45 protein-coding genes are annotated in these 57671 nt (G+C 52.3%); 16 read left to right on the top strand and 29 right to left on the bottom strand.

All coding sequences use genetic code 11. The annotated features are described in order from the left end of the window. Positions 1-9 precede the first annotated feature (9 nt). Together trmB and K6V98_RS08025 are read left to right on the top strand one after the other, a co-directional pair. Entirely contained in the window at positions 10-849 is an 840-nt protein-coding gene (trmB, locus tag K6V98_RS08030) for a tRNA (guanine(46)-N(7))-methyltransferase TrmB (RefSeq protein WP_222200011.1), read from the top strand. Between the two features lie 60 nt (positions 850-909). Then, the gene (locus K6V98_RS08025; RefSeq protein WP_222200010.1) at positions 910-3564 is read left to right on the top strand and encodes a DEAD/DEAH box helicase; all 2655 of its coding nucleotides are present in this window, start codon (positions 910-912) and stop codon (positions 3562-3564) included. A gap of 438 nt (positions 3565-4002) precedes the next feature. On the opposite strand, the gene K6V98_RS08020 is transcribed toward K6V98_RS08025, so the two are convergent. After that, positions 4003-5088, bottom strand: a complete 1086-nt coding sequence (locus tag K6V98_RS08020; RefSeq protein ID WP_306792860.1) for a winged helix DNA-binding protein — start codon at positions 5086-5088, stop codon at positions 4003-4005. Between the two features lie 403 nt (positions 5089-5491). Between K6V98_RS08020 and K6V98_RS08015 the strand changes: the two genes are divergently transcribed. Next, positions 5492-7213 (top strand): aminotransferase class I/II-fold pyridoxal phosphate-dependent enzyme, encoded by a 1722-nt coding sequence (locus tag K6V98_RS08015; RefSeq protein ID WP_371734548.1) that lies wholly within the window; start codon positions 5492-5494, stop codon positions 7211-7213. A gap of 233 nt (positions 7214-7446) precedes the next feature. Here K6V98_RS08015 and K6V98_RS08010 read toward each other — a convergent pair whose 3' ends face one another. Next, entirely contained in the window at positions 7447-8010 is a 564-nt protein-coding gene (locus tag K6V98_RS08010; protein WP_222200009.1) for a Cna B-type domain-containing protein, read from the bottom strand. A gap of 18 nt (positions 8011-8028) precedes the next feature. Here K6V98_RS08010 and K6V98_RS08005 point away from each other — a divergent pair, with 18 nt between their 5' ends. The 3 genes from K6V98_RS08005 to K6V98_RS07995 all read left to right on the top strand — a co-directional run bounded on the left by K6V98_RS08005 (position 8029) and on the right by K6V98_RS07995 (position 12073). Beyond that, positions 8029-8505, top strand: a complete 477-nt coding sequence (locus tag K6V98_RS08005) for a helix-turn-helix domain-containing protein (RefSeq protein ID WP_222200008.1) — start codon at positions 8029-8031, stop codon at positions 8503-8505. Between the two features lie 568 nt (positions 8506-9073). After that, positions 9074-9361 carry a hypothetical protein gene (locus tag K6V98_RS08000; protein WP_222200007.1) on the top strand — a complete coding sequence of 96 codons (288 nt, stop codon included), beginning with the start codon at positions 9074-9076 and terminating at the stop codon, positions 9359-9361. After that, complete coding sequence (locus K6V98_RS07995; protein ID WP_222200006.1) at positions 9362-12073, top strand: hypothetical protein; 2712 nt, start codon at positions 9362-9364, stop codon at positions 12071-12073. A 480-nt stretch (positions 12074-12553) separates the two neighbouring features. Here K6V98_RS07995 and K6V98_RS07990 read toward each other — a convergent pair whose 3' ends face one another. Further along, a complete protein-coding gene (locus tag K6V98_RS07990) occupies positions 12554-13516 on the bottom strand; it encodes a helix-turn-helix domain-containing protein (RefSeq protein WP_222200005.1) in 963 nt (320 codons plus the stop codon). A gap of 432 nt (positions 13517-13948) precedes the next feature. Here K6V98_RS07990 and K6V98_RS07985 point away from each other — a divergent pair, with 432 nt between their 5' ends. The 3 genes from K6V98_RS07985 to K6V98_RS07975 all read left to right on the top strand — a co-directional run bounded on the left by K6V98_RS07985 (position 13949) and on the right by K6V98_RS07975 (position 17946). Further along, a complete protein-coding gene (locus K6V98_RS07985) occupies positions 13949-15724 on the top strand; it encodes an ABC transporter ATP-binding protein (RefSeq protein WP_306792858.1) in 1776 nt (591 codons plus the stop codon). Between the two features lie 108 nt (positions 15725-15832). Further along, entirely contained in the window at positions 15833-17497 is a 1665-nt protein-coding gene (locus K6V98_RS07980) for an ABC transporter ATP-binding protein (RefSeq protein ID WP_306792857.1), read from the top strand. 188 nt (positions 17498-17685) lie between these two features. Continuing rightward, complete coding sequence (locus K6V98_RS07975) at positions 17686-17946, top strand: helix-turn-helix domain-containing protein (RefSeq protein WP_222200003.1); 261 nt, start codon at positions 17686-17688, stop codon at positions 17944-17946. Between the two features lie 385 nt (positions 17947-18331). Here K6V98_RS07975 and K6V98_RS07970 read toward each other — a convergent pair whose 3' ends face one another. The 6 genes from K6V98_RS07970 to K6V98_RS07945 all read right to left on the bottom strand — a co-directional run bounded on the left by K6V98_RS07970 (position 18332) and on the right by K6V98_RS07945 (position 22016). Continuing rightward, positions 18332-19012 (bottom strand): IS30 family transposase, encoded by a 681-nt coding sequence (locus K6V98_RS07970; RefSeq protein ID WP_222200002.1) that lies wholly within the window; start codon positions 19010-19012, stop codon positions 18332-18334. Next, entirely contained in the window at positions 18963-19409 is a 447-nt protein-coding gene (locus K6V98_RS07965) for a hypothetical protein (protein ID WP_222200001.1), read from the bottom strand. Before K6V98_RS07965 ends, K6V98_RS07970 begins: the two co-directional genes overlap by 50 nt. Before the next feature lie 27 nt (positions 19410-19436). Further along, positions 19437-19991, bottom strand: coding sequence for a hypothetical protein (locus K6V98_RS07960; RefSeq protein ID WP_222200000.1), 555 nt, complete (start codon positions 19989-19991; stop codon positions 19437-19439). An 80-nt stretch (positions 19992-20071) separates the two neighbouring features. Further along, a complete protein-coding gene (locus K6V98_RS07955) occupies positions 20072-20935 on the bottom strand; it encodes a hypothetical protein (RefSeq protein WP_222199999.1) in 864 nt (287 codons plus the stop codon). Then, positions 20916-21293, bottom strand: a complete 378-nt coding sequence (locus K6V98_RS07950; protein ID WP_222199998.1) for a hypothetical protein — start codon at positions 21291-21293, stop codon at positions 20916-20918. Before K6V98_RS07950 ends, K6V98_RS07955 begins: the two co-directional genes overlap by 20 nt. A 294-nt stretch (positions 21294-21587) precedes the next feature. Next, entirely contained in the window at positions 21588-22016 is a 429-nt protein-coding gene (locus tag K6V98_RS07945; RefSeq protein ID WP_222199997.1) for an RrF2 family transcriptional regulator, read from the bottom strand. A 162-nt stretch (positions 22017-22178) separates the two neighbouring features. Here K6V98_RS07945 and cysK point away from each other — a divergent pair, with 162 nt between their 5' ends. The 6 genes from cysK (at position 22179) to K6V98_RS07910 (ending at position 29203) form a co-directional block, all read left to right on the top strand. Continuing rightward, entirely contained in the window at positions 22179-23117 is a 939-nt protein-coding gene (cysK, locus tag K6V98_RS07940; RefSeq protein ID WP_222199996.1) for a cysteine synthase A, read from the top strand. A gap of 66 nt (positions 23118-23183) precedes the next feature. Further along, positions 23184-24581, top strand: a complete 1398-nt coding sequence (locus K6V98_RS07930; RefSeq protein WP_306792856.1) for an MnmA/TRMU family protein — start codon at positions 23184-23186, stop codon at positions 24579-24581. A 144-nt stretch (positions 24582-24725) separates the two neighbouring features. Continuing rightward, complete coding sequence (locus K6V98_RS07925; RefSeq protein ID WP_222199995.1) at positions 24726-27092, top strand: heavy metal translocating P-type ATPase; 2367 nt, start codon at positions 24726-24728, stop codon at positions 27090-27092. Positions 27093-27117: 25 nt separating this feature from the next. Next, positions 27118-27336 carry a heavy-metal-associated domain-containing protein gene (locus K6V98_RS07920; RefSeq protein ID WP_222199994.1) on the top strand — a complete coding sequence of 73 codons (219 nt, stop codon included), beginning with the start codon at positions 27118-27120 and terminating at the stop codon, positions 27334-27336. Between the two features lie 33 nt (positions 27337-27369). Then, complete coding sequence (locus K6V98_RS07915) at positions 27370-27642, top strand: metal-sensing transcriptional repressor (RefSeq protein ID WP_222199993.1); 273 nt, start codon at positions 27370-27372, stop codon at positions 27640-27642. A gap of 157 nt (positions 27643-27799) precedes the next feature. Then, complete coding sequence (locus K6V98_RS07910; RefSeq protein ID WP_222199992.1) at positions 27800-29203, top strand: coiled-coil domain-containing protein; 1404 nt, start codon at positions 27800-27802, stop codon at positions 29201-29203. 146 nt (positions 29204-29349) lie between these two features. Here K6V98_RS07910 and K6V98_RS08820 read toward each other — a convergent pair whose 3' ends face one another. From K6V98_RS08820 to K6V98_RS07840, 14 genes are all read right to left on the bottom strand, one after another. Continuing rightward, positions 29350-33633 (bottom strand): acyl-CoA dehydratase activase, encoded by a 4284-nt coding sequence (locus tag K6V98_RS08820; protein ID WP_222199991.1) that lies wholly within the window; start codon positions 33631-33633, stop codon positions 29350-29352. 9 nt (positions 33634-33642) lie between these two features. Then, positions 33643-33894, bottom strand: a complete 252-nt coding sequence (locus K6V98_RS07900; RefSeq protein ID WP_222199990.1) for a hypothetical protein — start codon at positions 33892-33894, stop codon at positions 33643-33645. 109 nt (positions 33895-34003) lie between these two features. Next, positions 34004-35746 (bottom strand): ATP-binding cassette domain-containing protein, encoded by a 1743-nt coding sequence (locus tag K6V98_RS07895; RefSeq protein WP_222199989.1) that lies wholly within the window; start codon positions 35744-35746, stop codon positions 34004-34006. Between the two features lie 12 nt (positions 35747-35758). After that, positions 35759-36886, bottom strand: coding sequence for a twin-arginine translocation signal domain-containing protein (locus K6V98_RS07890; protein ID WP_222199988.1), 1128 nt, complete (start codon positions 36884-36886; stop codon positions 35759-35761). Then, positions 36883-40833, bottom strand: coding sequence for a hypothetical protein (locus K6V98_RS07885; RefSeq protein ID WP_222199987.1), 3951 nt, complete (start codon positions 40831-40833; stop codon positions 36883-36885). Before K6V98_RS07885 ends, K6V98_RS07890 begins: the two co-directional genes overlap by 4 nt. An 85-nt stretch (positions 40834-40918) precedes the next feature. Next, a complete protein-coding gene (locus K6V98_RS07880) occupies positions 40919-41548 on the bottom strand; it encodes a twin-arginine translocation signal domain-containing protein (protein WP_222199986.1) in 630 nt (209 codons plus the stop codon). A gap of 176 nt (positions 41549-41724) precedes the next feature. Next, a complete protein-coding gene (locus tag K6V98_RS07875) occupies positions 41725-42408 on the bottom strand; it encodes a Crp/Fnr family transcriptional regulator (RefSeq protein WP_222199985.1) in 684 nt (227 codons plus the stop codon). A gap of 146 nt (positions 42409-42554) precedes the next feature. Continuing rightward, positions 42555-43772 carry a tRNA preQ1(34) S-adenosylmethionine ribosyltransferase-isomerase QueA gene (queA, locus tag K6V98_RS07870; protein WP_222199984.1) on the bottom strand — a complete coding sequence of 406 codons (1218 nt, stop codon included), beginning with the start codon at positions 43770-43772 and terminating at the stop codon, positions 42555-42557. A 38-nt stretch (positions 43773-43810) separates the two neighbouring features. After that, complete coding sequence (locus K6V98_RS07865; protein ID WP_222199983.1) at positions 43811-44416, bottom strand: epoxyqueuosine reductase QueH; 606 nt, start codon at positions 44414-44416, stop codon at positions 43811-43813. Next, positions 44413-45693, bottom strand: a complete 1281-nt coding sequence (locus K6V98_RS07860; RefSeq protein ID WP_222199982.1) for a GNAT family N-acetyltransferase — start codon at positions 45691-45693, stop codon at positions 44413-44415. The genes K6V98_RS07865 and K6V98_RS07860 overlap by 4 nt, the downstream gene beginning before the upstream one ends. A gap of 7 nt (positions 45694-45700) precedes the next feature. Next, positions 45701-47788, bottom strand: coding sequence for a class I tRNA ligase family protein (locus tag K6V98_RS07855; RefSeq protein ID WP_222199981.1), 2088 nt, complete (start codon positions 47786-47788; stop codon positions 45701-45703). A 222-nt stretch (positions 47789-48010) separates the two neighbouring features. Further along, entirely contained in the window at positions 48011-49744 is a 1734-nt protein-coding gene (locus K6V98_RS07850; RefSeq protein WP_222199980.1) for an ABC1 kinase family protein, read from the bottom strand. 6 nt (positions 49745-49750) lie between these two features. Next, complete coding sequence (locus tag K6V98_RS07845) at positions 49751-50209, bottom strand: hypothetical protein (protein ID WP_222199979.1); 459 nt, start codon at positions 50207-50209, stop codon at positions 49751-49753. Positions 50210-50333: 124 nt separating this feature from the next. After that, on the bottom strand, positions 50334-51845 hold the full coding sequence (locus K6V98_RS07840) for a C69 family dipeptidase (RefSeq protein ID WP_222199978.1): 1512 nt from the start codon (positions 51843-51845) through the stop codon (positions 50334-50336). Positions 51846-52200: 355 nt separating this feature from the next. Here K6V98_RS07840 and K6V98_RS07835 point away from each other — a divergent pair, with 355 nt between their 5' ends. Beyond that, positions 52201-52428 carry a cold-shock protein gene (locus K6V98_RS07835; RefSeq protein WP_222199977.1) on the top strand — a complete coding sequence of 76 codons (228 nt, stop codon included), beginning with the start codon at positions 52201-52203 and terminating at the stop codon, positions 52426-52428. A 142-nt stretch (positions 52429-52570) separates the two neighbouring features. Here K6V98_RS07835 and ruvB read toward each other — a convergent pair whose 3' ends face one another. From ruvB to K6V98_RS07805, 6 genes are all read right to left on the bottom strand, one after another. Further along, positions 52571-53638, bottom strand: coding sequence for a Holliday junction branch migration DNA helicase RuvB (gene ruvB / locus K6V98_RS07830; RefSeq protein WP_222199976.1), 1068 nt, complete (start codon positions 53636-53638; stop codon positions 52571-52573). Further along, complete coding sequence (gene ruvA / locus K6V98_RS07825; protein ID WP_222199975.1) at positions 53635-54255, bottom strand: Holliday junction branch migration protein RuvA; 621 nt, start codon at positions 54253-54255, stop codon at positions 53635-53637. The genes ruvB and ruvA overlap by 4 nt, the downstream gene beginning before the upstream one ends. A gap of 61 nt (positions 54256-54316) precedes the next feature. Continuing rightward, the gene (gene ruvC, locus K6V98_RS07820) at positions 54317-54841 is read right to left on the bottom strand and encodes a crossover junction endodeoxyribonuclease RuvC (RefSeq protein ID WP_222199974.1); all 525 of its coding nucleotides are present in this window, start codon (positions 54839-54841) and stop codon (positions 54317-54319) included. Between the two features lie 78 nt (positions 54842-54919). Next, positions 54920-56884: an NAD(+) synthetase gene (locus K6V98_RS07815; RefSeq protein WP_222199973.1), complete on the bottom strand. Its 1965-nt coding sequence runs from the start codon at positions 56882-56884 to the stop codon at positions 54920-54922. A 143-nt stretch (positions 56885-57027) separates the two neighbouring features. Next, positions 57028-57390, bottom strand: coding sequence for a desulfoferrodoxin family protein (locus K6V98_RS07810; protein ID WP_222199972.1), 363 nt, complete (start codon positions 57388-57390; stop codon positions 57028-57030). A 51-nt stretch (positions 57391-57441) separates the two neighbouring features. Continuing rightward, a partial coding sequence (locus K6V98_RS07805) for a hypothetical protein (protein ID WP_222199971.1) occupies positions 57442-57671 on the bottom strand: 230 nt, incomplete at its 5' end.

The raw sequence follows: 57671 nt of genomic DNA, 5'->3' as shown, positions 1-57671 counted from the left end.
GGACGCCCTGTGCACGCCCGTACACCAAAGAACTTTGTTTTAGAAGAACGGCTTGAGCGCTATAGCCGTGCCATAGAAACGCATCCGCATACCTGGCGAGGTATCTGGGCTCAAGCGTCAGCTCAGGCGGGAGCCACGCCCTTTCAAGATGTCCATCTTGACCTCGGATGTGGGAAAGGTCTCCAACTCGTTGAAGCTGCGCGGCAGGCTCCGCACACCCTGCATATTGGTGTGGACTCAGAGCCGATCTGTATCGCCTACGCAGCACAAGCAATCACAGAGGCAAAGCTTGCCAACGCAATCGTTGTTCCTGCACGGGCAGATCAACTCTGCCAGATTTTTGCCGACGATGAGCTCTCTTCAATTACCATCTCGTTTCCCACGCCCTTCCCGCGTAAAAAGCAGGCACATCTTCGCGTCGTACAAATCGATCGTCTTCTTGAGTATCGCAGCCTCTTGGCACCAGGGGCTGCGCTTTTGATGCGCACCGATAGCCAGCCACTGTTTGACTTTACCTTGACCCAACTCAAGGGCACAGGTATGAGCCTTGAGTGGGTCTCAAGCGATCTGCGCCGTGATCGACCAGAGCTGCCTGCGAGTGAATATGAGCGCAAGCTCGTCGCCCAAGGTGCTCGAGTACTTGGCCTGCTTGCCCGTCCTGAAAAAGAACCCGATCCGGCAGCCATTGAACAGGCGCGCGCCGTACCTCAAAGCCTCTTTGAGTATGTACCTGATGACCTCTATGAGGGTGCCTATATCCCTCATGGTATGTCCTGGGCAATAGAGACCTTCCGAAATCGCCGCGCTCGAGCAGCAAGGCGCAAGGCCTCCCATGAGTCTGTCCACTGAGATAGCTATGATAGGAAGGCAAAGCACTCGACCCTAGCCGCTTCATCCTCAGGAGCCACCATGATAGAGATTACAGACCCCTTCGCACATGGATCACTTGGTAAGCTCGCTCCTAGTTGGTGGGAAAACGAGGATGGTTCGGCCAATGAACCCTGGCTGAGTGCAGAAGCGGCCTATGGGCGCTTTCTCGCCTGGGTAGAGGCTCGAGCAATTGAGCTCTGGCCACATCAAGAAGAGGCGCTCTTTGCCCTCGCATCCGGTACCCATGTTATTTTGGGAACACCAACCGGATCCGGAAAGTCACTCGTTGCCATTGGTCAGCTTTTTATAGCCATGGCATCAGGCATGAGGGGCTACTACACCGCGCCCATTAAAGCCTTGGTTTCAGAGAAGTTCTTTGCACTCGCAGAGATCTTTGGCCGAGAAAACGTTGGCATGATCACCGGAGATTCTCGGATCAACTCAAGTGCTCCCATAATTTGTTGTACGGCAGAAATTCTCGCCAACCAAGCATTGCGCGAAGGTGAAGCAACCGATGTAGGTACGGTTGCGATGGATGAGTTCCACTTCTTCTCTGATCCTGATCGTGGCTGGGCTTGGCAGGTTCCTCTCCTCACCTTGCCCCATGCTCAATTCATGCTCATGAGCGCTACCTTGGGTGATATGTCCGCCATTGCCGCTGCCCTTACGCGCGAAACGCACCGAGAGGTTGAGCTTGTTATTGATGCACCGCGACCGGTGCCACTCTCATTTGAATATGTGAAAACCGGGCTTGAGGCCACCGTTGAGCTGGCCTTACGCCAAGGTGACTCGCCAATTTATATCGTGCACTTTGCCCAAGACGCTGCCCTTGCCAGCGCTCGTGCGCTCGCAAGCTATGGAGTATCAGAAAAGCCTCAGCGCGAGGCTATTAAAGATGCGCTGAAGGGCGAACGCTTTACTACCGCCTTTGGCAAGACCCTTCGGCATCTATTAGGTGTCGGAGTAGGTCTTCACCACGCTGGCCTCTTACCACGATATCGCTTACTGGTAGAAAAGCTCGCACAGCAGGGACTGCTCCCGGTCATTTGTGGCACCGATACCTTAGGCGTCGGTATTAATGTGCCCATACATACGGTTCTCCTCACCGGGCTCACCAAGTTTGATGGGCATCGCCAACGTCGACTACGCTCCCGTGAATTCCACCAAATTGCCGGGCGCGCGGGACGTATGGGCTTTGATACCGAAGGCATGGTCATTGCTGAAGCACCAGCGTATGAAATTGAGAATTATAAGGCTGAGCTCAAGGCAGACGGTGATCCCAAAAAACTTCGCAGGCTCAAGCGCAAACGAGCGCCTGAGGGCTTTGTAGGCTGGGATGAGCAGACTTTCACCCGCCTCATTGAAGCAGAGCCCGAAACGCTCAAACCGCGCTTACGTATTACACACTCAATGGTTTTGTCCTTAGTGGAGCGCGGTGGAGATGCGTGGAACAGAATCTGCACCCTTATTGATAGCTCCTTGCAAACCGATGAGCAAAAGACGCGCCTCAAGGTTCGTGCAGCAGAAATCTTTGCCACCCTCATTGATGCCGGAGTTGTTGTACGAGAAGCTGCAGAGGTGTGTGAACCTGGCTCTCCTTTAGACGGCGCGGCTTCTAAAGGTGAGGATGAGCATGAGACCTTCTCGCTTACGCCTGAGCCGGCAAGCTATGCACTCACCATTGACTTACCAGAGGATTTTGCGCTCGACCAGCCCCTCTCCCCCTTCCTCTTAGCCGCCTTAGAACTCCTCGATCTTGAGTCTGAATCCTATGATTTAGATCTCATTTCTTTTGTGGAAGCAACCCTTGAAGATCCACGGCAGATCCTGCGCGCCCAAGAGAAACGAGCTAAAAATGCCGCTATGGCTGAAATGAAGGCAGATGGTATTGAGTATGAGGAGCGCATAGAGCGTCTAGAAGAGATAAACTATCCCCGCCCCATGGAAGAAGAGCTTTCCGCTGCCTATGCAACATATTGTGAACAGGTCCCCTGGGCTGGGGACTATCAGCTCTCTCCAAAAAGTGTCTTGCGCGACATGCTCGAGACGGGCTGCGACTTTAAAAGCTATATAGCCCTGTATAAAGTTGAGCGGGCTGAAGGCATTCTTTTGCGCTACCTCACTGAGGCCTATCGCGCCCTAGATCGTACGGTGCCAGTTGAGCGAAGAACTGAGCGGCTTGAAGAGATTGTCTCGTGGCTTGGCCTTGTTGTGCGATCTGTTGACTCCAGCTTGGTAGATGAATGGGCGCGCCTGGGCACTCCTGCAGACACCATCGCACCTCCCACAGCTGATGCCGTGGTACAAGATAGGCGCGGTCTGACCCTGCTGGTACGCAATGCTCTGTTTTTACGCGTACGCCTCGCAGCGCAAAAACGGCTTGAAGAACTCGGAGAACTTGATCGAGACTGGGGCTTTGGCATCGCTCGGTGGAGGTCGGTGCTGGATAGCTTTTTTGCTGAGCACGAAGAACTCCTGCTCGATGCAGATGCACGAAGTACAGCGTTTTTCTCTCTTGATGAATCAGATGAACAGAAAGGTATCTGGCACGTTCATCAAATTTTTGCTGATGTGGAAGGCGACCGTGATTTTGGCATCATGGCAGATGTTGATCTGAAGGCTACCCAAGAAAGCGACGGGGTGGTTTTTTCCAACTACCGTGTCGGTGATATTGAAAGCCTGCTAGAAGACTAAGCTGCGCTTCGTGCCCGGCCGAACACGGCACACAAAAGCAGACGATGGAGGTAGCATACCGGGCTCCCATTGCCCGAGCGAACCGCCGATCGCCTGCGTTAAATAATTCTAGCATAGCTGCCAGTGGAATTGACGGCAAAGCAACTGTCGAGCGCTCATTGCCCACGCGAACTCCAGCCGTTTGACCAGGTATCGTAAGGTCTCCAACCGTGCACCCTACAGAGGCTAACTCGCATGTAAGGAGCAGGTGAGAACACAAACGATGCGCGCGAACTACCATGGAAAGCCCGATCGCTACCGCCCTGAACAGGATGCCGTGCTTGCCCTGAGATCTACCTGAATAGGAAAACCTCCCACTTCTCGATGTCCAAGAAATGGGAGGTGGTTCATTCAGAACCCACAGGGCTCTATCTATATGCAGAGCGAGCGAGACGCGAGTTAGTAACGATCACGTCCACCAAAACCGCCACGGCTGCCACGGTCATCACGACCGCGCCCGCCAAAGCCGCCGCGACCGCCACGATCATCGCGACCCCGACCGCCAAAGCCTCCACGACCTCCGCGATCACGATCACCAAAGCCACCACGGCTCCCACGGTCATCCCGGCCACGTCCGCCGAAGCCACCGCGTCCACCGCGATCATCACGGCTGCGTCCACCAAAGCCGCCACGGCCGCCACGATCTGAGTGACCACCGCGCGAGCCGCCAAAGCCCATGCGAGGTGCCCCGAACTTGCCGTGACTACGGTCGCCATCCTCACGGCGGCCACCACGACCACCGCGACGATCATCCCGATCTCCTCGGCCGCGATCCTCTTCAAGACCCAGCTCAACAAGGGGATTTACAACCTTATCAAGCTGATCGAACAAAGCTTGAAGATCCTCAGCGGAAAGACCTGGTACCAGCGGTTCATCTTTTTTAACAATCTCGCTTGCGCGATCCTCGGCATCCTCAGATGCGAAAACAACAACCTTTCGCATATCGGGCTCCGAAGGCTCGATACGACCCACCAAATCTGCCTGCTCGGCCTGGGCAAGTAGGGCATCCAGCTCACGCAGGCGCATGCCCAAAAGATCAGCCATCTCCTTCTGCTCCATCTTGGGCTTTAAATCGAGAAGCTTAATTGCACGAGTCAACTCATTGACCCTACCTGCCTGCTCCTCAGCAGCACGCTCAAGCGCAATACGACGACGGAACAAAAGATTTTCTGCGCGCTTGATACGGCTGATCAGTTCATCATTCAACTGTTGCTGGGAAGGTAGTGGCTCGATATCTGTTGCTTCGCGAAAATCTGAAGAAGCTTTCTCATCTGAGGCTCCAGCCACCACCGTGCTCGCCTCAATCTCTGCCACAGCATCGGACTGCTCCACCACACCTTCTGATGCAGGTGCCTCCTCATACTCGCTACCCTCTACCAATGTTTTCTCATACTCGGACATCTCGTCCTCCTTCTGCGCCAACTCGGCGCTCACCCAAGCGCTCCCGCGCTTCTTGCTGGGAACTTCAATGATCATCCATGTCATCCCACCTATCCCCTCCCGGGGCATCCCAGCGACCTATCTAGTGTAGGCAGGATGCATGCCACTCAAGCAGGGCAAAGTCCCATACACACGAAAACCCCGCGAGCACAGATGTCTGCAATCTCAGAAGAGCTGTGAAGCTGAGTTCATGCGTGTACCACGATCCTGCCTTTTATGTACCAGGCGATCGAGGGCTTCGTCTAGCAGCAGGAGGACGCACATGAACTAGAGCCTGCCCCCTCCTGACGCGCACTCCACATGCCAGGCCACCCCTGGTCGAGCAGTTCTCCAGGCCGAGACGCTCACCGCTCAGCATATTTCATAAAAGTTCAGATTAAGTTCAATTTAATCTATGCTATGCTCCCCTTATTGAACTTTGAACTTATTTTGAACTTAAGGAGGGTTCGTGGGAAGAGATAACTTTGCCAAGCGTTTGCGCAACGTCATGGATGACCGTGGCATTCGGCAGACTGATCTCATACGCGCCGCTCAAAAGCGTGGAGCGCGTTTGGGGAAAAGCCAGCTGAGCCAGTATGTCAATGGTAGAACCCTACCTCGTCAAGACTCACTTGAGCTACTTGCATCCTTGCTTGGCGTACATGCTGACTGGCTTGCCTGGGGCAAGCTCCCCGAGGCACCGCAAGCGCTACCTATGAGCAGCAACCAGTATGCAGAAAGACCATCGACGCCTAACGCAGCTCGTAGGATGCCCTCAAACGCATCAGGTGCAGTACACCCAGGCCAAGACGTCCCTTCTACAGATGCTGTGCCTGTGTCAACAGCCACCCAAACCTCAGAGCCCACATCGGCTGATACGTTCGACTCCGCTTCCAAACTCACCGCATCAACTGCACATGCTGAAAAACACGTTGCAACTCAACAGGTACCCACCAGCGAAAGGACTCCCGTCATGCGTCACTTCAAGAAATCATCCAAGCTGAATAATGTGTTGTATGACGTCAGAGGCCCGGTTGTTGATGAGGCTGCGCGCATGGAATCTGAAGGAATGCGTATCCTCAAGCTCAATATTGGCAACCCGGCACCCTTCGGCTTTCGTGCTCCCGATGAAGTTGTCCATGACATGCGCCAACAACTCCCCGACGGTGAGGGATATTCAGACTCGCGTGGTCTCTTTTCTGCGCGGAAGGCCATCATGCAGTACTGCCAAATCAGAAATCTGCCCAACGTAACCATGGAGGATATCTATACCGGAAACGGCGTTTCTGAACTCATCAACCTCTGCATGCAGGCAATCTTAGATAACGGAGATGAGATCTTAATCCCAAGCCCTGACTATCCCCTTTGGACGGCATGCGCCACCTTAGCCGGAGGCACTCCGGTGCACTATATTTGCGACGAGCAAGCCGAGTGGAATCCTGATCTGGACGATATTCGCTCAAAGATTAGCCCGCGCACAAAGGCGATTGTTCTTATCAATCCCAATAATCCAACGGGAGCCTTATACCCGCGTGAGGTGTTGGCTGAAATTGTTGAGATTGCCCGTGAGCACCAGCTCATGATTTTGTCTGACGAGATCTATGATCGCCTCATTATGGATGGCTTTGAGCACACCTCCATTGCAAGCATGGCACCGGATCTCTTTTGCATTACCTTTTCTGGCCTTTCAAAAAGCCATATGATTGCTGGCTACCGCATTGGTTGGATGGTACTTTCTGGCAATAAGCGTTGTGCAAAAGACCTCATCGAAGGCATTCATATGCTCGCGAACATGCGGCTTTGTTCCAATGTTCCCGCTCAAGCCATTGTTCAAACGGCGCTTGGAGGCTATCAAAGCGTGCAGCGCTATATCGTGCCCGGTGGACGCGTGCATGACCAGCGAGACCTCGTATACGAAGCACTGAATCAAATTCCTGGCATCTCGGCAGTAAAGCCAAAGGCTGCCTTTTATATCTTCCCAAAGATTGATGTCAAGCGGTTTAACATCACCGATGACGAGCAATTTGCCCTCGATCTCTTGCATGAAAAGCATATTCTTATTGTTCCAGGCAAGGGCTTTAACTGGCATAAGCCCGACCATTTCCGCGTGGTCTATCTGCCGAGACGTCGTGTACTCACCGAATGCATGGAAGATCTGGCCGACTTCATGGAAACGTATCGCCAAGCATAAGCGCATACCTATACGCTAGCTCGCAGCTGAAGGACACGGAGGTGCGTCCTCCGGTCACCTTCATATACCAGGGTCTCTAACAGATCTCTCGTTCAAACACGTGCGCACAGCAAAAGCCGGGTACTCCGCTGAGGAATACCCGGCTCATTCATACCGCAGAACTGGTGAGGAATCACGCTGCTATCGTGATGTGCCCGTCCTATCTATCCGAAAAGATTTCTGCGTGCTGTGCCCTACTTTCTGCCGTGCTTGCGGCGACGATGCAGGGCTGCTGCAAATACCGAGAGTGCAGCGGCTGAAGAGAGAATACCGCCGAGAGCCACTGTGTCTCCGGTCTTAGGCAGTATCCAGCGGAGGCGGCGCTTCTTCTTACGAGCTGGCTCATGGCGATAGACAATGGTAAAGCCAGACTCCATATCTCCGCTTACCCTAACCTCATAGCCTTGAGGGGCGGTGAGGCTCTCTATGCTCCAGATGATCGTTTCACCATGATCATCAAAGGTTGGAAGGTCTTTGAATGAGAAGGCACGTGGGTCTTGAGAGGTGATCGTTTTGATCTGATCGGTTGGAACACCGTTTCTTACCAGCCTCATCTGAACGGAGTCAGGACGGATCTTGTCTTTGTTATCCGCATCGTCCCAAACGATTGAGCCTAAAAGCTCACGTGTGGGATTCACGAGGGTATTCGTGATGGTAAAGCTTGAGCTAGGCACACCTTCGGTGGCAACGGTATAGCTGTGCTTGCCCGCCTTTAAGATACCCTTTTCTACTGCGGATTGTAACTCGAATCGCTCCACCCTTGAGAAGGGGTGGCCATGGGATTTCAAGAGGTACGTGTCAGGCAACGTCCACGCACATTCACCATCATCTACAACGATATACTCCATGATCGCAGTCTCTCTTTGAGGGCTCGAGGCCTCCTCTGTACCGTCTTATCCCTTCCTGACGAGTGGGACTACTCTATTGCAGGCCTTCTGAAAATCATCAATCCTGAAGATGAATCCGGAAATCTTACACCGCATCCCGGACAAGGACGCGATGCTCTTTATAAAATCCTGAAAGAACTCGAGCTTTGCGGCTATCTTATCCGTGAGCGCGAGCGAGGGTCTGCCGGACACCTCGGCAGGACAATTTACACCTTTTTTGATTGCCCGCAGCCTCAGCGCCCCGCAGCAGTGCCCTCTCAGGACACAGATGAAGAAACCGCAGGTAACGCTCCACATCCTGAAAATCCAGATATGGATAAACCAGATCTGGTAAATCCGACACAATTAAATACTAAAGAGAATTAATTACGTAATCAATCAATCACTCATCCCCAGCCTCAGAGCGCTCGCTACCCGTCCTCGCTACCACCTTCACCGGATACTCAAGGCAGCGAGCGCTCTGAGGCTGAGACTGATGATGACGATGGATTGAGTGAATCTGATCAAAAATCATTCGAAAAGCTTTGTGATCTGTCCTTAAAGCCGGTAAAAGCCGGCATGCGAAAACAGACACGAGAAGCGTTAAAGAGGTTATCAAACGCGGTATTTCTGCCGATAGAATCATTGAAGCCTACGAGCACTATGTACGCCTCTATCGCCTCGAAAACAGCTCTCCACACTTCGCACTACAGCTCATTCGCTGGTTCTCAGATCCCAGAGGGCTTGCTTGGTTTTTGACAACAGACGAACCAGCAAAGTCACCTACACCAACCTTCATCAAAGGGTGTACCAGCGGGAAATCAGTTTGGTTGGTTCGTATTAACGGTGACATTTCGCCTTTGAAAGACCGATCCGGAACGACAGTTTCAGCAAGCACTCCACTTGCTGTTGCTCAATCAATTTGGAAAGACACAGTAGAGGAAAGGAAAAGCCGATGAACTATTCCGAGTATGCAGACGAGGTCATGTCGGACGCTGAGGTGTATATCGAGCAGGCGCTTGACCATGATGTTAATCGATCTTGGGATGAAGCGCGCGAAGAGATTCTCGATTCTGTTTCTGGGAACTCTATTATTCTGATTCAATTTTTGATACTGAAAAATACCTTTTTAATGCAGACTTTTTGTCGTGGGAAGAGAAAAACTTCTCTACGCTGCGTAACGCAAAAGTACTTGGTAAAAGCCCTGCTGCAACAGCAACGCTTGCAGGCAGCAACGGCTTAAATGGAGCGGCAAGCGCTCGTACAGGGGAGCAGGCAGCGTACGGATTTGCCTGCTTTAGCGCGACGGGCGACGGGCGACGAGGGTATTATCTCGCTGCGCAACCCCGCAGCCGAGGAGCGCACACTTACTTTCCGTCTTGATTCAGCTATTGGAGCTCGTACAACAGGTTCATATCATGTAGTTCTTGATCATGGCTACACCGAAGGCAATGCGCCTTTGGCGGAACGACCATCCAAGATTAATGCCGGCAGCGAGGTGAGCATGAAGCTCAAGCCCGGCGAAGTGCAGATATGGCATCTGAGCAAAGACGGCGATACCGTCCCACCAAGTCTTACGCGCATGTATTTCAATCGTGAAGCAGTCATACGCGTGCAGGCATCTGAGCACGTAATGGGTGCGAGTTTTGAGGTGCGTGTTGACGGAAAGACGGTGCCGGTCAAAGAGGTCTTGGCATATGCTGATCTTAAAACCTTTGATGTCGTGCTTGCAGATACGCCTCGTGCAGGAGCAACTGTTCGCGTACAGGCTCTCTCGGGAGCGGATTCTGCTGGCAACAGGCTGGGTGGCGCTGTGGAGCGCGTTGCGCACGATAATGGTGTGATTCTCAAAACGAATTCACCTTCCTGCACTGATGAGGTGCAAGAAGGCGTGGTCGGGTCATACGGGTTTAGTGTAGCCGCAACAGTCTCTTCGCCAGCGCCTCATACTGTGTTGGCTCAGCAGGGAGACGAATGGTCCTTGCGCCTTAATGAGGATGCTCACGCTGTTTTTACGGTAAAAGGTGCCTCCGCTATTTCCGATCAGCCGGTTAAAGGCGCAACAAGCATTACCGGGGTTCGTGAAAACAATGGTATGGTGAAGGTGTACGTGCAGGGCAAAATCGCGGGATCAAGCTATGATGTCGCTACACATGAGGCTGAGCTTGTTGCTGCACCGGTGGTTATTTCCTCAGACGCATCGCTTGATAGCGCGTGTGTTTGGGATCGCTCGCTTGCTCACGATGAGGTGCCGATTTCACCACTTGCAGATAGAATTCATGAGCTTGAGGCTATGAAGGGCAGCGTTTCACGAGCATCGTGGACAGCATGTGATGCAGAAGGCGTACTTGCCCGCGCACGTGAGGCGCTTTCAGGTGATGCAGCTGCACAGCAGCGCTCACTCACGGAGCTTGCGAATGCGCTCAATTCACTGGTTCCAGGAACAGATAATGGTGCCTTACAAAATCTCGCACGAAATATAGAACCGACAGCCGGGTGGTTGCCGTCGAGCTCAACCGATCCGTCCTTGGTACTTGATAATGCCTCGCCGTTATCGAAGTCAACTGATGGTGTTTCTACAAACCGTGATTCCTATAGCATCTTTGGCAATGATGACACGCCTCAGCCTGCCTATGAGCAGCTTGATCTTAAAGAGAGCGTTTCGATCGAATCGGTTAAGTTGTGGCGGTACTGGGGTGGATCTCGAATGTATGGTTCCACGGCGCTTGTTATATCCGATACCCCCGATTTTTCTACAAAGACGATTCTGTATTACTCCGGGGATAGCGATGTATTTCAGCTGGGGGAGCAGCCGAGTGAGACTACCTATAGAGAGTCCTCAGATGGCCGCGTGATATATGGGGCAGAAGCTTCAGATAAGCCTGTTCAAGCGCGCTATGTACGACTGTATATGAACGGGTATGAAGGGGCTCCCGGGAAAGAAAATCATGTGATTGAGATTGAAATTATGGGCAAGCATGTAGCTGCGCTTGATGATCCGTATCATCTAGCTCGTCAAACAGCGCGTGTTGCACAGGCAAAAGAGGCTCTAGCTCATCGTGAGCGCTATACCAAAGAAAGCGCAGATCGTCTTGACGTCGCTCTTTCTGCGATGAAAAAGCTTATGGCGCAGATAGAGAAAGAAGCTGCTTTGACGGCAGGTTATACCGTGAGTTTTGGAGCGTATCACAAGACGGTTCAGGATCTTGCCAAAGCACTATGTGCTCTTGAGCAGGTTGCGCCTGTTGAGAAGGTTCAAATTACGCTTGATTTTGGGTATGACGGGCTGACTGATACGGTGGTGATTCCAAAAGATGCGAAGCTTCCTCAACTGGACATTCCCATTCGTGAGGGTTATACCTTTAGCAGATGGGTGTATGCGGATTCTTTGACTGCCGTTGATATGACAGCTCAGGTGAAGGCGAATATGACGCTTGTGGCGCAGTGGAAGGCATCTCATGTTGATGAGGATAAGCCTGAACAACAGCCAAAAGATACAAAAGATGAAAAGCAGCAAGATCATGTAGATCCCGCAAAAGATTCAAAGCAGGCCATATCGGGGTCTGAGGACGGTAAACAGCGGGACAAGCAAGGAGAGACTGAACTTCAACAACAGAGCTTGCAGAAAAGCTCGTCGTCAACCGAGGCTCACAACGTGGATGAGCGAGAAGTGTCTCGGGCACGCTCAAATACAACAAAGGATCATAGGAGCGCTTCTGAAAGCGGTGCAATATCCTCACAGCTATCTCAGGAAGAGTCGGTGTCTACTGAGCATAAACCCTCAGAGAAGCTATCTGGCGGCAAGGCTTCGCCCGTGAAAAAAGAGCCTTCAAAGGCACGCGCTCAAGGGCTTTTAGAGGCGAATTCCACCATGATGATCGTTGGAGCAGGAGTTATTGTCGTGATTGCAGCTGTTATTGCGGCAGTTATTCTGCGCAGACGTAAGACAGCTTAAGAACGTGTGTAAGGAGTTTATGCGGGGCGTGTCTTAGGGCGCAAAAGCTGGTGCCGCGATGCGTGACGACGCACGCTCAGGGGAGTTTAAGCGGTTGACCGTGGTGTTTTTTGATGTCATTGATGTGACGTGATCGGGGCCTACTGTGACCCGTGCCTGTGCTTTTTGGTTTGTTGACGTGCGTGCAGGGGGTTAAGCGACCTATATCTGTGCTTTTTGGCGCTTGATGTTAAAAAGCACAGAAATAGGTGCCTGATAGTTCGAGTAGAGTGTGCTTCTCTTTAGGCGGCATGGCTGCAGGTTCTATACAAGGCGTCACGTTGTGGCGCTTTGGTGCACCTTAGGGAGCCTTAGAGCACGTTGTGGCGCTTTGGTGCACCTTAGGGGACTTTAGGTAGGACACGTTATAGCAGCTGTTAAGGTATCTTGAAACACCTTAGGGAATCTCAAGAGCCTTAGGGCACGTTGTGGCGCCTTGTATCAGCAGCGTTTTCTAAACTGTGTGGGCGTTAAGCCTTTTTCTCTTCGAAACGCTTCGGTAAATGCACCCGGTTTGGCGTAGCCTACCTTTTTGCCGATTTCGGCTATTGAGCAGTCGGTTTCGATAAGCAGGCGTGACGCTTTCTCCATGCGTTCGCGCATAATATAGCCAGATGGTGACATCCCTGTCGTCGCCTTGAAGAGGGTTTTCAACTTTGTTTTCCCTATATAGAGTTGGCGCGCCAGGTGGGCGCACGAGAGATTCTCTTCAAGATGACAGGCAATATACTCGCAGATAAAATCAATAGCTTTGCGATCTTCGCCGGTAACATACATCTCGATGTGATTTTTGGGATAGAGAGAAGAATGTTGCATCACAAGAGCAACTGCTTCTGAAATAACCCCTTCATAGAAGAGCTCTGCAGCTGCGCCTGTGCCTTTGTAATTTCGGGCTTTCCTGAGCAGGTTGATAAGATCCGGCATATCTCGTTTTCCGTCAATTTCCAAAAAGGCCCTTCTTATATCTCCCAGCGTGCCGAATCTGCGTTGTAGATATGTGCGGTAATAATCAGGTGAAAAGGTAATCGAGGTGCCTCTTATCGAGGCGCCTTTGCACGCGTATGCCTGATACTCCTGCCCTTCTCCTCCAAGATATACCGATATCGCCCCGGCGCTCAGTGGGGCTCCTTGCCTCTGCGTTAAACCTGTAATCTTGTCGTAGAACGTTATGCTGAGATGCTCGCTACATCGATACGTCAGCACCCTGTCTTTTGTGAACTTTATCTTGAAGCAATTGATTGCGAAGAGGTTGCCGCGAAAGTAAGACCAGTACTCACCTGTGCCAAATTCGTTTTCGACGGTACGCAAAACTCCATCAGGCCCGTATCCATGCGTCTGTTGGGAGTGTGAGAATCCCCATTTTTGAAACGCGGCGCTGTAAAGGTTTTCTTCCAAGCTCTCCATCTGATTGCTCTCCAGGCGATTTCTTCCGTGTTGAGACGTTTTTTCTCCGTATTGAGCCGCATGTGCAGGTTGAGCGGCTCGCTGAATCCATGTTCAGTCCATTATAGATTAAAGTTTGTAGCTGCTAACTTATAATTGCGGTGTTCAGCTGAGATGCGAAGGGTGTTGCATGTGATGAGTCTTCCCGTGGATTTAATGACGGTGACCTATAGGGAGTCGCAAGGTTGTGCAGAAAGTTCGCGTTGGGTGTCAAGGGTGATTGTCATGACCCGCAATGAGTGCTTTGAGTGATGAGTGGACGCCCGCGATGACCCGCAATGAGTGCTTTGAGTGATGAGTGGACGCCCGCGATGACCTGCAATGAGCGCTTTGAATGATCGGTGCACACGTTATGAATCTATTCGTGATAAAACCAAAAGAGAGGTGAGCTTTATGGGAAAGGCAGTTCCTAAAGATCAAGATGCACGCCCAAGTGCATTTGCAAAGCTGCTCTACTTTATGCGACCCGACAAAGGGAAAATGATAGTTTCTCTCGTTATGGCTTGTATGGGAGAGGCATTTGGCATGGTGCCCTATGTTGTGGTAGCCATGCTGGCAGCCGGGCTCTTGCAAGGCACGCTGACCCTTGAGGCGGCAGCCGAGCTTTCTGTTGTAGCGGCGGTTGCCCAGGTAGTAAAATTCTTTCTCACATGGCGATCTTCTATGATGAGTCACGACATTGCTTTTAGGGCTCTGCGTACAATACGCGATGAGATGGCAGAAAAGATGGCTCGCGTTCCCATGGGAACGATTGTAGATACACCAACAGGAACCTTTAAGAACCGCTTTGTTGACAATGTAAATCAGCTTGAGGATGCTATTGCACATTTCATGCCCGAGCTTCCCAGCAATGTGTTTGCGCCTGTGCTTGCGATGGTGATCGTGTTTGCTGTTGATTGGCGTATGGGGTTGGCAGGTATCGCGACAATTCCACTTGGAGTGTTATTTTACCTTGGCATGATGCGTGGGTACGAAGTGAAAATGGCTCGCTATATTGAAAGCGAACAGAAGATGAACTCAACGCTTGTCGAGTACGTCAATGGTATTCAGGTTATTAAGGCGTTTGGTCGAAGTGCATCTTCATACAGTATGTTTTCCAAAGCCGTTGCCGCCTATCATGATTCGACACTCGATTGGTTCCGCGAGAGCTGGGTGTGGATGGCACTGGTGAAATCGGTTGTGCCGTGCACGCTTTTATTCACCCTTCCTCTTGGGGTTTGGTTGATGTCGGTTGGTGAGATTACCCTGCCGGAATTCATGGTGTGTATCACGATACCCTTAAGCTTCATTGGGGGCGTGTTGAAGTTTGCTCAGGCCGCCAGCCAGATTTCGAGGATGGACGTGTGCCTGAATGTGGTGTGGGACTTCTTAGGACTTCCCGAGCTTGTTCGACCCTCAAAGCGAGTAGAGTTGTCTCGTGAGTCGTTTTCTTTTGAAGATGTATCGTTCTCATATCATGAAGGCCTGGAAGTGCTTCACGGGGTGTCCTTTCGTACAGAACCCGGTACCATGACGGCGATTGTTGGTCCATCAGGCTCAGGAAAATCCACCATTGCGAAACTCATGGCGGGATTTTGGGATGTGAGCTGCGGTACGATTCGCTACGGCGGATATAACGTTCAAGATATTCCCTTTGGACAACTTATGGAGCATGTTTCTTATGTTGCACAGGAAACATTTCTATTTGATATGACAATCGCAGAAAACATTCGTCTCGGTAGGCCACAGGCCACAGATGATGAAGTTAAGCGTGCCGCACGTGCGGCAGGTGCGCATGAGTTTATAGAGTCTTTACCGCAGGGTTATAACACCTTGGCAGGAGAGGCTGGTGCAAAACTCTCCGGTGGAGAGCGACAACGCATCACTATCGCGCGAGCAATCTTAAAAGATGCGGATGTGGTGATTCTCGACGAAGCAACGGCATACGCCGATCCTGAGATTGAGGCAGTGATGGAGCGCGCTATCGAGGAGCTTGTAGCAGGTAAGACGCTTGTGACCATAGCCCATCGGCTTTCAACGGTTATGGGGGCGGATCAGATAATCGTAATGGATGCGGGGCGCGTGGTGGCGTGTGGATCACATGATGAACTTCTCATGTGCTGTCCTTTGTATGCGCGCATGTGGGCGGAGCATACAGCTTCTATCCGCGATGCAGGTAGGGAGGACTAGATGTTGGCGATTATGAAAAGGATCCTTACGTTGGCGGGCAGCTTTTCCGCTTCGTCACGGCGGAGTCTTATCGTTGGAATGGTATGCAACGTTTTCAAGGCGTTTTTCATGGCGGGTATGCTTGCGGCAGTGTGGTGGGTGTTGGAGAATCGTGAGCATCTTGGCTCAGAAATCATACTGCAGTGTCTCGGCATACTTCTTGTGAGCGTTACCGGTCAGTTTGTATTTCAGTATCTTGTTGACATTAAGATGGATGCGGAGGGTTTCCATATATTTCGTGATCTGCGCCTTCGGGTGGGTGACCGCCTGAAGGGAGCTCCTATGGGATATTTTTCCGATCAGCGCCTTTCAGTCATTACAACAACACTCACCACAACTGTTCATCAGCTTGAAGAGTTTATGACCATCTGCTTGACAGGGCTGTCAGCGGGCGTGGCGATGGCAGTCATTATGAGCCTCTATTTTTTGGTGTTTGCACCGCCGGTTGCGTTTATCACATTGAGCGGGATTGCGGTTGGCCTTGTTGTTCTCGAATGGTTGCGCCGGCGGTCAACTCTCGTTACCCGTGAGGTTACAGCTGCTCAGGAGGATATGACCGACGCGATTATCGAATATGCTCGGGGAATGGCAGTGTTGCGTACGTTTGCGACACCCGATGAGGCTTTGGCGGCGGCAAAGGCATCTTTTGAGCGCAAGCGAAAGGCCGATTTCAAACAAGAGCAGGCCGCTCAGGGCGTACTCAAGCTCTATGCACTTGTATTCAATCTTGCCAGCTGCGCAGTCCTGTTTGCTTCATGCTTTTTGTATCTGGGAGGTGCGCTTCCGCTTTCTTGGGCGCTTACGCTGTTGGTTGCAGCTTTTATGATTTACGCCGAGCTCATCATGGCAAACAATAGCGCTTTTCTTACGAAGAAGATTGAGGGAGAGCTTGATCGTATTGATGACGTATGCGCAGTTCCGAAGCAAGATGTAACAGATGCTCCTCTTTGCTGCAAAGGGTTTGATCTTGCGATGGAAGACGTCTCGTTTTCCTACGATGGGAGCCGTTATACGATTGATGACGTAACGCTTACTATTCCGGAAGGCACAACATGTGCGCTTGTGGGGCCAAGCGGTTCAGGTAAGACCACGCTGGTGAATTTACTCGCGCGTTTTTGGGATGTTGACAAGGGGCGTGTTACCGTTGGAGGAGCCGATGTGCGCACGGGAACGGCTGAGAGTCTGCATTCTCATATATCGATGGTTTTTCAAAATGTATACCTGTTCAATGATACGGTAGAGAATAATATCCGTTTTGGAAGACCTGATGCTACGCGTGAGCAGGTTATAGCAGCCGCGAAGCGAGCGCGTTGTCATGACTTTATTATGGAGCTACCGCAGGGTTATGACACTGTTTTAGAAGAGGGAGGCTCGAATCTCTCTGGTGGAGAGCGTCAACGTGTGTCCATTGCACGCGCCATTATGAAAGATGCACCCATTGTGATTCTCGACGAAGCAACGAGCTCGGTCGACCCGGAGAATGAGCATCTTCTTATGGCTGCCCTTGCAGAGCTTACGCAGGGCAAGACTCTGGTAACCATAGCTCATCGGCTTAACACGGTACGTGATGCCGATCAGATACTTGTGATGAACAGTGGGCGAATTGTCCAGCGCGGCACGCACGAGGAGCTCATGTGTGAGGAAGGTATCTACCGCCGCTTTATAGAGGTGCGCCGTGCAGCTGCTGGTTGGAGGTTAGGAAATACATCTATCGGAAAGAGCTGTCAGGTATGATCTTCTGAGAACGGATATATCACGCATTTTATCGATGCGGTTAAAGTATTGTTTTGCAATGTATATATCTGAGCGGTTATGTTTATCGCGGAGCTTGTACGCTGTTTGTTGTGCGTATCGGAGTGTTTTGGTTTTTGCTGGGTGTCTTTCGGCCATCGATCATTCTGAAAAATGTGAGGCTGATTTAGATGAGGACAGGGAAGTATCTCAACGAGAATGAGCGCTATGTAATTGAAATTGAGCTTGCATCGAAAACCTCAATCTCTGAAATTGCTAGGCGTCTTGGGCGGGCGCGTTCAACTATTCAACGTGAGATCAAACATGGACGTGTAAAACAACAAAACGATTTTGGTTATACCCATGTCTATAAAGCTGACTATGCTCAACGCATGGCACGACAGCGCCAAGCAAAAAAGGTACCGGTCTCAAAATTGCTCACGATCACGTGACCGCTGAGGTATTAACAAATCTGATGCGTGAAAACAAATGGTCACCCGCTGCAGCTCTGGGATATGCCAAACGAAACAAGCTAATCAAAACCTGGATGTGTGTTAAAACGCTTTACAACTACATCCATGCTGAGGTGTTAGCGATTAGCTATACCGATTTGTGAATTGTAAAGGGAACTGCTCCACCGCCCTCTTTTGGGCAGTCTAACACGGATTGAGGACAGAAGCGAGTGATTAATGGGGCGGTGGAGCAACCCCGAGGCAACCCAATCGCCTCTTTATGCTCAAAATAGACCCCAACAGACCATCTTTGAGCTATCAGAGCCGAGCGATCTCAACTCTTAACTGATCAGATTCATTATGTCTTTGTTATGCGCTAAGATGTTCACAAGATTAGCTGCATGCCGATTTCGGCTTCAAACATTTCTAGAGCAGGTGCATAGTAGAAAATGCTTCGAGGTAGTTCATTAACCCAGCGAACCGCCCGATCAAAAACTTTTGCTGGTATCTTCCCTAAATCTTTGCCTTTTCTGAGTCCAGCACGCCTCAATAGGCCGTTCGCATTCTCATTTGAGCCCCGTTCGCCTGAGCGGTAGGGATGGGCATAGTACACTTTCGTTCGAGTTCGCGAAGCATCTGCACACGATCGTTCGATGGATTTGAAGTCTGAAAACTCAGATCCATTATCAAACGTGATCGATTTGAAAACATCACTGAAGCGATCCTTAAGCATCGCCTCTAGATTGTCGATTGCGCGCACCACACCTGCTGCATGACGGGTTGGCAACAATGTTGCCACGACATAGCGGGTTTTTCTCTCGAGTAACGTCAAACAAACCGTTCGCGTACCTCGAGTCCCTACTATCAAATCGCCTTCCCAATGCCCAAACTCTGCTCTTGTCCCAACTGATTTTGGACGTTCTTCAATCGAGGTACCTTGGATGTTGTTATGCGAATGACGAAGCACATCAGCATAAGCTTGTCTGCGACGTCTAGGAAGCGGCAAATCGGTATAGCTAATTAAGATTGTAATAAGAACGCATCCACCCGTCGTACTCAACACCATCAGGCAAAATCGTAACCGTACGCATCTTATGCACTTCGGTTCTCTTGTCGTAATTTCCACCGTTGCCTGAATAGTTTCGGTTAGGCAAGAGCGATCCCACATTGAGATTGAATGGGGCACCACCCGTTTTGTATTCCACCGTCATATCCTGATTCTCAGGCTGGTTTGGTTCCAGCACCTGCGGAACAACAGAAACGGAAGTATCGGAAGACCTCGAGTCTCTCCCCGTCATATTTGGAAGCTTAAAGCTCACATACGCTTCCGAGCGATACGTTCCCTTATCGGTAGTAAGGCCTTCTTTATTGAACCGATCCTTCTCGGCCTGCACCAGGTCATAATACTCAGAGCACTGAATACCCTGATTATCTATGATGACTGATGGATCAAAACGAAGCACGAGGCGTGTAAACTCCCGCTCACCCTCTTATACGATCGGGATTGTTTCTCCCATCTGAACATGCTCTTTAATGAGCTTTTCAGACTTATCAGCTCGTACACCAAAAAGACGGGTATTGCCCTCATTAATCACTCGTTTTACAGCAGCAGTCTTGCGAGCTAGTTCCTCTTTAGAAAGCTTATCGGTATAGACATTATCAATTTCATCATCAATTCTAAAGGTCGTATAGGTTATGAGATCACTCTTGAGCTCGGAGTGGATTTCAAATATCTCACCAGCATCTCCACCTTGGTACTTATTCGTAGGTGATGAGCCATTATTTTGATTGCCAATCCGTATCCGTGCTCCCATGCCCGGGTCAGTTAAGTCTTCGGTGAGATTGTAGTAATGTCCATCTTGATAGGAATAGATACTCGAAGAGTTACAGGTGTCTTTACCGTGAACACAGTTCACACTGCTGGTCTTGTTGATAGCAAGCCAGCCATACCGATTGTAGGGTGCCGGGTTAAAGTAAAAGGTCTCTTCGCGCTTCCCCAGCTCAACGCCGCCACTGCCATCCTCATTGCAATTCAGCGTAAGCACAGCTGTAACACGTAAATCTTGCTTGAACGGTGCTCCCTCAAACGAGAGCTCCGTGCCCCGATCGCCATCATTGAGAATCGCTAATATGCGGGTCGCTGCTTTGATGCACTACTGCCAAAAAATGACATAAACGGTTTTCCTATATAGGTAAGACGAGTCGAGCCGTCTGGCAATGTTTCTGACTGGACGCCCTCTTTAAGATTTTTTGCCACCACACCTGGCGGTAACGTCATAACGGTTTTTAGTCTGGTTTCCTTCGACATGCCCCACCCGGAATTTATGCCTGAAATTGGCACGACTGTTGCCGTAAACTGAACGGATGAAGTAATCGGCGACTCAATTGTTGTGGCATTCAAATCGTCAACAACTAAATCAGCTACTCTACGATGCCCGTTCGCGGAGTCTATTGCGGCTTGAGTCGTACCGACCTCCACGCCATCAAGGGCCGCTGTAATCCTATCGCTCGCCAAACTCTTAGCGCCAGAAATGCCTTGCGATACTGAAAATGATTCGTATGTACGCCACTTTGCCGTATACACACGCTCGGTCTTTGCAAGTTCTTTACCAGTGGAGTCATATTGCGCTACTTCCAAAGGAAAGCTCTCGCCAATAGCAGCATAATTTCCATTGATGCGCAGGCTCACAGGATAGGTTGAATGAAATCCTCCGGTAAGAGTCGGGAAATTATAGCGAATATAGGTATGCGTAGCAGTCTGCCCACGTTCGGTTGTACCAACCTGCGAATCAACAAAGGAAATTGAATAGAGCTTAAAGGTTCGAGGCAGCCTAATGATCATATATGCATCGTGCAAAATATAGTCTTTGCCCGAAATATCAAAGTCAACGGCATCGTTAATAGGCTCATAGGTGTAGTAATCGGTTTTGCCGTCCTCTAATTGACCCTTATCATTAATGCTGGCAACCTTAAGGGTAAATCCGGCCACTATCTACTGGATCTTGCTCCTCATCCTTTTCAGAAACAGGACCGGTCAACACAGGTTCTGACCCCTCCTGGCGTGGCTCACGTGCTTGTGTAGCAAGGTCAGGCATGTTCAAGATTGATCTATCCTCTGCCTGTTCTGGTGTAGCAGCATCTTCAGGCGATGGACCGGATGCAGGAGCTTGCTCACTTGGTTGTAGGAGCACCTCAGCATTCAAACCCTGATCAGCTTGGCCAAGGGCAGAGCTCGAAGCATCGAGCTCAGAGACGCTCAGGGCATGGATCACTGCTGTTGTACCTGGGTTGGAAAACGCCAAGGCAAACACGAGTAATGCCGACGTTACACGAGCGAGGATATTCATAAATCGCTGCTCCTTCATATACCTGCCGAGCGGAAAGACTTACCACCGAGCATTCCACCCTATTCGATCCATTTTTATATGAGCCCAGCAGATTAGAGGGTTATTTTTTAGATTAATTTCACAACGTTGTGAAGCGTTTACTTTGCATCCTTACAGCCCGTATACGGTCATATTCAATTCTCGTCCTCGAGGGGTCATCTTACAAGATATAAGGCAGCTATTTTGCACGCCATCACATTCGAATACACGCGTGTGTGCATGCACTCGCTTGAAGAGCGCCTAAGACTCACCGCCCTAAATGACATAGGAATACACCTCAGGCTCTTCTTTTAAGTCCTCAATGGTCATGCTATCCACATACTCAGTAATGATTCGCTCAAGCTCTTCCCACATCTTCAGCGAACTGCCCTCCCGAGAACGCTCCTCTGGATCTGCTGTATCACACAGGCAGGCAACCGGTGCCAAACTTCCCTCAGATGCACGCAAGACCTCGCCAACTGATATGTCTTTTGCAGGCCGTACAAGTCGATAGCCCCCACCCTTGCCCCGCACGCCAGCTACCAAATCAGCTCGCACAAGCATGGCGATAATACTTTCAAGATACTTTTCTGAAATGTTTTGCCGAGTCGCAATCTCTCTTAGAGGCACCCGCGCATTCACACCAAAACTTGCGAGCTCAACCAAGATGCGAATGGCATAGCGCCCTTTTGTTGATACCAGCATCGTGCTTCCTCTCAAGACATACAAACTCAGCGTGAATTCCGCGTTTAGTCGCCAAGCAAAACCTTGACGCCAAGGCTTCGGTCTGGTCTACTGTCTCTACATTATACGTTATACCTATAGGTTGTATAGGTATTTAATTCTCTCACATGTTAGGAGCGACATATGAAGCGCATCTATACTTCGATCGACCAGCTCATCGGCAAGACTCCCCTGCTCGAGCTCACGCATACTCAAGCTACAGAGGGTCTGAGTGCACGGATTCTTGCCAAGCTCGAATATTTCAATCCCGCAGGCTCAGTAAAAGATCGTATTGCTCGCGCCATGCTTGATGATGCCGAAGTAAGAGGCGTGATTAAGCAACATGCCGGATTTACCATCATTGAACCCACCAGCGGAAATACCGGTGTCGGCCTTGCAAGCGTTGCTGCAGCCCGAGGGTATCGCCTCATGATTACCATGCCAGAAACTATGAGCATTGAGCGCAGGCGGCTTATGCGTGCCTATGGTGCAGAGCTTGTCTTAACACCGGGATCCGAAGGCATGAAAGGGGCGATTGCCAAGGCTCAAGAGCTCGCAAAGACTATTGAGAAGAGCTTTATTCCTAGTCAGTTTGAAAATCCTGCTAACCCAAGTGCTCACCTCAGAACCACAGGTCCGGAGATCTGGGAGGATACTGAAGGAGAGGTAGATATCTTTGTTGCAGGTGTCGGCACCGGCGGAACCGTGAGCGGGGTTGGCGCGTATCTCAAAGAGCAAAAACCAGAAGTGCAGATTGTTGCGGTTGAGCCTGCAAGCTCTCCGGTGCTTTCTCAAGGCAAGCCAGGGCCGCACAAAATTCAAGGCATAGGAGCTGGCTTTATACCCGATGTGCTCAATACCAGAATCTATGACGAAGTGATCACTATTACGGATGATGAAGCATTTGAGGCTGGGCGAGCCATGGGGCACCGCGAGGGTGTACTCGTCGGAATTTCATCAGGTGCGGCGATCGCTGCTGCAATTCAGCTTGCAAAGCGCCAAGAAAACGCCGGTAAAACCATCGTTGCCTTGCTTGCTGATACGGGAGAACGCTATCTCTCAACTCCACTTTTTGATGAGTGATCAGTGGGGTATATATGCCATCCGATGTGCAACAATAGCCGGGATACTATTCGGTGAGGAGGTGTGATGTCTCGAGGACGTGTGCTCGTTGCCATGAGCGGCGGGGTTGACTCAAGCGTAACCGCCTATCTGCTCAAAGAACAGGGTTTTGAGTGCACCGGGGCAACCATGCGCCTCACCTGCTCTCGTTCGTTTGACGATGCAGGACCGCGTAGCTGCTGCTCGCTGCAAGACATTGCAGATGCGGCAGACGTATGTAAGCGCCTGGGAATTCAGCATCTTGTTTTAGATATGCGCGAGATCTTTGAGCGGGACGTCATTGATAAATTTGTAACTACCTACGAAGAGGGCCACACCCCAAATCCCTGCATTGACTGCAACCGCTATCTTAAATTTGGAGCCTTGCTTGATTGGGCGCTTGAGCACGGATTTGACTATATTGCTACCGGCCACTATGCCCAGATCCAGCGCGTATCTCCAAAAACCAGCTCCATGTGTGGATCGCATACGAGCTCAGCGGGCGGCGAGGATACGTCTTCTGCAGGCGTTGCCTCTGCGGTGCCTGCAAACCTGTCCTCGCTTCAAGACACAGAGCTCAAAGAGACATCAAACTCTTGTGAGCAGCCACAAGAAGACACTTCTGCCACGCTGTGGGATCAGATTATTGCGCATGCTCAGAACGAAGATGAGCTGTACACCTTATCCGCTGGCGCTGATAGTTCGAAAGATCAAAGCTATGTTTTATATTCCCTCACGCAAGAGCGGCTTGCCCATGTGCTCCTCCCCCTTGGCGGCCTGATAAAAGAAACCGATGTGCGCCCCATCGCAGAGCGCCAGGGATTTGGCAATGCTCAGAAACGCGACAGCCAAGGGATTTGCTTTGTGCCCGATGGCGACTTTGCCCACTATATCGAAGAGCGGAAAGGAGAGCTTCTAGCTCCTGGCACTATTGTTGATACCGAAGGCAGCGTTTTAGGGCAGCATACAGGTGCCATTCGCTATACCATTGGCCAGCGCAAAGGCCTTGGTGTGGCCATGCTCAAACCCGTTTACGTCACCTCAATCGACACGCAAACAAACACGGTGGTTCTCGGTGAGGAAGCAAATCTCTTCGCAAGCGCACTTGTCGCAAAAGATTGGATTTGGAGCGCTCCCGAAGACGCGATGCGCTCCTTGCTTGATATGGATGCATCCGCAATGGGGCCAGGTCTTTCGGTAGACGCTCGGATCCGATACCACCAGCCCAGCCAGCGCGCACACCTGTCGTGGGATACAACCTCGCCGCAGCACGCACAGCCTCAGCACGCACAAACGCTCGATCACACAGAGGCTTTCGCTGGAGCACAAAGGCTCATCATTCGCTTTGATACACCGCAGCGAGCAATTGCTCCCGGTCAAGCCGTTGTTGTCTACGCAGGAGACATCGTGCTCGGTGGAGGTACGGTCTCGCATGTCCTTCACTAGCAGGTAGCCGAAAGCTGCCATGTAGGCTATGTTCCTGTATGAAGTTTCGTCTGTCTCACTCATATACCCCCCGGGGGTTGGGTACAATGGCGATAGGCGGTTCTGTTACCTACACCGATTGCATACGCGCAAGGAGGCTCATGTATGGCAAGGTCCAGCTTTGATGTTTCGGGTATGACCTGCGCTGCATGCCAAGCACATGTAGAGAAAGCTGTATCAAAGCTCGAAGGAGTAACGTCGGTAGCAGTCAATCTCCTCGCTGGGTCTATGACGGTGGACTATGATCCTGAGCAAACCGATCCCCTATCCATTTGCGAGGCTGTGGATCGCGCTGGCTATGGGGCAGTTCCGCTCGGCTCCACCCAAGCCGGAGGTGCCAGTTCAGGAGCTTTCGCCCCTGACTCTCACGAACAAGGTGCGCCCACAGGTGCCCCGCTCAAGCCGCAAAGTCCTACTGCAAAGCTTGAGGCGGCAGCTCGGGCGATGCAAACACGCCTTGCCCTCTCCCTCGCCTTTGAAATTCCGTTGTTCTACATCGGCATGGGTCATATGTTTGGCTGGCCGCTTCCGTATGTCCTCACCGATCATGCCCATAGCATGACCTTAGCGCTTACCCTGCTTTTGCTCACCATTCCCATTGCCTTCGTAAACCGTGCGTATTTTATTCAGGGCGCGAAATCGCTCATGAGGCACGCCCCTACCATGGATGCCTTGATTGCCATTGGTGCCGGAGCGAGCATTGCCTGGTCGATCTGGGCAATGTATGTCATGGCAGAGCACCTTGCTGCAGGAGACCCCGCAGCTGCTGCTCGCGTGGCACATGATAATCTCTATCTTGAAGCTGCGGGCACGATTTTGGCTCTAGTCACTGTTGGTAAATATCTCGAAACGCGCAGTAAGTCTAAGACAGGCGATGCCTTAGCCCAGCTCATGGATCTGGTACCTGCCACGGCAACCCTTCTTGCAGACGATGGGAGTGAAACAACTATTTCGGTAGACGCAATCGCGCCCGGGCAGATTCTGCGCGTGAGACCCGGTGAATCCATCCCCGTTGATGGCGTAGTGCTTACCGGAGCATCAGCGGTAGATGAAAGTGCTCTCACAGGAGAGAGCCTGCCGGTAGAAAAGCGTGCGGGTGATACCGTCTCTGCTGCAACAACAAATCGCACCGGTAGCTTTACCTTCCGCGCCACCCGAGTAGGAAGTGACACGACCCTAGCAGGAATTATTCGTCTCGTTGAAGATGCTAACGCAACGAAGGCTCCCATATCACGCGTTGCCGATCAGGTTGCTGCCATCTTTGTTCCAGCAGTTATTGGTATTGCACTTTGTACCTTTCTGGCATGGATGCTCATGGGCAACTCAGCTCATGAGGCACTCACGGCATCCGTTGCTGTATTAGTTATTAGCTGCCCGTGTGCCTTAGGCCTTGCCACTCCCGTTGCCATCATGGTGGGAACCGGACGAGGTGCTCAAATGGGCATTCTCTTCAAAAGCGCTGAAGCCTTGGAGTCGCTCAGATCCGTTACCACTATCGTGCTTGATAAGACGGGAACCATCACCGAGGGCTCACCCGTTGTTACCGACGTACTCCCCACCGCTTCACACGATGGAACCTATGCCTTGAGCGAAAAGGCTCTTATGAAACTTGCCGCTGCCCTTGAGCACCAAAGTGAGCACCCCCTCGCTGAAGCCGTTATGGCTCATGCAAATGAGCTCGGTATCGTTGCACGAGATGTACAAGACTTTCAGGCAATTCCGGGTCGAGGCATTACTGCTCGTGAAGGCAACAATACCATCGCTGCCGGAAACGCCGCTCTTATGGCAGAGCTTGGCATTGAGCCTGATACCGAGCTGCTTGACCGACTCGCAAAGGAAGGTAAGACACCGCTCATCTTTGCCCGAAATGAGGTGGCGGTAGGTGTGATTGGTGTTGCTGATCGTATAAAGCCAACCAGTGCAGCTGCGATTCAAAGCCTCAAACGCTCTGGCAAGCACATTATGATGCTCACCGGAGACAATCAGTTGAGTGCCGAGGCCATAGGGAAAGCGGCAGGCCTTGAGCCGAGCGAAATTATCGCAGGCGTCTTGCCGCAAGAAAAAGAGCATCATGTACGCAAGCTCCAAGCGGCAGGTCAGAGGGTTGCTATGGTGGGTGATGGAATTAACGACTCCCCTGCTCTCGCACGAGCAGACGTTGGGATCGCCATTGGCACCGGAGCAGATATTGCAAAAGAAGGTGCCGATATTGTGCTCATGAAAAGTGATTTGGCTGATGTTAGGCGCGCACTTGAGCTTTCGCGAGCAACCATCCGCACCATTAAACAAGACCTGTTCTGGGCGCTCATCTATAACGCCTTAGGCATCCCCTTAGCAGCAGGCGTGCTCTTCCCTTTTACCGGATGGCAGCTCAATCCCATGTTTGGAGCAGCCGCCATGAGTCTTTCCAGTGTATGTGTTGTCCTCAATGCGCTCCGTCTCAAACGCTTCAAGCCAAGCCTGACCATATAAGTCTGCTCACGTTGAAAGGAAGATCATGAACTACATCATCAAGACTGAAGGACTCAACTGCGGACACTGCGATGCCTCCGTTGAAAGCGCGCTCATGCAGGTCGCAGGCGTTATAGATGCCGATGCAGATCATGCAACTGCTACCGTTCAGGTCATGGCGAACAAGCCAATTGAGCACGAGGCTCTTGCGAGTGCTATTGCAAGCGCTGGAGCATTTCGTGCGCTTTCCATCACCGAAGCATAAAAGCCTGCTCTGTGAGAGAGGGAGGATCGTGCAATGAGGGCTGATCGGGAACAGGTGCTTCGCTTGCTCAAAACGGCACGCGGGCAGATAGACGGCATTATGCGCATGGTGGATTCCGATCGCTATTGCATCGATATCTCCACCCAACTCATGGCAACGGCTTCTCTGTTGAATCGCATTAATGCAGACGTGCTCAAGGCTCATATTGAGGGCTGCGTACAAGATGCAGCTACCTTGGGAACACCAGAAGAGCGGCACGAAAAACTCCTCGAAATTGAGGGTGTCATCGATAAGCTCACGCGCTAAATAAGTCGTTCCGCCTCACGTATAACGAGAGCCAAATTGGCAAAATTGCGAGCATTCTCAACAAGCTTGATTGAGCTGATGGCACGGATACATTTGAAGGCTATGATGGTGAGAACATCCGCTGCACGCGCGGAAAACAGATGACGGGAGGATACCGATGGACGAGCACAAGAACTCTCAAACGCATACAGAGCCTTCCTCGTCTCATGCCGCCTATCCCGAAAATGAACGGCCACTACCAGGCTTTCTCTCTCGTGAAGAGTACGAACAGATCGGAGACGAGCCCGAGCCGCTACCTCAGGGCTTTGAGGTCATTGATGGCACAAACGCTGTTCGGCAACACAGGCCTGATGCCGGAGCCGATGATGGTAGCGAGAGCGATCGTGCACTCGAAGATGCTGGAGCAGTTGAGGCGGTTCGCTCGCTCTTCATGCGTGGTGCATCCGCAATCAAGCAAGTTGGAGATGCCAAGCGCGCGCGTGAAACTGCCCAGTCTGAGCTCGATATTCTTGAGCATACCATTCAAGAGCGGACGGAAGAACTTGAGCATCGTCGCGATGTAGCAGCTCGGTATACAGACATCATGGCTCAAGAAACGGCTCGTCGCCAAGAAGCAGAAGCCACCATCGCCCGCGCCGAAGCAAAACATCGTGAGCTTGCCGAAGCGATTGCTCACGCAAATGATCGCTTGAAACAGATGAAATCTGATGACCAAAAAACTGAGAAACGCCTTCGTGCAGCCGTTGAGGCGGCTGAGGCAAAAGAGACCAGTGCGCGGGAAGCCGGGGCACGCCTTCAGCGTCGTGTAGACGATGCACGTCGTAATCTCAAGCGCTCAGAAGAAGAGCGAGCATCGGGGCTTGCTGCCGCAAAGGGAGCAATTGCAAGTGCACGCGAGCGCGTTGAGACCCTGCGGGCAGAATTTGCCGATATCCAACGCAATCCATCGGCAAACACTGCCGCCTATTCGGTTCGCTCGACCGAGCTCCAGCGTGAAATTTCTGATGCTATTGAGGCTGAGCGCGCAGCTGAGCTGGATCTTCCACAGATTGAAGCCGAACTTGACCGGGCAATTACCACCGCCTCTGCCATACTTGTTGAGGCAGAAAAGCCCATTGGTGTTGCAAAAGAGAATTTCCGCACCGTAACTGCTGAGGCCGATGCTGCTCGCGACGAGCTCGATCGAGCAAAGCTTGATGCCCAAGAGCGCCAGCGGAGTCTGCGTGATGAAATTTCTGCCCGTGAAGCTGAAGCCAAGGCAGAAGCGCAACTCATAGCAGAACAAGAAGAGATTGCCGAAAATGCTCAAACGCTCATGGATGAGGCAACTGATATTCATGAGCATCCTGAGCTGACCGTTCAGCTTGCTGCGCAACTCGATGAAGATCTGATTGTGCGAGGTGAACGTCAAGAGCAGCTTCAAGCCTTACAGCAAGAAGAGCGGGCGATCCGCGAGCATACGCGTGATTCTCGTCTGCGTTTTATTGCAGCGATCGTCGGCGCTTGCACCCTGATCATCCTCGTCGTTGTGCTGATCATAATCTTCTTTTTCATGCGCTAAGCCGGAGTTAAGCGGGTTAGAACGTGCGCTAGAACGTGCTCATGCACTCCGTGCCTGCGACAGCGAGAGGCAAGCAGATTTATGCACCCTGCAGCAAGACATGCTGCGCTTACCCCACAAGTAACCTTTACGCCTGTCTAACCATCTCAGAGGTAATAGGTAAAAGCAGCAAGGCGCTCATCAATGTCACCATGAGACGTGCCTTCAAAGCCCAAACGCATGACGGGTACGGTCATATGCTCGGCTGAGGCGGCCTCAGCAAGCCCCAAAATCACATCCGTATTCTCATAGAGCGACGCCATCGCGAGGGCTCCTTGCGCCAGCTCGCCTGCAAGCGCTGTTTTTGCCGACCGATAGCGACCATGTGCTGCAGCAAGTGATCCCACCAAGGTATCTGCCATACCAAAAAGCTGATACGGATCGTCTTGAAAGGGAGACGCCTTACCCAAGAGCTTTGAGATTTCAGCCATAAGCGACGCAATCCAATCAAAGCGCTCCCGGTCTTGATAGGCATCACACCAGAGGAACCAGAGCATCTCAGTTGCTGGCATTCGCTTCACACGCCAGCCTTGGGCTTCAAGTCGCAGCAAGGCTCCCTCATTCAGATCATCGTCCCACACACATGTCCACTCACCTACAGCTAAGATCGTCCCTTTTACGCCCGACTCTTCTGCACGCGCCTGCCCAATTTGAGCCGCCGCCTCACGCAGTGCGCTCAACGCAAAACCCGCATGCGAAAGCTTATCGAGTACGGCAGGAGCATGCTTCGTTCCAGCAGCAGAGGCCACGTCTGCTGCCAAGAGTGCTGCCACCACACCATGCATATCTTTCACGCGCTCAGGAATACGCTCAAGTCGTGGTGCCACGATCTTGATCTGGTTTATACCGGATGCCGCAAGCTTTGAGCGTATCACCCGGTCATATACGCCATCGGCATCCGCCCCTTCCCCTGACGGCAACAAAAGCTGCATCCGCTGCTTCGATACTGCAGCTTTTTCTGCTGCCACCAACGCGCATCCGAGCTGAGCCGTAAACGAAAGATATTCTTTGCCAGCAAGAAGCGTCCGAGCGCGAGCGAGTGAGCGAGCGTCAGAAGCAATCGGCGTGACCTCAAAGCCTCTTTGCTTAAGATACGTAGCGAGCGTGCGAGCAGGCAGGCCAAAGGCAGGCAGCGCCACAGGTATATGAGGCTCGAGCGGAGTTTCGTTTTGTTCAACCCGCATCTGTACCAGTGGCAGACTTCGCTCATCGTTTGGCTCATAGCGCGTCAGGCTGTTTAGGAAAGCCTCTATCCGCGTGATAATTCCCACTTTAGAAAAATGCTCATCAACCTCAATATGTAAGTACGGCTTTGAGCCCATCTCTTCAGCAAAAAGATGAGCGAGCATCGAATCTGGGCCGCAGCCATGATTGGTCAAATACACAGCAACTAAGCGCGGATCACGACGAATCAGCTTCGCCGCTGCCAAAATATGCTGACCAAATGGCCAATATATATTGGGATAATCTTCTTCGATACTAAAGCTATGTGCCTTGAGGTGCGAGATCGTTATTACCCGCTGGCCTCGATCAATGAGTGCATCAGGAATACCTGCATTGAGGACGGCATCTGAGATCCCATAATTGCGCGTTACCATAACTAACACGCGCTCATCCTTGCCAATGGATGCCAGCAAGCGTTCCCCCGCTTCTTCGGTCAGCCGCGTACATTCACTGATTGCTTGTGTGCCTGCCAAGAGCGCCAGCGAGGTCTCTCGAGGTGTGCGACCAAGGCTTACTCCCACGCGCAACATGGCAGCAGCCATTGCTTGCTGTCCCATCTCCATATCAAGCACAGGAGAGATAAGCTCGACTCCCCGCTGAGCAAGGCCAAGCTCGCGCTCCACCAAGGAAGGAGCCGCATACATATACGGGCAGCCATAATTATGAGCCAAGGTGGAATGCTCATGGCGGACGGTACGCACCGCAGGCATGAAGATATAGTCAACCCCTCGCTCGACCAATTCAAGCATATGACCGTGCATCAGCTTGATCGGAAAACAGGTCTCGCCCTGTGCAGTTTCTTGAGCGCGGGCAATGGTGGCTTCACTACTCGTATCAGAGAGCAGGACATTAAAGCCTAGGTGAGTAAAGAAGGCATGTGCCATAGGAAAAAACTTATAGATCATCAACGAGCGCGGAATGCCCACGGTCTTTTTTGCCGGATCAATCGTAGGATCATAGCCCGCAAGCATCCACCGCTCGCCCTCATGGAAAAAGGCACGATATGCTTCGATCTCTTGCTCACGTATAGCGCTTTCCGGCTTTGCTGTACCCGTGAGATCCCAACCACGAAATCTCGTTGTTTGCAGCTTGGCATCACGCGCCATGAGTGCTGCTCCCACCGCGCCAGAAACAGCAAAATACGGAGAAACAGAGATCGTATCACCATAGGCTTGCACAAAGGCAGCAACGATGCCGGTGTTAAAACACACACCACCTTGGAGTACAATGCGCTTGCCTACCGGCTTTGACCCCACAACCCGATGCAGGTAATTTCGAATGATCGATTGGCACAGCCCTGCTGCGATGTCTTCTGTACGCGCTCCTGCAGCAAGAGCGGCATTCATGGCAGTCTCTACAAAGACGGTACAGCGCTCACCCAAATCGACCGGATGCGCGGCACGAAGCGCAAGCGAGCCAAATGCTGAGAGAGGAATGGAAAGCCGCGCTGCCTGCTCCTCTACAAATGAGCCCGTTCCTGCCGCGCATACCTTATTCATCTGAAAATCGGCAACTTCGCCGTCTTTCAGGCTGATATATTTGGAATCCTGTCCGCCAATTTCAAAAACGGTATCCACATACGGATCGGCGCTGGCAGCAGCTCGCGCCTGGCAGGTAATCTCATCTTTTACCACATCGGCACCCACGTGCGCGCCAATCAGCGTGCGCCCTGAGCCAGTCACACCAACACCGATGATGCGCACACGCTCGCCTACGGCTCCTCCAAGCGCAGCAAGACCTGCTGTAACCGCCGCCTTGGAATCTCCTCCCGTTCGTGCATACCGGGCATGAATGAGCTCGCCTGAGGTATTGATGAGCACAAAATTCGTACTTGTCGATCCCACATCAATACCAAGGTAGCTTGGCACGGGCGCGCCTGTAGTACAACAGCTGTCAAGCGGCTTGGCTTGAAAGCCATTGCCTGGCACAAAGTCAATCTGCGGCAGTGGCTCGCATGTGGTATACGAAGCTGCTGGTGCAGGCTCGCTCATGCTGGCAGGTAGGCCTGGCGTCTGCACTGAATTTGCCGACGATGCACCGAGAACAGCAGATGCAGAAGGAGCGTTCGATGCAGGCGCGCCCACAGAAGCCTTCCTCTCCCCTGTCTTGCAAGCCAATCCCGGTAAGGAAGAACAATGGGATGCAGCCTGAGACAATGAGCACACAGCTCTCATTCGCCCTTTTGGAGCAGGGTCTGCGCCTTGATGAGCGCGACGCAGTTCGCACAAAGCCTTGAGATCTAGGGCGAACAGACCTTCTTGCTTTTCACCGCAGCTTGCTGGTTGCCCGATTCTTTGCTGATGCATACGCGCCGCATGTACGGCAGCACCAGCAGCTTGGAGGTACAAATTTTGCTCTGAGACAATGAGGTCACTCGGCTCTAAGCTAAAGACCTCGCGCACCTGAGCCAGAACTCCCTCATTGAGCATGACACCGCCCACAACGGCAAGCGGTGCCTCTATAGGTAAGCTGCCCACGATGAGCGAGCGATAGCTCCGTACCATCGCACGGCAGAGTCCTTGCAAGATATCCTCGATGGGAACACCTTCTTGCTGGCGGTGAATGATATCGGTTTTGGCAAAGACTGCGCACCGTCCAGAAATTCTTGGTACTGACGTGGCGCGAGCAACGAGGGAAGAAAAATCTTCAATAGAAAGGCCAAGCCTTCCCATCTGATCCTCAAAGAAAGAACCGGTACCCGCCGCACATCCATCATTCAGAGCAAAGCGAGGAGCTCTGCCGGAGCCAAGCGCTGTGATATACGCTGCTCGCTCAGCACCAATCGCCATAATTGATCGGACATGCGGCATCAAAAGTGTCGCGCCTGCAGAGATTGCAGGAAGATCTTCGAGTACTGTCGCCTGCTTCGCAATAGGTGCCACGAGCGCGCGGCCGCTTCCCGTCAACCCACACGCAGCACAGTTTTCAAGCCCGAGCTTCGCATATGCCTCTTGTAAGAGGTCTGCCAGAACACCCAGCGGATCGCCCCGATGCGGTCTTCTTGCTCCATACAAAACTGCATGAGCGAGTGCGCTCGGCTCGAACGATGCGACCTTACTCACCCGGTTGCTTTCAGACTGAACCTGGGCATGTACTGCGGGGTTTGTAAGGTCAAGACAGGCGAGTTTGACCGATGAAGACCCGATATCGATGCCGATGGCGTACACAGCGACTCACTAACAAGCAGCAGGATTCATTCGCTGAGCTCCTTTAGGCAGAACACCTCCACGCGCACGATATTCATCGTACTCAGCCAAGAAGGCTTCGCGATCCAACTCACGCATACGAACGACATCATCAAAGGTCACAAACTCAGTAATGGGATTATCCACCGAAAAGGGAAAGCCCTTGTCTACCAAAAACTCTCCAAACATAGGGTCACCGAGCACGATGTCTCTCATGCATTGTGTGCTATCAATTGTTGCCATGCGAATCACGCTCCTCATTTCACGTACCATAAGTTTGATGCAGCATCCTTTTTGATGTCGTTGCCATGGCACCGCAAAAACCAAATGCACGACTCATCCACGAATGCGCTTACAGCGCTGGACTCAGATCTTTCATGTTCAGCCGCGTCGCTCCCAAAAGCTCAGCATCTTGCTCGCCATGAGTCGACACCAAAAGTGTGCGGCATGCACGATGGCGCAGCACAAAGCGAATTACCTCTTGCCTGGTAGCTGCGTCAAGTCCGGTGAAAGGCTCATCCATCACAATCATTGAGCTTGGTGCGAGCACAGCACGTGCAAGCGCTACACGTCTGCGCTGGCCACCAGAGAGCTGAGAGACGGGGCGGTTCAAACACTCAGGCGGCAAAATCTCAGACAAGACCGATACAAGATGCTGGTACGAGGCTCGACCTCCCATGACCAGCGCTACATTCTCAATGGGCGTGAGCTCAATGGCGAGCCGATCCTCTTGGAATACCACCGATATGCTCCCCGGCATACTGTTTGAAATCTGGCCGGCATCGATGCGCTCAAGGCCTAAGATGATTCGCAACAAGGTTGTTTTGCCCGCACCAGAAGGCCCCATCAAACAGGTCAGAGAGCCAGCAGCGAGGCTCATATCTAGCTTTGATAAGACGCGCTGAGCGCCGAATGATTTTGAAACGCTCGTGAGCACAAGCTCGGCCGAACCCTCGCTTGCTTCATAGGACTGAGCGACATCCCCACTCGATGAGGCAGGCCGACCCGTTTCGCACGCGCGATGAGACCTGCGAACGAGCAAGCTTCCAAAGGGCAGACTCAGTCGGCGCAGCAGTGCCATAAACCCCAGCTCAAAGATCCAGCTCATGAGCATCACGACCAAGGTCCAGGCAAATAAATCGGGAGTGTTGAGATAGGTGCGCGCAAGCGCCATTCCCTTGCCAACTGAGGGCTTTGGCACGGCTAGCACCTCAGCCATGATTCCGCTTTTCCAACTCATACCAAGGCCGAGCTTGCACGCACTCGTCAGGTGTGCCATACAAGCCGGACGATAGATATACAAAAATACACGCCATTTTGAGATGCCGAAGATACGAGCGACCTCAAGCATCTCAGGATCTGCACTATCAAGACCTGCCAACACTCCGGTGTAGATGAAGGGCAAGACAACGGTAAAGGCAAGGTAGACCATAAGGAGCTGATTTCCAACCCAAATGAGCAACATAATGATGATGCTCACAACCGGAATGGTTCTGAGCAGCGACATGACCGGCTCAACAAGATCGCGCACCAAGCGACTTCGATGAGCCACAACTGCCAAAAGGATGCCTATGCTTACGGAGAGAAAAAACCCCGAGGCAATCCGTATCAGTGAAGCTGAGCAGGCAAGCCAAAACTCTGCCTTCATCGCCAGCGAGCTTAAGGCAGTAACCGCACGAAGAGGGCCGGTTAAAATCAGCCGATTATGTATATACGCATCAGCGATCTGCCAGACTACCAGCCAAAGCCCAATAATGGCTCCACGCCTCCAGATGTGCGGCAGGCTCTTGTCATCGTTCTCGCGAACACTCTCATGAGATCGTGAGCGCTCCAACAGCGCCCGAGCGGCCTCGGGCTCGAGCAAGCCTTGGGCAGATGCCACGCGAGTTGCCTGCTCACATGAGACCCCAAGCGATTCAAGCATGGCTACAATTCGCTCAGGATCAATTCCTCCTGCAGCAGCCACGCGCATCATCTGCCCCATGTGAGCGTCTTCGATCCCATCCTCGCGGATGCGAGTAGCCATGAGGGCAAGCCGCTCTTCGGGTATACCCGTTGCAGCCGATACCTCAGATAGAGAAATTCGCTCACTCATCAGGTGCACTCATTACGCACGCACCCGGGCATTCGCAGCAGCCAGGCCAATAGCCTCGTCTTCAATCGCTCCAACCGGTGGCAAATAGTAGAACCTATCATCGGGCAGCTCACCACCAACTGCATCTGGATTGACCGCAAAGAGCTCCGCAATGTAACCAGACAATGCCCGGCGCATCTCGGTGCCACAAAGGCAGGTGAGCGCCACGTCAGGCAAGGCATCGGCAGCAACGCTATTATTCAAGAAGAGGTCGAGCTCCTCTTGCAGAGCTGCCGCCTCATCCATATGCTCGAGCGTCCAGCTCACCGAGCTGCCTTGCATCTGCAGATACTCAACAATTGCCTGCTCATGCTCTTCAATAAAGGCTCGATTGGCAACGGTAATAGTCGTGACACACTGACTTCCCGTGTCTGCAAAGGCCTCATTCCATTCGCGTGTGATGCTGATCGGAGCATACAAAGGATCAACCATGAGCTTGGATAGCGAGATAAACGGCTGTGGCAGAATTGCCACACACTTGTCTTCTTGCTGCATGAGATTGAGCACCTCAAAAGGAGTTGACTTAAACTCCAGCTCAAAGCTTCCTTCCAAGCCTTTCTTTTTCAGCAGCGCCTGGATCGTATACTCAGGAGGACCTCCCTCACCGTAGGCATAGACTCGCCGTCCGGCCAAATCAGATAAGGTCGAGATCGATGGATCTGTAGTCATGACATACAGGATGCCAAGATTATTCACGCTGATGACCTGATACGAGTTTTGCAGCTCATGATTGTTATACAGAATCGGTCCGATATTGCTTGGTAGCGTCGCAATATCATAATCACCCTGATTTAAGGCAGCAGAAAGCCCGATATAGTCAACACCGTTTGAGGTGAAGCTGAAATCATTCACGGTACGTTTTGCCCGAGCTGCCAGCACAAACTGAGCCAAGCCCATGGAAGGCGGTCCTAAGATGAGCCCCACCCGAGCCTGAACCGGATCGAATGATCCCTGAAGCTTTCGCTTTTCGGGCTCAGCCGTCAGTGACACTGCTGAGCCCGATGGCTGCACAGAGCCGCAGCCACCAAGCCCAAGAAGGGCAAGAGAGGCAGCAGAGAGTCCCAAAAACGTTCGCCGTGATATTGACCACGACCTGCTCATTGCTGAGCCCCCTTCCCCTTCAGCCCAGCTCTTGGGCGCTTACTCAAGAAGAAGGCGACGCAGCCGAGCGTCACAACAACAGCAGCTACTGCTAGAGCAGCGGGAACCCAAGGAGCATCCTCAGATGAGCGAGATGCTGCCTGTGCTCCAGGCACACCTTTTGAACGAGCATTGAGATGGGCCAGCGCGGACGCCTCCGCAGCCTCAGCCTCTGCCTTTGCGTCAGCTGCCTTACCATCTTTGCCTTGGTTATCCAAAATGGCCTGAGCTGCAGCTGGAATTTCTCCGCCACCCGAATTTGAAGTTCCCCGGAACCGCATCTGAAAAACGCAGTCCCAGCTACGATTTCGGCTGCCGCCGATAATGCTTGCTGCAAGGTCTCCCAGGCGCACCTCAGCGTGGCAGGGAATGGTAATAACCGTATCGGTTGCATGGAGCACACCGAGGTCAAGCACGATGCTCGAAAGTCCTCCGCCTGCAGAAGTTGAGCTGATAATAGGAAGGCCACTCAAGCTCTTTACCTGCATGATTCGCGATTGAATGAGGATTGGCACGATTAGCTGAGCCCGACCGTGGTCGTCGACATGGAGCTCAGCATTGCCACTTACCGGATTCATCGGCGGAAACGCAGCACTCGTAAAATGTGGCTGAAGCGGCAGGCCAGAGCTGCCCTTATCTACCCAAATATTTGCCGAGACGGTATAGACTCCCGCAGCAAGCAGACCATCACGTGTCGTGTTCACCTCATCGCCTTGCTGCTGCTCAGTGTGTTTTGGATCTGGATCCGGCTGAGGTTGCGGCACAATAGGCGTGATTATCTCAGTCGTTCCACCAGTTCCTTCGCGCGCAAATGCCGGAAGCTCGGTTGATTCAGATATCTTCTGCGCACTGTCATAGTCAAGCGTTAAGCAAAGCGCTTGAGCACCTGCTGGCCGAATCTCTTTATCAAGAGGAACGGCGTACAAAATACTGCCCGCAAAATTAAAGCTCACCTTGCCCGCTGGCTCACCTTCTGGCAGGCGCGCAGACATCATATGAATACGATCAGCGCGCTTATTATATGAGCCACTCCAAGCGCCTCCGGCAGCAGTTGGACGTACGCGCTCGGTGCGCACATCAACTAAATCAGGGCAGGTACCCAAAGACTGCGTGGTAAAGATCGGGTTTTTGATGGGCAAGATGAGCGTACGTGCGCCCGTTGCAGAAACAATGAGCTGTGCATTTGATTTCAGCGGGAACGAAGGAACGCCCGCGCCCACCTCAGCCGGATCATTTTCATCAATCGTGGGGCCAAAGGGATTGCTCGGGTTATTTGCATAGACCGTAAGACCTGGGATCAGCGGGTTAAAGGCACCTGGCATGGCAAGATTTGCCGTAACCGAATACGTACCTGCCTCGAGGCTCACCGGTAAGCGCTGCCCCAGAACCGCCAGCGTACCTCCTACATACGTAAAGCGATAGTTAGCCGCTGCACCACCTGCTGGCGTGAGCACAACCGAGGTGCCCGAAGCCAACGTATCCGGAGCAGTAACGGTTGGTGCCACATAGCCCTGAGCAGTCTTGGCAGATTCCGCTCCTACAAAACCCGTAACCTCAACCGCCAGCTTCGGCGCTGTACCCTCTTTGATCTGCTCGCCTACATAGGTTGCCACGAGCGGTGCCTTCTCAATTGACCATGAGATTGGCAGAGGCGCGGTGCTTCCATCCGACCACATGTAGCCAGGCTTCAAACTTACCAATGCGGTATAGGAGCCTGCTACATCGGCACTTCCCGAAGCAACTTCATAGCCCTCGCCCTCGGCAACACCGGTCTGAACGCCTCCGTTATACACCAAGCCTTCTTGTGCGTAAGGCTTTTCGATCGCCTTCGCAGCAGGCTCGACAACTACAAGCCAACCAAGCTTGGTCTCAGGATTTTGCGGCTCACCTGTTCGCAGGCCATCTGCGGCATCATGTACCGCATTAAACATCCTCAGCATGCCGTCATCCATGCCAAGATCTTCATTGTTGATGGAAGTCCGAGCGCCCATGCCGAGAATATCTGCATCTAAGCGCTTGGCCTCAAGAGCACCCTTACCAACTGTTCCAGAGACGAAATACACTTGAGCATGAGGGCTCGTTACCGGCAAGGATACTGAGAGCGGATTGCGACCCGCTTTGAACGAGTATCGAGCGTCAGGCCCGGCAGATCCCATACCAACTGCAAAATAATTTGCAGTAAAAGGGAGCCCCTGTGGGAATGGACCTACACCCCAAGCAACGGCATAGCTCCCCGCTACCTTAAAATTCCCATTCGAAGTTGAACCCTGGGCGGTAGCAAGTGCTTTTGCAGTAAAGCTATCAGGAGCGCCAGCTTTCACACGACCAACAGTAACCTGTTCCAAAACCCACTCAAAGTATTTGGGAGCCATATCAATCGACTCAGCACCCCAAAATGGCAGATCCACTGATCCATCAGTTGCATATGTAACCGAAACACCAGTTGCAGCATCTGTCTTGGTGTGCACCAACCGACGTTTTGCGCCTTGATTCTCAACCAGTGCATATTCACCCAAGTCATCTTGGCTAACTGTTAAAACACCAGAAGCAATCGATGGGGGCAGCATAGACGCCGCCCCTTGATCCAGCCGATAGAGAGCTGCGTCATCCGTATGCACTGGAATTTTTACTGTAAGAGCAGCTTTGCCAGCTAACTCAATTGGCTGTCCCGCTGTATTTATGAGGCGTAGGCGCTTAAGACTGAAGACAGGCTTTCCAATATAGAACTGCTCGAGCGCTCGGCTCGCAATCTTGTGCGATGTTCCTGCTTCAATCTGCTCTACACTCAAATGAGCATCGGCTAGGTCAGCAACTATCGCTGCACCTTCTTCAGCTTGAACGTCTACTTCAATTCCAGTTGCATCATCTTTGTATGTTTGTGTAAACGAACCCTCTATGATGCGCTTTGCCTGAGCTAAATCAACACTCAAATCGAGTGTCTTGATATGTGACCAGCCCGGCTCGCTACTTGGGAAAAAGGCCGTAAGCGTCGTTGCATAGACCTTCCAGTTGCCAAAGTGATAGCTTCCGCTCCAGTTTTCAAGATTAACGGTTACGCGAGAAATACGTGAAGAAATCCCGGCTTCATCAAGCTCTCTGTTATAGCGCTCATAGTCATCTGCGAATGCCTCGGCTGACTTTTTTTCAATCGGCACACGCTCAGTAGAGATAACCCGAACGTCCTCACTGCTACCTGCCTCTTGAACCGTAAAAACTGGATTGACGAGGTCAACCGTAAGGGTACGCGATCCATCGGCACCCACTATTAAGCTTGCATTATTTTGAACAGGGGCAGACGGGATACCCGGCTTGCCGCAAAGACCCTCGGGATTAAAGGGATTGGTTGTATAACCGTTAATGCCAATCGGAGTCATCATTGAAATGTTTGCAGAAACAATATAGCGGCCCGGCTGTAACTCAGCACTACTTGCAGGAAGCGCCGTTGAACCTGAGGCCGCGCTCAGCAACTGCAAGGCCTTATTTTCTGGCGAAACCTCGAGCTGAGACTCTTGCGTGTCTTGCTCATCTTGGATCTGAGTAGCGCTATCTTGCTCAGCAGCTTTTGCTGGCGTTCCAGCTTGATCGGAAGCTAAAGCGGACTCCTGCGCGTTTTGGATCGGTTCAGCAGAGATCTCATCAGATCCCGCAACTCGCGATTCATCCGCTGTATCCGTCGTAGAACCATCTACATGCGACGCATCTCCATCTGCCTCCTTAGGGGCGGCATTATTCTCTACATCAGTAGCGGGACGCACGGCCTCATGTGCCGCCATAGATGCAATGGAACTATCTGGGGATAATGTCTCTGCAAACGTCTTTATCGGAAATGTTGAAAGCACAAGACTACAAGCAAGCGTGAAGCCGAGCAGCCGTTCTGCCCACGCCTTTGCAGCACCTCTTACATGCATGGCACTCCTTACAAACAGTGAACGTAGATACAAACGACAAAAGAGGCGACTTGCAGATTGCAGGCCGCCTCTCTCGCCAGTAATTTCATGAGGCCTTTCGGGCGTCACTGAAGTCAGCATTGAAGAAAAGATCCCAATGCTTAACACCCTGATACAGTGCGAATGTTACGCACTCCTCTGATGGTGAAAATACTAGAGTTTCCCCTTCAACGTAATTCGTAACATCGAAGGTCACCGAAGAGATGCGCTCCTTGATCTTTGAGAAAATATTGCCCCATGAAGTCTTTACAATACTTCCTGAAACGACACTCACGCTCGTATCAGAAGAGGCATCAGCAAGCTTTAAAACTCCAAGTGTAGTGTTCACAATAGGCACGGTAAGCAACATCTTATTATCCTGTACCACGAGCGTGGCATTGTTCTGAACAGGCTTAATCGGCTTATTAAACGGCGGGTTACCGGGATTGGTCACGTAAGCATACTCACCAATCGGCGTATCTTTCTTATCAGTAAAGATATTGGCCGTTACCGTATACGTACCCGGAGCAATGCTTGCACCACGAAGGCCTGAGCTCACCTGCTGAGCGGTCGCCTCCTGAAGAAGAGGGCTCTCGGGAAGCAAGGTGGATGCCGCCGCAACAGCAACTCCGGCCAAGACAAGTTTCACAAAGTGACGACGATCAACGTTCGCCATTTCCTGTGTTGACAGGCTCATAAGAATCCTTTCGATTGGGCTTCATACAAGCGGTGTACGCCTTATTCATCAGCAGTTTCTTTGAATCCTTGTAGGCGTGCTGTTGCTAGAGTCACAAATTGTAAGATTAGGTTTACTTTTTTAAGAAAAGCTTGATCTATCCATAAGTTTTTTAAGCCGCTGTATCTAAGCCGCACCTAGGCCTCAAGGAAGTTACCGTCGAGCACCTCGATCGTATTACCGCGAAGCGCAATTAAGCCCTCGTCACGCATACGACCAAGCTCTCGAGAAAGAGCGCTGCGATCCACACTCAAATAGCGAGCAAGATCACTTCTTGTCATCTCCGAGGTACTGCGAATCACATCCCGAGTATCGTCTTGCGCTAACAAGAAGAGCTTAATCCGATCGCGCAAGCGCTTTTGAGCAATCATTTGCATCTTGCGGTTCAAAAGCATGTTTTTACGAGCCAGCATCCGCGTAGTATTTGCAAGCACGATACGAGCGCTCACGCTCCCAGATGATGACGGCCCTACAAAGGCACGAGAAATATCGATCCAGATAACGCGTGCGGCAGAGGCAGCCTCTACCTGCACGATACTGGGATCTCCCGCACAAGCAATTGCCTCGGCAAACGAGCCTCCACGTCCGATAGCTGCAACGATTGAGACATTTCCCGCCTCATCATAAAAATCAATGCGAACGCGGCCGTCGATCACAATACCAAAACTACGCGTGCAATCCCCCATGCGAATTAGCAGTTCGCCAGCCTCATACGTCTTGGTATAGGCACCGAGCTCGCGCAAGGCGCACTCAAGCTCACCTGCTTCAATTCCATTAAATAATGACGTTTGAACCACGACTGCTCTCGTGTACTTGTCCATTGCCCCACCCCCGCTCGGCTCAAAAAATCCCACATAGCCAAAAGCACATCTTCTTTATGTTAGAAGACTATAACAATTTTCTATCTGGGGTCTGTTGCCATGGCAAAACGGCGCGAGCAAAGGGCGAGTCTTACGAGTGCTCGAATTTAGTCAATCAGCATGGCATCGCCAAAGCTCAAGAAGCGATACTGCTCTTGTACTGCATGAGCATACGCTTCCATAATTTGATCGGTGCTTGCGAGCGCCGAAACCAGCATCATAAGGGTAGATCGCGGTACATGAAAATTGGTAATGAGGGCATCCACCACGTGATAGGTGGAACCAGGCATTAAATACAGCTGAGTTAAGGCATCTTCTCGCACCACAATATTGCCGCGCTTGAGCACATCTGCCCCGTTGGCACGACCCTCAAAGCCACGCGCAACGAGCGGTACCTCCCCTGCTCGAGCTTCTGGATCAAAGGCGCTTTCAAGTGAGCGAACAGCGGTCGTACCTACAGCAATGACGCGGTGTCCAGCAGCCTTGGTGGCCTGCACCGCCTGCACCACAGACGCGCTCACGTGATAGCGCTCCGTGTGCATGCAATGCTGAGTTGGATCGTCTTCTTCCACCAGCCGAAAGGTATCAATACCCACCTCAAGCTCAACGGTCTCCCAGCCGCAACCCTTTGCACGAATCGCCTCGATAAGCTCAGGGGTAAAGTGCAAGCCAGCCGTAGGAGCTGCAGCAGAATGCTCTTCACGCATTGCATAGACCGTCTGATATTTTTCAGGATCGCCCTCGTACTCGGTGATATACGGAGGCAAAGGCACATGGCCCGCAGCATGAATCGCCTCGTCTAGACTTCTCGCCTGTCCTGTTACACCAACTCCTTGTGGCTCAAAGCGCACCAGCCTGCCGCCCTTGTTCTCGGGAATAAAATCGAGAATCTCTCCAGTCAAAACCACCGGAGCGGTAGCGGGAGCATGCAGCCCTCCGGCGCGATATTCAATCCGTGCGCCTGGCTTTAAGCGTTTGCCCGGATTCACCAAGCATTCCCACACCGAACCTAAGGCATCGAGATCCTCGCGGCGGCGCAGCAAAAGCGTCTCAGATACCCCGCCGGTACGCTCCTTTTGACCAATGAGGCGCGCTGGCATCACGCGTGTGCGGTTTGCTACCAGCAAATCGCCCGGCTCAAGATAATCAATAATATCGCGAAAGATTTTGTGCTCGAGACTACCACCAGCTTGCAATGAGTGGCCAGATGCACCAGGCAAGCGATGCAAAACCAGAAGCCGACAGCTATCGCGTGGCTCAGCCGGACTTTGAGCGATAAGCTCATCGGGCAGGTCATAATCAAAATCATCAGTGCTGAGCGCCATGCGAACATCTCCAGAATATCTCGGGTTTGCGTCGCTCATCATAGCGCAAACACCGAACGCACTCGGTGGTTATTCCGCCGCTCGTCACGAATTCGGGCGCGATCTAGAGCTGCTTCTGCTGCAGAGAACCTGCAGCCACAGTAGCGCTGACGATACATTCCAAGAGCTCGTGACCTTGCCGTTGCCTCACCATACCAGGGTCGCCAATCGCGAATAACGGGTGTGAGACCATGAGCGCATGCCAGGCGCTCAAGTAATTCATTTGAGACCTCGAACAGCTGATAGGGAGAAACTGCGAGCGTTGTAGCAACGTGGGTGAAGCCTCGCGCTTCGGCTACAGAGCATAGCTCGGATAGGCGCAAACCATAGCAGGCACGGCAACGCCGAACGCGATCAGTTGCTCCAAGAGGAGCCACTCCACGCTCCCACGCATCAAGATTATCCGATGCCTCAATCAGCTCAATATCTTCTGCCGCACACCAACGCCGGAGCTCATCCAGACGCCTTATGCGCTCAGACTCAGGCTGGATATTAGGATTGGTCCAGCAAATCGTGGGATCAAGTCCTTCAAGTCGCAGATGGCGTACCGGCTCAAGTGAACACGGAGCACAACAGGCATGTAATAAGAGGCGCGCCTCACTCAATGCGATCCACCTTCTTTTGCATCTTCTTGTGCGCGGTGAAAGCGCACGCCCCAGGCCGTATCCTCGCAGTACACAATGGCTTTGTCTCTGATAACCGCCTCAAAGCAGCCCCAGTCTCCAGTGCAGCCCGTAAGATGAATGACTGCGACCACCCACGCGGCAAGTGAGTAACCGGTAAGCACACCAAGCACCACCAGCAGGCCGGTAATAACTACGGTTGGTGCCATGATAATCAACTGGTAGCGCCGACGGCTATACGACACTCCCTCAGCACTGGCAAAGATAAGGCCGAGGCTCCACGAAGCTCCAAGGCGCACCCGAGCACTCGGTGCCAAGATCTTAAAGAGCGCGGCATGAATGAGCTCGTGCAAAACATACGAACAGAGAATGGCACATAGCACGCCTACAATCCAGAGCGCCCAAAAAGGAACCCCAGCACCCAGCAAAGTTGCATCGGTGGGGACAGGAAGTTCCAAAAGCTCTGAGATCACCGAAAACCACAGCACACCTGCCAATCCGCCCGCAAGCGCAACAACGCCAGAATGAGCCGTTGCGCGTCCGAGAAACACCGCATCTTCGGTGAGACGCAACTCAAAAGAACCGGCATGACCGCCCCCTGTGCTCATCAGAACCGGAGCGCTGGGATACCGAGGTGCATTTGAACCAAGGCCTACCCGCGCTTGCTCCAACATGCGCGCCTGATCAGGCTGGTCTGCAGAAATGGGTCGCTCAAAGGCAATCCGCCTCGGATCTCCACCACCATGAGAGACGAGATCAAATGGCTCAAGCTCAAGAAAGCCCTGCCGCATTAAAAAGGCACGCATGGCAATATTGCCCGGGTGGGTGTCAACGCGAATACTGGTTTTCCCTGCGCGCTGAGCAAGCTCTGCTGCCGCGCTAAACAGCGCTCCCATAACGCCTTTTCCCAGAGCATGTTCAGCCGTTGCACAACGATGAATTGCCGCATACGGTACCTCTGGTGCCCCGGCAGGGGTGGGGAGCCATGCAATCGGAGCTGCCTCATAATCTGGGTCAGCATCGAGCTTGAGTGCCAAGGTGCCCACAATGGTGCCCCGACGGTCTTCAGCAACAATGCACGATCCACAGGCAATATCGGTCTCAGCCTCCGGTGTACCCGGATAGCCATCCTGCCACTGATCAATCCCCAACCGAGCAATCGAGCGACGGCCGTCCTCCAATACAGAGAGGACACCTACAACATCAGAAGGCACCGCACGCCGAATCATAAAGGGTCGATCAAGGCGCTCCTCACGCATGCCGACCTCAGAACTGACTTTCGTGTTTACGGAAAAAGTCAAAGCGCGGAGGAAGGGTTGTGATCAGATGCTCTCCTGGAACCTCACCTTGAGCGGTAACCAAATCATCGAGCGAGCCAAAGAGATGATCCCAGCTAAAGAAGAGCTCTGGATCAAAACGCAGGTTCTCGCAGATGAGTTCAGTGCCTTGAGGCACAATACCGTGCATAAGCACAGAGCCTACCCAAAGCTCATAGAAAGCATCTCTCAAGGCTGCTGCCCCAAGCTCGTCAGCTCGCTCTTGATCGCCTGAACTCTTTGCGTCCTGCGTTGCTTTTGCAGCATCACTCCAGCGCTTATTCGCCCGACGCAGCAGCTCATCGCAGGTAGCTAGTGCACGATGAAGCTCAAAGCTATGCATAGCTCGCTCAAAAGCAAGCATGGAAGCTTGTACTTCTTGAACAACTTCTTGAGCTGCTAAGCCAGCAGGAATAGCGCCGGTACGCACGGCACTTGCCGAGCCTTCTTTTGGAGCAACGGCGTAGAAGCACGACCGTGCCAGCCGGTTAAAGACACCGGTAAGCATTGCCCCTTCCTTTAAGACAGGATCGATCACGCGCTTATCATCGCAAGCACGAAGCGGCGTACCGTCTTGGTTTTTACCAACGACGCGCTCATCAAAGGCCTTAGGCGAAAAGCTCACCGGCTTCTCCCCTAAACCGAGTGAAAGCCAATGGGCACGCAGCTGCTCGGCCGTATAGCGATCCAGGAGCTCACGGGCAGGAGGCGGCGGTGTCTCTGAGCTCGAGCTTGCTTTCTTCCCCTGATAGAGCAGGTGATAGTTGGCCACAACCGTTGTGGGCTCCATGTTCCAGCCCAGCGCATCCCATAGTGCAGACTGTGCCACTCCGTAGAAGTAGATATTATCTTGGCCGATGAACTGAAAAATCTTTGCCTCAGGAGAGCACCACCAGGCATGCCAATCAAGCTGTGCATGAGAGCTGCTGGGGCAAGCCTGCTCTGCATCGAGAGCAAGAACCGTACGTGTAAAGCTGATGGGTGCCCATAGACTCTCTGGCCATACCCAGCACGTGAGACCAGAGCTATTCTCAAGCGTGGGAACAGGAACGCCCCAGTCAATATTGCCGGTAATTCTAAAGGGCACCAGAGCCTTACCTGAGCGGAACCGCACGCCCCCTTCACGCAGTGGCTCATGGGCTTGATCGCGTTCGCGCCAGCTCGGAAAACTCACCACAAACGAGCCCTTGCCATCAGGTGACTCCTCAAGCGTATGCTCGGGGAGCTTGCTCCTCAGCTCTTCAAAGAGCTCACGATATTTTACCTGGATATGCAAGCGCGGTGGCAGGAGCCACTCTTCCATCGTGGTGCGCACCACCGAGCGGGTGGTCTCATCATCTGCAAGCGCTGCTACCCGCTCGCGCAAGCAACCAAGAAAGGCCGGTAAATCAAAGTAAAAATTATCAACCGGCACCAGCTCAGGTACCTCACCGGTGAGAGCACTCTTCGGAGCAATGAGCTCTTCCGGCTCATATTGATGTCCTAAATCGCACTCATCTGCATAGGCCTTTTCTGAGCGACATCCCTGGATGGGGCAACGGCCTAATACCTGGCGCCCATTCAAAAACTGATTCGCAGATGGATCAAAGAACTGCTTGGTAGACCGCTTGAACAGCTGCCCCTGATCGTACAGGCGAGAGATAATCTCTGCAGTCATCTGCTCATGAATCTTTGCAGCAGGCTCTAAGGCACTGCCCGCATACAGGTCACACGATACCTCAAAAGCAGCAAGGGTCTCTGCCTGATCATCATGGTACGACTGGACATAATCTTTAATAGATCCCGTGAATGTGCCCGCTTCTTTGCGGCGACGATACCCTTCCATAATGGGAGAGCCAAAGCAATCAGTACCCGAAACGAATATAACGTTTTGCGCTCCGAGGCGATCGCGCAAGAAGCGTGCGTAAAAATCAGCTGGAATAAAGACACCGCCTACATGACCAAAGTGCAGGCCTTTATTTCCATATGGCATACCAGCGGTAATAACAGCTCGCTTTGGCCAGCTGGGGCGACCTTCAAGCGTTTCATGAGAAGCCATGCGGCTCCGTCCTTTCTAAAGCGACGTTCGAGGTTAATTCCTCATTATGGCACAGGGATCAGATTGCGCTCTGTGTTGTTTGCTACAGACCTGCTCGGATAGATCTGAGCGTGGCAATATCTTCTGCTACGTACCGAGCTGTGCGCAACAATGCCTGAGCGACACGTGCGCGACGCTTACCGCTTGGCCGCAGAAGCTGAGGCTCAAGCATTCGTATCACGGTCATTTTCCGTGGCTATTGCGCCAAATCTCTCGCCCTAAGCCTAAGGCCAGCACAAGCGCAGAGGAATAGCCTAAAAATCCGATAACCGGAATACCAAAGATCACCGGTTCGATCTTGGCGTAGTAGACTACCGATGAGCCAATAAAAAGACCAGCCACCACAATGGCCATCGAAAGCCGGTCGATAATGCCACCTATGTGGCGCAAGACCTGCTCGCTCCCCAACAGCTGGGTGTTGATCTTGAGCTGGCCACGGGTAAGCATTCTGCTTGCAAGATCCAGCTGACCTGCAGCAACAAGGCTACTTTTGAGTGCCTTCCACGAATCTGTCTTAAGCTCTGAGGCCATCTCTTGTGCAGCACTCACGGGATTTGTGGAGCGACTCATATGCCGAGCGATGATCTCAATCATATTCACGTCGGGCAAATACTCACTGAGCAATCCTTCGAGCGTCACGAGTCCGCGAGCAAACATGGTGACCACACTGGGCAGCTCAACATCATTTTTGCGCGCAAGGTTTACGAGCGCATTAAAAAGACCGCCAACATCGAGATCTTGCAGATCGCGAGCGGCAAAATCCGACACGATATAGTCGAGATCTGTAAGAAAGGCCGCATGATCAAGCTCTGATGAGTCACCCCGCGAAACCGCGAAGCGCATCAGGGCATCCTTTAAGTCGGCAACGTTTCCGCGAGCGATAGAAAAGATCATTTCCTGCACAAGGCTGCGGTCATGCCCGCCCATTCTGCCAACCATGCCCAGGTCAATAAAGTAAATGACTCCACCGCTCACAATGATATTGCCCGCATGAGGATCGGCATGGAAAAATCCATCATCTAAAACTTGCTGAGCATAGTCTTCAACAATTTGAGAACCAATATCGTGCAAGCGAAAGCCAGCTGCACGCAAGGTCGCTGGATCCTCGACCGAGATCCCCTCGATATAGTCCATAACCACAATATGCTCGGTGCAGTACGCCGTATACGGCCGAGGGCAAGAAATATTGGGCACACCTACATGAAGATCGTAGAACTCTTCAAGATTTTTTGCTTCCATTAAGAAATTCGTTTCCTCACGAAAGCTTTGCCAGAGTTCCTCAACCACACCCGTAAAATCAATGACCTGCTCTGAGCGCATAAAGCGGCTGACATGGCGCGCAAGTGAGCGCATGATATCGATATCTTGCGCCATGATCTGCTGTGCGCCCGGACGCTGCACCTTCACGGCTACGTCCTCACCAGTTACCAAGCGTGCCCGATGCACTTGAGCAAGCGAAGCACTTCCTAGCGGGTGCTCAGCAATCCACGCAAAAACATGCTCAGGTGCTATGCCGTACTCAGCTTCCAAGCAGTCACGCACAACTGAGAAGGGTACCGGCTCCACTTCGGTTCGCAAACGGCCAAGCTCGTCGCAATACTCTTGCGGCAAAATCTCTGAGCGTGTAGCCAAGATTTGCCCCATCTTCACAAACATGGGACCCAAATCTTCAATTAAGCTCCGCATGCGCTCAGGGGTGAGCCCTCGCCACACCTCATAGGTGCGAGCGAGCTTAAAGATCTGACCGATACGGGCACGTCTGCCTACCCGCGTGAGCTGATAGCGCTCACTCGGTGCCAAAGAAGAGGGGGCTCCGGGAACTGCGTCCACCGCGCGCGGGACACGATGAGACGCAACAGAACTGGTTCGCTGAGCCTCCTCACCATGTTGCTTCTGTGTGCTTTGATCAGCTGGCATAAGGATCTACTTGTCTGAGTTTTCCTCATGGCAAGGTGCTGCTGGCTCGTCTTGTGCTTGAGGCTCCTCGTGTACCTCGTGCTCCACCTCAACCTCTTCTTGAGCAGGGGCTGGCTTCTCATCAGCATGCTCAATGAGTTCAGTAAGGTGCGCTATAAGCTGAGGGCGCTCCTCGGCAGGAATCGAGCGAGCGCGCATCAAGACCAGCTCATCCAAAACCTTCTCGGCAAAGCCCTCGCCTTTCGTTGCGAGACGCTCGGTTACCTCGCTCACCGTACCGCCTGCCTGCGTGAAGGTATCTGCCACCGAGCGAACAAAATCTGATTCGGGAATATCCCGGCGCGCCTGCTCACCTTTTGCCTCAAGATCTGAGATGACCGCTTTGCTCTTCTCTGCAGCTACCGCCGCAGCACCAAAGCCCACATTAACCATCCCATTAATAATCTCTTCAAATTTGGTAGCCATACTACTCCCTTCACACCCAGCCAACAGCTGCATCGATATATCCTGATGTACCCGGAGATGAGCTTGTCTTACCTAAAAATACCTGCCTCTTAAGCCTCAACAAAACGAACGCCACCTGAGCTCACTACCGCTCGTTATCGCTCATGGCAAAGCCATTCGACATCGCACAGCTCGTGGTATAGAGCACCTGAGCAAGGAGGTCTTCAGTCGCACGCTTCAACTCAGAAGCTATGGTGGCATTCGCCCGCTCAAGAACCTCGCGATCTACCTGGTCAAGATCCTCATGGGCAGATGCTGCTACCTCGCGCAAGGTCTTATGACCAAGAGCTGTCATAGCCTGCTGGTATGCCTCAATCGTCATTGCATTATCGTGGTAGCGCGCATCCGCCAACGCGCCGATGAGTCTGTTTGCCCAATAGAAGTTCTCACTCGTTACCCGTGAGGTGGTATTGCAGAAGTACTCTGGGAGCGAGTCTACATGGGCAAACAGAGGAACAATGGCATTAAAGGGATTCGACCCAAAGGCCATCCACTGAATAGCCTCTTGGCCAGTCGGAACGTTGGGTCTAAGCTGTAATACTGCCAGCTGATTCGTGCGATTGATACCAATGGGGCGGTACGCTGCCCGGCTCTTGCTACTCCCCTTCCAGCCATAGCAGTCATAGGGCGTACCCTCAAAATGCGAAGAGAGTACATCTTTGACATCTTCAATGGTGAGCTTGCGCTCAGGAACTCGGCACCACGGAATATCATCAGACTCAGGGCTCAAGGGTGCCTCTGGGCTATCCCAATCGTCTGAAGGATTAAGGCAGCGCTGCATGTACCAAGCACGCGGCGTATTGTATACATGATCTGAGTGTGTATGAGAGCCAAAGGCCTCACGCGGATTAAACTGAGAACCATCCCCTCCAAGACTGAGATCAAGATGGTTGGCTTGCATCCATGCACGCAGATCGGCACTTGCCATGAAATCTTTTCGCTCACCTTCCGCATCCGCAAGGTCAAAGAAATCAATGCCGAGCTGGTTGGGCATCGTTACATACGTATCATCGGGAACCCGGCGAGCAATCCAGTGATGCCCACCCACGGTTTCGAGCCACCAAATTTCATCGCGATCAGAAAAGGCAATTCCGTTTGCCTCATAGGTACCATACTCTTGCAACAGCGCGCCTAAGCGCTCAACACCCTCACGAGCGCTGGCAATATAAGGCAAGACGATCGTAACGAAGTCTTCTTCGCCCAAGCCACCCCGGTGAGCCGGAACATAGCCCTCTTCACCCTTTACGCCCTGAGCTGGAGCATATTCCACATACGGATCTGCACCTAACACGCGGGCATTAGTGGTAATGGTCTCTGTTGCAGTCATAGCCACACCATGCTCATTAATACCGGCAGCCGCCCAGATGCCATGGCCATCTACCGCATCGGGCACTGAGGTATAGCGCACGGGATCTGCAGGCAGGCTGAAGGAAAAGTGTGAGCCTATGCTCGTATACGTCTGAGGCTGATCCTTTGGGTGAATGACAGCCATACGCTGCGGCTCAAACTGACCATTTGGTGAATCTTCATTTCTTGCGATGATAGTTGATCCATCATAACTTGCATCTTTTCCAATCAGAATCGTCGTGCAGGCCATATAACCTCCTTGAATAAAACGTTCACCGCGCGCTCATCAGCAAAACGACAAACGAAGGTGAGTACATTCACTCTCAGTGTAGCGTCTTTGCATGCCAAACGTACCTATACAGCCGAATACACGCAGCTCGAGCGCGGGTAACGCAAGCCTACAGGCGCGATTGATATGCAAACAGGTGTTTCACTCCAGCTCAATACAACTGATCAATTTTAACAGGCGAACGTAAGGGCTTTATCGGAATGTAGTTTTCTCGCGTGTCACTGCGGCGCGAGAGGGTAACATAGCGTAACGACGCATCGGATTCCCGGCGTCAGGAAATCGTCGCACTCATGTGCGGCAGAAAGAAAGGGTTAGCATGGCAACCGGTACTCTCAAAAAGTCGTTCTTCCGTGAGAAGGGCTTCGGCTTCATCACCCCGGACGAGCCCATCGAGGGCTCCAACGGAGACGTCTTCGTGCACTTCAGCGCGATTCAGATGGACGGCTTCAAGTCTCTCGAGGAGGGTGACCGCGTAGAGTTTGAGGTCGGCCCTGGCAAGAAGCCCGGTGAGACCCAGGCAATCAACGTCGTCAAGATCGGCTAAAGGGTAGCGAAGATAATCACTACCTTGCCTGAAAGGGGATCCGCGAGGATCCCCTTTTTGGTGATCATGAAGTATACGCGGCCAAAAGCAGGCTCGTCGCCCCAAAAGCGTGCAGCACAGCTCATGCACGCAGTGCCATGCATTAGCGCGATGAAGCTCCCTCGATACCCAGATGCTCAAAAGCGACCGGTGTAGCAAGGCGACCCTGCGGCGTGCGCACGATCAGCCCCTGTTGCAACAAATAGGGCTCATACACATCTTCCAAAGTAGCAGGGTCTTCTCCCACAGCTGAAGCGAGCGTTGTAAGCCCCACCGCTCGTCCTTGAAAGGTGCGGCAAAGCGTAGTCAGAATCCGCACGTCCATCCAGTCAAGCCCCAGCTCATCAATACTGAAAAATGAGAGTGCTTCACGCGCAACCTCGACAGTAATATGACCTTCACCACGTACTTGAGCATAATCGCGTACCCGCTTGAGCAAGCGATTTGCAAGACGCGGAGTACCACGCGAGCGCGATGCAATCTCAAAGGCTGAAGCAGTATCAATTGCTACATCCAGAATAGACGCGGATCGCATAACAATCTCTGCCAAATCAGACACCGCGTAATAGTCTAGGCGAAACGAAATACCAAAACGATCACGTAAGGGGCCGGTTAACATACCGGATCGCGTGGTGGCTCCTACCAGCGTAAATCGTGGGATGTCTAAGCGAATTGAGCGCGCGGCCGGACCTTTGCCAATCACAATATCTAAGGCAAAATCTTCCATGGCTGGATAGAGCACTTCTTCAACAGCGCGATTGAGGCGATGAATCTCATCGATAAAAAGGACATCGCCAGGCTGAAGATTGGTCAGAATAGCCGCAAGGTCTCCCGTACGCTCAATTGCCGGTCCTGAGGTTGTCTTAATCTGGGCACCGAGCTCGTGTGCCACCACCGTAGCAAGCGTCGTCTTACCAAGGCCTGGAGGCCCTGAAAAGATTACATGGTCAAGAGACTCTCCTCGCGTGCTTGCAGCCTCAATTAGGATGTGCAAACTCTCCTTGATATGATCCTGACCACAGTACTCATCAAGGCGCTGCGGGCGTAAGCTGCGCTCGACATCCAAGTCATCAGAGGTGAGGCTTGCAGTAGCCAAGCGCTCAGTACGCTCACCAGCTGCTGTATTCCCATCTGCCCAAAGATCCTCACTCGAATCGGCTTCCCAAATCATGATTGAGACCCCAATCGCCTGAGCGCACTCGCAAGCACATCTTCTACCCGATCAGACGAAGCCTTTGAGTCCTTCAAAGCCAACTCAGCCTCCTTGGGGGTGAATCCCATAGAAAGCAAGGCAGCCTCGGCCTCCTCAATACCTGACGAGCCTCGCGGCACATCAAAAGCCCGAACAAGATCTGCCTCTACCATATCCCCTGCGGGCGGACCGTCTTTTGCAAGCACACTCTTAAGCTCCAAAATTAAGCGTTGAGCGGTTTTTTTGCCAATGCCGGGAACCCGGGTAAGACTCTTTGCATCCTCAGCAAGAATGGCAGCATAGAGCTGAGAGGTGCTCAATGTTGAAAGCACCGCCAAAGCAAGGCGTGGGCCTACTCCAGAAACCGTAATGAGCCGGTCAAACTGAGACCGCTCATGCGTGCTGTGAAATCCATAGAGCTGCAAGGCGTCTTCACGCACCACTAAGCGGCAATACAGCCTGCACCCCTCTCTTACAGCAGGCAAAGACGCTGCCGTAAAGGTTGAGATACCAAGCTCATAGCCTACGCCAGCAACATCGATGACACAGCTCGTAGGCAGAGCCTCAACAAGCGTGCCAGAAAGAAGGGATATCACAACACATCACACCCGCTTCGTGCAAAGACCCTAAGACCCAGCAGGACAACATGAAGAACAGTCATCGGATAGCGCCTCCGTTGGCTGCATGAGACATAGTACCAACAGCAGCTCGAGCCCACCGCACATGAGCGTGACAAATGGCGCAGGCAAGAGCATCTGCCGCATGATCTGGCCTCGGCTCATGATCAAGATGGAGTAGGTTTTTTACCATGAAGATGACCTGGTGCTTATCAGCGGCCCCGGTACCGACAACTGCCTGCTTGATTTGCATCGGTGTATACTCCCCCACTTCAACTCCGCAAAGCGAGCAAGATACCAAAGCGGCACCACGAGCATGGGCAGTAGGGATTGCAGAGCGCACATTGACGCCAAAATAGATTCCCTCAATTGCTGCCTCATCAGGATGATAGCCTTCAACAACCTGGCCAATTTCATCTGCAATATGCCGAAGACGCACTGCGAGTGGAGCGCCCGCCGAGGTTTCTATACAGCCATAGGCTCGACAGCGCACGCTCCCCTGACGTTCCTCAATAATTCCCCAGCCGGTATGAGCCAAGCCAGGATCGATGCCTAGGATAACCACGAGCCTCCTCTCACCCATTCGAACATCTGTTCTATTGTAGCACAGAGGTGGCTTTCCTCGCTCAGGTCATACCTGCTTCTAATTAAGGGAAAAGAATGCAGATCCGCCCATGATTTCACTCGATCCTCCCGGTACATCAGGACGAATCTGTCCGCCGATGTTCCCAAGATTTTTCAGATGGTTTTCAAGTCCCTCAAGATCGTGCTTCATGAGCTCTTGCGCCATGTCTGATTCAAGCTCGGCAATTTGATCTGGCCTCAAGCCTAAAAAGCCACCAATAAGAGAAAATACCTCGCGACGCATTTCCTCTGCTCGACCCTCAAAAATCTCTCCCACGCGAGCCGCCTCACGATTGGCTACCTCATCAATCTTCATCAATTCAGCGCCCATCCGCCCCAGATCAGACCAGCCAAGCTGTACCGGCCACGCGCGCTCAGCAAACGAGCGAGCCGAAACCACAGGAACCATAGGCAGCTGACGGCGAGGGCCTTCCCCATATCTTACAAGCACCAACAACATGGCTATCGCGCCATACTCAGCATAGGTAATATCTTCCAGTGTGCAATTATGTTCCACATGCTCTCGTATGATCCCGTCGATCTGGGAAGGCTCTAAGGGCATAAGCAGACGGTTGATACGATCGCGATTCTCTTCATCTTCGTATGTGCCCTCAATCGAGCGAGCAAGCATGCGCTTCATTACCCGACGCACCTCCTCGAGCGACACAAGCTCTGAGGGAAGCACCGCTGAAGCTCGATTTCTCATCCGCGCAAGAAACTCAAGTTCTGTGAGGAATACATCACCAAACGGAGCGAGCGGAGCCACTTCTGCCGTCACCATCGGCCCGGAGGCAAGCGCGTAATCGGTCTTGGTCAGACTCGAGAGTGGCAGTGCTCGATATGAACAGGCAACATCCATGAGACAAAGGCCTTCAATGCCTGATTTCAGACGGCGCAGTGCAGTTGGCGGGCGCACTTCATCAGAATCTGCGGATCCAGGACCTGAAATACTGCGCTCCACCAGCGTAATATGCAGCATTGAGGCAATGGATCTCACCTGGGCAACGCGAGCATCCTCACGCGCTCGCTCCCAAGGTGTGAGCGTATCGTCAGACTCAATGAGCACCCCGATCACACCCCGAGGGCCAAAGGCATCGGTTGCGAGCACCGCTAATAACGCACTGGGAAGATCTCCCGTAATATGCAGAGCAACGCGCGACATTCCCTCCGCATTGAGCGCATCTTGCATCTGCAGACGCAAGGCATTCCAGATCCACTCATGACGATCATATACAGGGATTAGATCTGAAGACAAAGCCGGAATGGTAGCGTCGCGACTTATATCGCAGATGAGCAGATCTTCCTCAAAGCAGGGTGAAGCGGCAATAACCTTGCCACCATCATCTAAGACAAAGGATCCGCCGCAAAAGATATGCTCGTCAAAGCCGCCAACACCCATCATGCAGGCCAGCCATAGGCCTTGGTCTTGAGCCAGGGTAGCAAGACCGCTCTCTTTGATTCCCGCAATACCGCGAGCTTTAGATTCCGCAACGGTAAATGGTGTCGTATCAAAATAAAGTGCAAGATCAGTTCCCGATGGCAGCGAGGCCAAATCCTGATGGGGGTCTAAGGTGAGCGCTACACGAACACCATCGATATCAACCACAGGAGGTGTCAGCTGCGGCAAGCCAGGGCCTCGATGCCCCATAAGAACCAGCAGTCGCAAAGGAACAACATGTCCATCACGAACGAGAAAGATTTCGAGCAGAGCATTTCCTGACACAGGGATAATCGCCGGTATAAAACAAGCAAGCTCGGTCTCTTCAAGGTCTTCTGCAAGCACGGTGAGGGCTGTGAGCAGGTCATGCATATAGTTCGGCGATTGAATGAGACCGCCAGGAGCAAGCCCTGTCATAAGCGGGGTAGGAATCGCAAGAGCCTTCACGCCTTTGCGAAGCGCAATTTCTACCTGCTGCTGAATACGGCTGAAGATGAAGGGGATATCCCCAAGCCTGGCATTAATCTGAGCAAGCGCAAGCCGCATATGGCGATCCCTTTCTCTCACTACTACAAAGCACCGACGCGAATACCTCTACCCTGTGCATAGCCTATCAGGATACATAAGGGTCGCTCACCTGCGGCAAGCGACCCTTTTGATGTACAAACTCCCCTCAAGCGAACTCAGGCTTAGAAATCAGCTTTCCAGAGTCCGTGCAGGTTGCAGAAGGCATAGACTGAGCCATTCTTGAGGCCACCGGCAAAGAAGGTAGCCGGAGTCTGCCCAGGCTTGAGATAATGAACCTCAAGACGAGACTCTGCCTCAAGAGCAATCCACTCAATATAGTGCTCTTCAAGCATGGGATGCTCAACCTCTCCCACCTTTACGTGGATGAGATTGCCATCGCGCTCAACATCTACTGCAGGAACATGCTTTTCCTTTGCAGCGTCAACCGTATTAGGAGAAACGGCCTCAAAGCCAGCTGGAGCATCAATCTCATTGATGGCAGCAATAAAAGCGCCAGTCTTGGTGTTCCGATAAAAAGTCGCCATAGTGTCGATCCTTTCGTAGTAACGGTGTAGTATCACATGAGACAGTATTCCCTAAACAAAGGGCATCAAACCACCTTCACAGGGCTTTCGGATTGTGGAGTAAGAAAGAGGAGTGCTTAAAACAACGAGGTCAACGCCCCTACCCAGCACCATCGCAAACAATGCGAGCGCAAAGGCCGCCAGACCAAAGACACTGAAGCGCAAAAGACCCGGCCACAAAGCGTCGCAGATGAGCGCCTTCGCAAACGAAATAAGACCCGACTGCAAAGCAGACGAGTCTT

The sequence above is a fragment of the Collinsella ureilytica genome (genome assembly GCF_019795105.1).
Classification (GTDB): Bacteria; Actinomycetota; Coriobacteriia; order Coriobacteriales; family Coriobacteriaceae; genus Collinsella; species Collinsella ureilytica.
This window is presented reverse-complemented; position numbering and strand designations above follow the sequence as displayed.

Excerpts from the sequence above, each read along its gene's own strand:
- K6V98_RS08025 (WP_222200010.1), top strand. The coding sequence starts at position 910 with ATGATAGAGATTACAGACCCCTTCGCACATGGATCACTTGGTAAGCTC.
- K6V98_RS08020 (WP_306792860.1), bottom strand. The coding sequence starts at position 5,088 with ATGACATGGATGATCATTGAAGTTCCCAGCAAGAAGCGCGGGAGCGCT.
- K6V98_RS08005 (WP_222200008.1), top strand. The coding sequence starts at position 8,029 with ATGGGATTTCAAGAGGTACGTGTCAGGCAACGTCCACGCACATTCACC.
- K6V98_RS08000 (WP_222200007.1), top strand. The coding sequence starts at position 9,074 with ATGAACTATTCCGAGTATGCAGACGAGGTCATGTCGGACGCTGAGGTG.
- K6V98_RS07995 (WP_222200006.1), top strand. The coding sequence starts at position 9,362 with ATGGAGCGGCAAGCGCTCGTACAGGGGAGCAGGCAGCGTACGGATTTG.
- K6V98_RS07990 (WP_222200005.1), bottom strand. The coding sequence starts at position 13,516 with ATGGAGAGCTTGGAAGAAAACCTTTACAGCGCCGCGTTTCAAAAATGG.
- K6V98_RS07985 (WP_306792858.1), top strand. The coding sequence starts at position 13,949 with ATGGGAAAGGCAGTTCCTAAAGATCAAGATGCACGCCCAAGTGCATTT.
- K6V98_RS07980 (WP_306792857.1), top strand. The coding sequence starts at position 15,833 with ATGGCGGGTATGCTTGCGGCAGTGTGGTGGGTGTTGGAGAATCGTGAG.
- K6V98_RS07975 (WP_222200003.1), top strand. The coding sequence starts at position 17,686 with ATGAGGACAGGGAAGTATCTCAACGAGAATGAGCGCTATGTAATTGAA.
- K6V98_RS07970 (WP_222200002.1), bottom strand. The coding sequence starts at position 19,012 with ATGGTGTTGAGTACGACGGGTGGATGCGTTCTTATTACAATCTTAATT.
- K6V98_RS07950 (WP_222199998.1), bottom strand. The coding sequence starts at position 21,293 with ATGAATATCCTCGCTCGTGTAACGTCGGCATTACTCGTGTTTGCCTTG.
- K6V98_RS07945 (WP_222199997.1), bottom strand. The coding sequence starts at position 22,016 with ATGCTGGTATCAACAAAAGGGCGCTATGCCATTCGCATCTTGGTTGAG.
- cysK (WP_222199996.1), top strand. The coding sequence starts at position 22,179 with ATGAAGCGCATCTATACTTCGATCGACCAGCTCATCGGCAAGACTCCC.
- K6V98_RS07930 (WP_306792856.1), top strand. The coding sequence starts at position 23,184 with ATGTCTCGAGGACGTGTGCTCGTTGCCATGAGCGGCGGGGTTGACTCA.
- K6V98_RS07925 (WP_222199995.1), top strand. The coding sequence starts at position 24,726 with ATGGCAAGGTCCAGCTTTGATGTTTCGGGTATGACCTGCGCTGCATGC.
- K6V98_RS07920 (WP_222199994.1), top strand. The coding sequence starts at position 27,118 with ATGAACTACATCATCAAGACTGAAGGACTCAACTGCGGACACTGCGAT.
- K6V98_RS07915 (WP_222199993.1), top strand. The coding sequence starts at position 27,370 with ATGAGGGCTGATCGGGAACAGGTGCTTCGCTTGCTCAAAACGGCACGC.
- K6V98_RS07910 (WP_222199992.1), top strand. The coding sequence starts at position 27,800 with ATGGACGAGCACAAGAACTCTCAAACGCATACAGAGCCTTCCTCGTCT.
- K6V98_RS07900 (WP_222199990.1), bottom strand. The coding sequence starts at position 33,894 with ATGGCAACAATTGATAGCACACAATGCATGAGAGACATCGTGCTCGGT.
- K6V98_RS07895 (WP_222199989.1), bottom strand. The coding sequence starts at position 35,746 with ATGAGTGAGCGAATTTCTCTATCTGAGGTATCGGCTGCAACGGGTATA.
- K6V98_RS07890 (WP_222199988.1), bottom strand. The coding sequence starts at position 36,886 with ATGAGCAGGTCGTGGTCAATATCACGGCGAACGTTTTTGGGACTCTCT.
- K6V98_RS07885 (WP_222199987.1), bottom strand. The coding sequence starts at position 40,833 with ATGCATGTAAGAGGTGCTGCAAAGGCGTGGGCAGAACGGCTGCTCGGC.
- K6V98_RS07880 (WP_222199986.1), bottom strand. The coding sequence starts at position 41,548 with ATGAGCCTGTCAACACAGGAAATGGCGAACGTTGATCGTCGTCACTTT.
- K6V98_RS07875 (WP_222199985.1), bottom strand. The coding sequence starts at position 42,408 with ATGGACAAGTACACGAGAGCAGTCGTGGTTCAAACGTCATTATTTAAT.
- queA (WP_222199984.1), bottom strand. The coding sequence starts at position 43,772 with ATGGCGCTCAGCACTGATGATTTTGATTATGACCTGCCCGATGAGCTT.
- K6V98_RS07860 (WP_222199982.1), bottom strand. The coding sequence starts at position 45,693 with ATGCGTGAGGAGCGCCTTGATCGACCCTTTATGATTCGGCGTGCGGTG.
- K6V98_RS07855 (WP_222199981.1), bottom strand. The coding sequence starts at position 47,788 with ATGGCTTCTCATGAAACGCTTGAAGGTCGCCCCAGCTGGCCAAAGCGA.
- K6V98_RS07850 (WP_222199980.1), bottom strand. The coding sequence starts at position 49,744 with ATGCCAGCTGATCAAAGCACACAGAAGCAACATGGTGAGGAGGCTCAG.
- K6V98_RS07845 (WP_222199979.1), bottom strand. The coding sequence starts at position 50,209 with ATGGCTACCAAATTTGAAGAGATTATTAATGGGATGGTTAATGTGGGC.
- K6V98_RS07840 (WP_222199978.1), bottom strand. The coding sequence starts at position 51,845 with ATGGCCTGCACGACGATTCTGATTGGAAAAGATGCAAGTTATGATGGA.
- K6V98_RS07835 (WP_222199977.1), top strand. The coding sequence starts at position 52,201 with ATGGCAACCGGTACTCTCAAAAAGTCGTTCTTCCGTGAGAAGGGCTTC.
- ruvB (WP_222199976.1), bottom strand. The coding sequence starts at position 53,638 with ATGATTTGGGAAGCCGATTCGAGTGAGGATCTTTGGGCAGATGGGAAT.
- K6V98_RS07815 (WP_222199973.1), bottom strand. The coding sequence starts at position 56,884 with ATGCGGCTTGCGCTTGCTCAGATTAATGCCAGGCTTGGGGATATCCCC.
- K6V98_RS07810 (WP_222199972.1), bottom strand. The coding sequence starts at position 57,390 with ATGGCGACTTTTTATCGGAACACCAAGACTGGCGCTTTTATTGCTGCC.